The sequence below is a fragment of the Ramlibacter henchirensis genome (genome assembly GCF_004682015.1).
Lineage (GTDB): Bacteria > Pseudomonadota > Gammaproteobacteria > Burkholderiales > Burkholderiaceae_C > Ramlibacter > Ramlibacter henchirensis.
In genome coordinates this window covers 1,269,781-1,325,655 of sequence record NZ_SMLM01000001.1, presented here as the reverse complement: position 1 = coordinate 1,325,655, position 55,875 = coordinate 1,269,781, and the positions used below count along the sequence as shown (strand labels likewise).

Genomic DNA, 55,875 nt, shown 5'->3' with positions numbered 1-55,875 from the left:
CAGCGCCGCGCGCAGGCGCTCGCCGCGCGTGCCGGTCGTGCCTGCCTCGCCCAGGTCGCTGTCGGCGATCGCCAGCGCCAGCGGCAGCAGCAGGAAGTTCTCGACCACCATGGCGAGTGCGAGCGCGACGCCCGCGGTGGACCCGCCGAACACCTGCATCACCAGCGGAAACCCGATGAAGCCGCTGTTCGGGCACGACGTGCCCATGCCGACGATGGCGCTGGCCGACAGCGACTTGCCCGCCACGCGGCGCGCCCAGAAAAATCCCGCGGCCATTGAGAGCAGCGAGCCGCCCGCGTAGGCCGCGACGAAGATCGGGTTCAGCACCTCGGCCACGCTGCGCTGCGAGAGCGCGTTGAACAGCAGCGCGGGGAGCGCCAGGTTGATCACGTACTTGCCGAAGGTGCGCATCTCCGCGCGGGCGAACAGGCCACTGCGGGTGGCGAGCCACCCCACCGCCATCACCAGGTAGATCGGGACGGTGATGGACAGGACGGCGAGCACGCGCGGCCGGCCCTCAGCGCTGGCGCGCGGCGATCAGCGCGTCGGCGTAGGCCTGCCAGGGCGCGTCCTTCGGGATGTCCTTGAACACGCCTTGTGCCGCGAGGTCCGCCACCCACTGCTGCTTCTCGGCGATGGCGGCCGTCATCATCGGCGGGAAACCTGCTTCCTTCACCGTGTTGGCCGACTCGCGCATCTCCTCGGCGCGGCGCCTGCCGTGCTGCACGACGCGGCTGAAGAAGTACGCGCCTTGCTTGTGCCAGTCGATCTGCGGAAAGGTCTCGGCCAGCGTGGGCAGCACATGCTCTTCCACGCCGTACTGGCGCGCGGTGGCGTAGCTCTCGATCACCAGCGCTTCCAGTCCCTTGATCATCACGCTGCGGCACATCTTGATCGCGCTGGCCACGCCCAGCCGCTCGGACACGGGCCTGGCGTCCAGCCCCCAGCCGGTGAGCAGGTCCGCCAGGCTCGCGGCCTTCGCGCCGCCCAGCAGCATCGGCACGCGGATGCCGTACGGCGGCACCGAAGTCATCACGCCCGCCTCGACGTAGTGCGCGCCGCGCTCGCCGACCGCCGCAGCGGCCTGCTGCTTGGTGCCGGGCGAGGCCGAGTTCAGGTCCAGGAACAGCGTGCCGGGCCGCAGCAGGCCCGCGGCCTCCCGCGCCACGGCCAGCGTGTTGGACGCGGTCACGGCCGAGATCACCAGGTCGCTGGATTCGCACAGCGCCTTCATCGACTCGTGCGCCACCACGCCGGCGCCGCGTGCATGTGCGAGTTCCGCTTCCCGGGTGGCCGGTTGCGCGAACTTCAGGTCCCAGGCGCCCGCCTGGACCACGCCGGGTTTGGACTTGAGTCCCTGCGCGAAGATCTTGCCGACTTCGCCGTAGCCGATCAGGCCGATGCGTTGCAGTTGCATGGTGTCTCCTTACTGCCGGGGGATGCCGGCGCGGGCGATCACGTCGGACCAGCGCCGCACGTCGGCCGCGAGGTGCTCGCCCAGCTGCGCCGGCGTGCTGCCCTGCGCGACGAGGTTCAGTTCGGCGAGCCGCTGCCGCACGTCGGGCTTCGCGACCGCTGCGTTGACCTCGCGAGCCAGGCGCTCGATGGCGGCGGCGGGCGTGCGCGCCGGCACGGCCAGGCCGTTCCATGACGTGACGTTGAACGAAGCCAGCGCACCACCCGCCTCGCGGGCGGTGGGCACGTCCGGGAACTGCGGCGCGCGCTTCGCGCCGAGCACCGCGAGCGGCCGCAGCGCCTTCGATTTGATCTGGCCCACCAGCGGGCCGAGGATGTCCACGCCCGCATCGATCTCGCCCGAGCGCAGCGCGGTGATCACCGGCGGCGTGCCGTTGAACGGCACCACCTGACCCGAGATGCCGGCGGTTGCCTTGAACAGTTCCGCCGCGAGGTTCTGGGTCGTGCCCACCTGCGGCGAACCGAGGTTGAGCTTGCCCGGATTCGCGCGCGCATAGGCGAGCAGGTCCTGCAGCGACTTGAACCGCCCTCCTTCGGCCGCGACCAGCACCAGGTCGAACGTGGCCATCAGCGACACCGGCGCGAAGTCGCGCAGCGTGTCGAACGGCAGCGATTTGAACAGGGCCGCGCTCACCGCCGTGCCGCTGGAGACCAGCAGCATGGTGTGGCCGTCGGGCTCGGCGCGCGAGACGAGTTCACCGGCCACGACACCGCCGGCGCCCGGCTTGTTCTCGATCACAACGGGTTGCCCGAGCGCGGGCGACATCGCCTGCCCCACGGTGCGCGCCGTCAGGTCCGCAGCGCCGCCGGGGGCATTCGGGACGACAATGCGCAGCGGGCGCGAGGGAAAGGCCGGCTGCGCGCGAGCGAAGGCGGGCATGGCGGCCGTGGCCAGGAGGAAGCTGCGGCGGCTGGTCATGAATCTGAAATGCGGACTGCCTTACGCAGAAGGCGCGGGAAGTACGCAGAAAACGCAGAGTTCTCGAAGGTGGATACCTTCATTGTCTTCTCTGCGCTTTCTGCGCTCTTTCTGCGCTTTCTGCGCTTTCTGCGTACGGCTGCCCGCCTTCACCGCGCCACGCCCAGCAACCGGTCCAGCAATGCCGGATCCGCCCGCAGCTCGCGCGCGGTGCCGCTGTGCACCACGGTGCCGCGGTCGAGCACCACGGCCCGGTCGGAGATGGCCAGGATGGCCTGCGGATGCTGCTCGACGATGATGGCCGAGAGGCCTTCGTCGCGGGTGATGCGGCGGATGGCGCGCAGCAGTTCCTCCACGATGATCGGCGCGAGGCCTTCGAGCGGCTCGTCCAGCAGCAGCAGCCGCGGGTTGAGCACCAGCGCGCGGCCGACGGCCAGCATCTGCTGCTCGCCGCCCGACAGCTGCGTGCCCAGGTTGCCCTTGCGCTCCGCCAGCCGCGGGAACATCGTGTAGACCGCATCGGTCGTCCAGCGACCGGGCCGCGCCACCGCCGTGAGGTTCTCGTGCACGGTGAGCGACTTGAAGATGTTGCGCTCCTGCGGCACCCAGCCGATGCCGGCCGCGGCGCGCTGGTGCGGCGCGAGCTTGTGCAGCGCCGCGCCGCCGAGCGTCATCGTTCCGCCGTGCTGGCGCGTCGCGCCTGCCAGCGTGTTGATCAGCGTCGTCTTGCCGGTGCCGTTGCGGCCCAGCAGCGCGAGCGTCGCGCCCTCGTCGAGGGAGAAGGACACGTCCTGCAGCACCACGGCTTCGCCGTAGCCGGCCGAGAGGCGGTCGACCTTGAGCAGTTCAGGCATGGGCCGGCGCCTCCTCCCCCGCGGTTGCACCGTGCCCGAGGTAGACCTCGCGCACGCGCGGGTCGGCCGCGATCTGCTCGGGGTCGCCCTCGGTGAGCACGGCGCCGTTGACCAGCACCGTCATGCGCTTTGCGAAGCTGAACACCAGGTCCATGTCGTGCTCGATGAGCAGCACCGAGACGTCAGCCGGCAAGGCGGCCACCGTCTGCAGGATCTCTTCGCGCTCGCCCGCGGGCACGCCGGCCACCGGCTCGTCCAGCAGCAGCACGCGCGGATCGCACGCCAGCGCGATCGCGATCTCCAGCAGGCGGCGCTTGCCGTAGGCCAGGTACTCGGTCGGGATGTCCATGACTTCGGCGAGCCGGAAGCGCTCCAGCAACTGCTCGCTGCGCTCCGTGACGCCGCGGTCGCGGCCGAGCGCCTGCCAGAACGTGCCGCCCAGGCCGCGCTGCTGCGAGACCACCAGCGCCAGCGTCTGCAGCGGCGTCATCGACGAGAACAGCTGGTTGATCTGGAAGGTGCGCACCATGCCGCGCCGCACGCGCAGGTGTGGCGCGAGGCGCGTGATGTCCTGGCCTTCGAGCACGATGCGTCCGGCGGTCGGCTCCAGCACGCCGGTGAGCAGGTTGACCAGCGTGGTCTTGCCGGCGCCGTTGGGGCCGATCAGCGCATGGCGCGCGCCGCGGCGCAGGTCGAGCGTGACGTGGCTGGTGGCGGTGATGCCGCCGAACTTCTTGACCAGGCCCGCGCAGGAGAGGACGACGTCGCTCATGCCGCCCTCCCTCGCCGGAAGATCGTCCAGGGCTTGAGCAGCCGGTCGCGGCCCACCAGCACCAGCACGACCAGGAACAGGCCGAGCCAGAACGTCCAGTACTGGGGCGTGATCGCCGAGAGGAAGTCCTGCATCAGCTTGAAGACGATGGCGCCGAGCACGCCGCCATAGAGCCAGCCGGTGCCGCCGACCACCAGGATCAGCATCACGTCGGCCGAGCGGTGGAACTCGAACACGTCGAGCGAGGCGAACCCCGTGGTCTGCGCCAGCAGCGCGCCGGCGGCTCCCGCCAGCGCCGCGGCGATGGTGTAGGCCACGGTGATGCGCGAGCCCACCGGGATGCCGATGGACATCGCGCGCAGGCGGTTGTCACGGATTGCCTTGAGCGTGGCGCCGAAAGGCGAGTGCATCAGGCGCCGCGAGATGAAGAAGAAGATGAGCAGCACCGTCAGCGAGTACCACGCGGCGGTGCGCCCCGCCAGGTCGAATTCGAACTTGCCGAGCAGCGGCCCCATGACCACGCCCTGCAGGCCGTCGGCGCCACCGGTCAGCCAATCCAGCTTGTTGGCCAGCTCCAGCAGGATCAGCGCCGCGCCCAGCGTCACCATCAGCCGCGTGAGGTCGCTGCCGCGCTGCACGGTGAAGCTGGCGGCCGCGCCGAGCACCGTCGCCGCGGCGATGCCGACCGCCAGGCCGACGAGCGGGTCGGGCATGAAGTGCTTGGCGAACAGCGCCGCCGCGTAGGCGCCGAAGCCGAAGAACGCCGCGTGGCCCAGCGACACGATGCCGGTGAAGCCCAGCACCAGGTCGAGCGAGAGCGCGAACAGCGCCGTGATCGCGATCTCGTTGACGATGGCCGCGTACTGCGACAGCACGAGGGGCGAGGCGAACGCCACCACCCACAGCAGCGGTTCCCAAAGGCGCCAGCGCGTGGCGCTGCGCAGCGAGGCGTGTGCGCGATCGGCGTTCATGCCTTGCCTCCCTGCCGCACGAACAGCCCCTGCGGCCGCCAGATCAGGATGACGATCATCAGCAGGTACACGATGAAGGCGCCCATCTTCGGGATGTAGTACTTGCCGGCCACGTCGGCGATGCCCAGCAGCAATGCCGCGAGCAGCGGGCCGGTGATGGAGGACGTGCCGCCCACCGCCACCACGATCAGGAAATAGATCATGAACTTGAGCGGGAAGCTCGGGTCCAGCCCCAGCACCTCGGCGCCCAGCGCGCCGCCGAGGCCCGCCAGGCCGCTGCCGAAGGCGAAGGTGGAGAGGAACACGATGTTCACGTTGATGCCCAGGCCCGCGGCCACGCGCTGGTCGTCCACCGACGCGCGCAGGCGGCTGCCGAAGCGCGTGCGGGACAGGATGTACTGCAGCACCAGCGTGAGGACGGCGCACACCGCGACGATGAACAGGCGATAGTGGCCCATGCCCAGCGTCCAGGCGCCGCTGCCGATCTCGGTGCGGCCGCGCAGCCATTGCGGCAGCTGGATGAACTGCTGGGTGGAGCCCATGAAGTAGTCGACGCTGGCCACCGCCATGAACGTGAGGCCGATGGAGAACAGCACCTGGTCCAGGTGCGGCTTGCGGTACAGCGGCCGGTACAGCGTGCGCTCGAGCACCGCGCCGATCAGCGCCGCGCCGAGGAAGGCCAGCGGCAGGCACAGCAGGAACGGCACGCCGGCACGCTGCATCAGCAGCACCGTGATGTAGCCGCCCGCCATGGCGAACGCGCCATGCGCCAGGTTGATGAAGTTCATCAACCCCATGGTCACCGCCAGCCCCAGGGCCAGGATGAACAGCAGCATGCCGTAGGCGATGCCGTCGAAGAGGATGGTGAGCATGGGAGTGGACTTTCTCCCTCCCCCTCCGGGGGAGGGCTGGGGTGGGGGCACGCACCGCGCCGGATCAGGCGCTGCGCCGCCATGAGCGCCGGAGCGCCCCCACCCCTACCCTCCCCCAGAGGGGGAGGGAGTTTCCTTTCTTACTTCGTCTTCCCCGGATCCTTCACATCCTTGATGACGTCGAACTCCACGTTCCACAGCTGCCCGTCCTTCTTCTCCACCTTGCGCAGGTAGACGTTGTGGACGACGTCGCGGGTCTGGGCGTCGATGAAGACGGGGCCGCGCGGGCTTTCGAAGATCTGTCCCTTCATGGCCTCGACCAGGGCGGGGCCGCCGCCCTTGCCGCCGGTCTTCTTCAGCGCTTCGTAGATCACGCGCATGCCGTCGTAGCCGCCCACGGCCATGAAGTTGGGGCGCAGGTTCCTGTTGGCTTTCTGGAAGGCCTCGACGAACTTCTTGTTGGCCGGCGAGGGGTGCGCGGCCGAGTAGTGGTGCGAGGTGACCACGTTCAGCGCGACATCGCCCATGTCGTTGAGCTGGTCGTCGTCCGTCACGTCGCCGGTGGCGATCAGCTTGATGCCGGCCTTGTCCATGCCGCGTTCGCCGAACTGCTTCATCACCGCGGCGCCGGCGCCGGACGGCACGAAGACGAACAGCGCGTCGGGCTTGAGGTCGCGCACCTTCTGCAGGAAGGGGGCGAAGTCGGGGTTGCGCAGCGGCACGCGCAGCGACTCGGGCACCTTGCCGCCGTTGAACTGCAGGCGCTCCTTGAAGTACTTCTCCGCGTCGATGCCCGGGCCGTAGTCGGTCACCAGGGTCACCACGTTCTTGATGTTGTTCTTCGGCGCCCAGTCGGCCAGCGCCACCGACACCTGCGGCAGCGTGAAGCTGGTGCGCACGATGAAGGGCGAAGCCTCGGTGATGCTCGACGTCGCGGCGGCCATCACCACCAGCGGCGTCTTCGATTGCGTCGCAATCGGTGCGACAGCCATCGCCGAAGGCGTGATGCCCATGCCGGCGAGCACGTCCACCTTTTCGTTGACCACGAGTTCCTGCGCCAGGCGGCGGGTCTGGTCCGGCAGGCTGGTGTCGTCCTTGACGATCAGTTCCACCTTGCGGCCGGCCACGGTATCGCCGTTCTGCGCGATCCACAGGCGCGCGGCGGCCTCGATCTGGCGGCCGGTGGTGGCCTGCTGGCCGGTCATCGGCAGGATGAGGCCGATCTTGAACGGCGCGCCCTGGGCCCAGGCCAGCGGGCCCGCGGACACCAGGGTGGCGCACGCGGCGGCCTGGAGCAGGGTTCTCTTCTTCATGGTGGTCTCCTTGTGGTCGAAAGGGATGGTGCCTGCGCGGCCGCCGGCCGGCCGGCCGCGATTGTCTTCACGCCTGCCGCCGGGGCAAAGGCAGGCGCCGCTCTATCAGCTATCCAGATTCAGCATAGCCCTGCCCGAGGCATCGCATGGTGCTCAGGCCCGCTTGCGGATCAGCCGCACGCCGGGCATCCAGTCGGCATGCTGGTGGCTGCTGACGGCCTCGCGCAGGTTGCGCTGGGCGAGGCGGGAATGCTCCCGCATGATGGCCTCGGCCCGGCTGCCCTCGCGCTGGTCAATCGCTTCCAGGACCTGACGGTGCTGGTCCTGCGCGACCACGAGCATGTCGCGCGCACGGGGCCCGTTGGCCTGCACCACCGCGAAGGCAGAAGGCGAGGCGAACGGCAGGCTCACCACACGCTCGAGCTCGCGCGCGAGCACGGGGCTGGCGGCCATCTCGCTCAGCAATGAATGGAACCGCCCGTTGTGCTTCACGTAGCGGCTGAAGGATTCGTCGTCCAGCGCCGGCTGGGCCAGGAGTTCGTCGATCGCGTCGAGGCATTCGCGCGCTTCGGCGAGAGCGCCGGCCGGCGCGCCGCGTTCGGCGGCCAGGCGCGCGGCCAGGCCTTCGATCGTGCCGCGCAATTCGATCGCGTCCGCGGCGTCGCGTTCGGAAAACGTCCGCACCGCGTAGCCGCCCCCGGGCAGCGACTGAAGCAGCCCCTCCTGCTCGAGCCGCATCAGCGCCGCGCGGATCGGCGTGCGCGAGACGCCCAGCTTTTCCACGATGGCCAGTTCGGCGATGCGCGCCCCGCCGGGCAACTCGCCGGCCAGCACCATCTCGCGGAGCCGGAGCTGCGCCCGCACGGCCTGGGAGGTGCCGGAGTCGGCTTCGGAGGCGGGAAGCGAAGGCGCTGTCATGGCTCAGTTGTATACATCCGGCAGTCTATCGGCAGCCTTCAGGTCGCAGCAACCCCGCGTTTCCACGGAGGAATCTCCGGCGCGATCCGACCGGTTGCGATTCCTGTATACATAGAATATCCTCCAGCCCCTTTCCAGACCCTGCCCGCCATGTTCCCGAAGAACGCCTGGTACGTCGCCTGCACGCCCGACGAGATCGACGCCAAACCCCTGGGGCGCACCATCTGCAACGAGAAGATCGTGTTCTACCGGCCGCAGGAAGGCCAGGTGGCGGCGGTCGAGGACTTCTGCCCGCACCGCGGCGCGCAGCTTTCGCTGGGACGCGTCTGCGAAGGCAACCTGGTCTGCGGCTACCACGGCCTGGTGATGGGCTGCGACGGAAAGACCGTCTCCATGCCCGGCCAGCGCGTGCAGGGCTTCCCGAAGATCCGCGCCTATCCGGTGGTCGAGCGCTACGGCTTCGTCTGGGTCTGGCCCGGCGACGCGGCCCAGGCCGACCCCGCGAAGATCCACCACCTCGAGTGGGCCGAGAACCCGGACTGGGCCTACGGCGGCGGCCTGTACCACATCCAGTGCGACTACCGCCTGATGGTGGACAACCTGATGGACCTGACGCACGAGACGTACGTGCATTCCACCAGCATCGGGCAGAAGGAGATCGACGAATCGCCGGTCACGACCCGCACCGAAGGCGACCGCGTGATCACCAGCCGCTTCATGGACAACGTGATGGCGCCGCCCTTCTGGCGCGCCAACCTGCGCGGCAACCACCTGGCCGACGACGTGCCGGTGGACCGCTGGCAGGTGTGCCACTTCGTCCCGCCCAGCCACATCATGATCGAGGTCGGCGTGGCCCATGCCGGCAAGGGCGGCTACAACGCCGACCCGAAGGACAAGGTCTACAGCATCGTGGTGGACTTCCTCACGCCCGAGACCGAAACCAGCATGTGGTATTTCTGGGGGATGGCGCGCAACTTCAATCCCAAGGACCGCAACCTGACGGCGCAGATCCGCGATGGCCAGGCCCGCGTGTTCGCGGAGGACACGGCCGTGCTCGAAGCGCAGCAGCGCAACCTGTCGGCCTACCCGAATCGCAAGCTGCTGATGCTCAACATCGACGCGGGCGGCGTGCAGGCGCGCCGCATCATCGACCGCCTGCTCGCGCAGGAGCAGCCCGCGCAGCTCGCGGCATGATCAGGCCATGAGCGATCTCGTCGTCAAGGTGCTGAGCAAGCGCCAGGAAGCCCAGGACATCGCCAGCTACGAGCTCGGCCGGGAGGACGGCGGTCCCCTGCCCGCCTTCAGCGCCGGCTCGCACGTGGACGTGCACGTGCCCGGCGGGCTGGTGCGGCAGTACTCGCTGTGCAACGACGCGGGTGAGCGCCACCGCTACCGCATCGCCGTGCTGCGCGACCCGAAGACGCGCGGCGGTTCGGCCAACATGCACGACAGCGTGAAGGAGGGCGACACGCTCACCATCAGCGAGCCGCGCAACCACTTCCCTCTGGTTCATGCGCAGCGCACCGTGCTGCTGGCCGGCGGCATCGGCATCACGCCCCTGCTGTGCATGGCGCAGCGGCTGCATTCCATCGGCGCGGACTTCGACCTGCATTACTGCACGCGCTCGGCCACGCGCACCGCCTTCCGCGACGAGATCCTGGCATCGCCCTTCGCGGGCCGGGTGAAGTTCCATTTCGACGACGGCCCGCCCGAGCAGAAGCTGGACCTGCTTAAGGCGCTGGGGCCTCATGAGCAGGGCACGCACCTGTACATCTGCGGCCCGACGGGCTTCATCGAGTACGTCACGCAGACGGCGCACGGCCTCGGCTGGACGTCGGGGCAGATCCACCTGGAGTACTTCGGCGCCGCGCCGCAGGACACCGCGGGGGACCGTCCGTTCGACATCAAGGTGGCCAGCAGCGGCAAGGTGATCCGCGTGGCCGCCGACCAGACGGTGGTGCAGGCGCTCGCGGCCGAAGGCGTGGAGGTGATGACGTCGTGCGAGCAGGGCGTGTGCGGCACCTGCATCACGCGCGTGCTGGAAGGCGAATGCGACCACCGCGACCTGTACTTCACCGACGAGGAGAAGGCCCGGCACGACCAGTTCACGCCCTGCTGCTCGCGGGCGAAGAGCTCGGTGCTGGTGCTGGACCTCTGAGTAACAGCCGTACGCGGAAGACGCGGAAAGGACGCAGAAAGCGCAGAACATCACTGTTAGATTTCTCCGCGTTTTCTGCGTGATTTCTGCGCTTTCTGCGTACCGAACCGCTCCCGAATTCATTCATCCAACGAGGACGACAAACCATGATGCAACTCCCCGCCCGCTACGACCATGTGGGCAGCTTCCTTCGGCCCAAGTACCTGCTGGAAGCGCGAGAGAAGAAAGCCAAGGGCGAGATCACGCCCGCGCAGCTGCGCGAGGTGGAGGACAAGGCCATCGCCGAGATCGTGAAGTTCCAGGAGGGCATCGGCCTCAAGAGCATCACCGACGGCGAGTTCCGCCGCACCTATTTCCACATCGACTTCCTGGAGCAGCTGGGCGGCGTGAAAACCGACATCCCGGTCACGATCAGGAAGCCGGACGGCAGCGAGGAGCTGGCGCCGCCCGTGATCCGCGTCATCGACAAGGTGCGCCATGCCAAGGACATCCAGAAGCCCGACTTCGAGTACCTCAGGTCCCAGGTTTCGGCGGGCCACACGCCCAAGGTGACGATCCCCTCGCCCACCATGCTGCACTTCCGCGGCGGCCGCGCGGGCATCAGCAAGGAGGCGTATCCCGAGCTGGACCCGACGTTCTACGACGACGTGGCGCAGGCCTACGGCGACGAGCTGCGCTCGCTCCACGCGGCGGGCTGCCGCTACGTGCAGATGGACGACACCAACCTGGCCTACCTGTGCGACGAGAAGATGCGCGACGCGGCGCGCCAGCGCGGCGACGACCCGAACGAGCTGCCGCACCGCTATGCCAAGTTCATCAACAAGGTCGTGGCCCAGAAGCCGCAAGGCATGCTGCTGGCCATGCACCTGTGCCGCGGCAACTTCAAGAGCACCTTCGCGGCGGCCGGCAACTACGAGCCGGTCGCGGAAGCGCTGCTCAAGGAGATGGACATCGACGCGTATTTCATGGAGTACGACGACGACCGCTCAGGCGACTTCCGCCCCCTGCGCTACCTGCCCAAGGGCAAGACCGTGGTGCTCGGCCTGGTGACCACCAAGTTCGGCCAGCTCGAAAGCAAGGACGTGCTCAAGCGCCGCATCGACGAGGCCGCGAAGTACGCCCCCATGGAGCAGTTGGCCCTGTCGCCGCAGTGCGGCTTCTCCAGCACGGTGCACGGCAACAACATCGCGGTGGAAGACCAGCGCAACAAGCTGAGGCTGGTGGTGGAGACGGCGCAGGAAGTCTGGGGCGGCTGACGCCCGGCTTTACCCGCCGAAACACCTCCGCGCACGCCGGCGACACGCCGCGCACAAGCCCTTGACGCGGCGGTGCGGCAATCGAAGCCTGTTGACAGGAGGCTTCGATGAAGAGAACCGTTTTGCTGCTGGCCGCCGTGTGCGGCGCATCCGCCCTGGCGGGCTGCGTCGGATTCGTGCCGGTGCCGGCCGGGCCGGTGGAGGTGCAGGGCGCCTATCACCACCATCCGGGGCCGCCGCGGCACATGCGTGACCGCGACGGGGACGGCGTGCCGAACCGCTACGACCGGCGGCCGGGCAACCCATATCGTTATTGAGCGGCTGTGAAGCTCCCTCTCCCTCTGGGAGAGGGTTGGGGTGAGGGCACGCACGTCGCCTGAACCCGCACTGCGCTTCGATGGAGCCGCGAGCGTGCCCCCACCCTGCCCTCCCCCGGCGGGGGAGGGAAAAGAAGGCTTACTGGGGTTCCAGCCCCACCTTCTTCACCAGCGCCGCGTACTTCGCCAGCTCGCGGCGGAAAGCGGCCTGCGCCTCCTCGGGGCTGCTGATGTTGATGCTGTTGCCCTGCTTGGCCATCGCGTCCTTGACGGTCGGGTCGTTGAAGGCGGTCACCACCGCTTCGTGCACCTTCTTCACCTGCGCAGCGGGCAGTCCCTTGGGCCCGATCACGGCGAACCAGGCTTCGACCGCGAAGTTCGACAGGCCCTGTTCGGCGAAAGTCGGGATGTCCGGCGCGGCGGGCGTGCGCTGCGGCGTGAGGGTGCCGATCGCCTTGAGGGCGCCTTTCTGGATGTGCTGCTGAACGCTGGGGAGCGCGGCGACGGCGAAATCGATCTGGCCGCCCAGCAGGTCGGTGACCATCGGGCCCACGCCCTTGTAGGGGATGTGCTTGGCCTTCGCGCCGGCGGCTTCGAGGTACAGCTCGGCGGCCAGGTGCAGGATGGTGCCGTTGCCGCCCGAGGCGAAGTTGTAGTCGCCGGGCTTGGCCTTGAGCAGCGCGACGAACTCCTTGTGGTTGCCCGCGTTCATGCGCGAGGGGTTAGCCACCAGCACCATGGGCGTCGCTCCGACCACCGCGATCGGGGTGAAGTCGTTCGGCATGTCGAACGGCAGCGACTTGAGCACGCTCGGGAAGATCACCACGTTGTTCGACACCACCGACAGCGTGTTGCCGTCCGGGGCCGAGCGGGCCAGCGTCTGCAGGCCCACCACGCCCCCGGCGCCGGGCTGGTTCTCCACCACCACGTTGGCGTTCAGCGCCTTGGCCATCGCCGGCTGGGCCGCGCGCGTGATCGCATCCACGCCCGAACCGGTGGCGTTGGGCAGGACGAACCGGACGGTGCCCGACTGCGCATGGGCGGCCAGCGGCCACAGGCCGGCGCCGAACGTTGCGGCGGCGGCGCCCAGCACCGTGCGCCGCGAAGGATGGGAAGGAAAGCTCATGCTCTTGTCTCCAGGGTGAAGTTGATCGGTGTGCTGGATTGTCGCCTCAGGCCACCACGTGCTTGCCGCGCAGCGCGGCGATGTCGCCCTCGCCGTAGCCCAGCCCGCGCAGCAGTTCTTCGGTGTGCTCGCCCATGCGCGGCGGATGCAGGCGCACGCCCAGGCGATGACCTTCCATGGTGATCGGGCACAGCGTGGCCTTGGCGGTCTCGCCGGCCCTGGGGCCGTCGGTCAGCCGAACGTCGGCCAGCCCGCCGGTGGCCAGCAGGTGCGGATCGTCGAACAGTTCCTCGGGCTTGCGGATCGGCGCGAACGGCAGGCCGTGGCGCTCGAAGATGTCGGCGAGCTCGGCAGCCGACCAGGCCGCGAGCCGCTCGCGCAGCACCGGCAGCAGGCGCGGCCGCTGGCGCACGCGGTCGTTGTTGGTGGCGTAGGCCGGGTCATCGAGCAGGTCCTTGAAGCCGAGCGCGTTGCAGAAGACCTTCCATTGCGCGTCGCTCACGGCGGCCAGGAAGATCTGCTCGCCGTGCTTCACCGTGAACACGTCGTACACCGCCCAAGCCGAGATGCGGTCGGGCATCGGCGCCGCGGGCTGGCCCGTGATGGCGTACTGCAGCATGTGCTGACCGACCAGGAACACGTTGTTCTCGAACAGCGCGCTCTGCACCTCTTGCCCGCGGCCCGTGATGCCACGTTGGACCAGAGCGCCGAGCGCCCCGATCGCGCCGAACATGCCGCCCATGATGTCGTTGACGCTGGTGCCCGCGCGCAGCGGGTCGCCGGGGCGGCCCGTCATGTAGGCGAGGCCGCCCATCATCTGCACCACTTCGTCGAGCGCCGTCCGGTGCTCGTAGGGGCCGGGCAGGAATCCCTTCATGCCGATGTAGATCAGCCGCGGGTTGTCCTTCGACAGGCTGGCGTAGTCCAGCCCGTACTTGTTCATCGTGTTGGGCTTGAAGTTCTCCGCCACCACGTCGGCCGTGGCGCACAGGCGCCGGGCGATCTCGGCCCCCTCGGCGCTGCGCAGGTCCAGCGCGATGCTCTTCTTGTTGCGGTTGAACATGGGGAAGAAGCCCGCGCCGGCGCCCAGCAGGTGCCGCGTGCGGTCGCCGTCGATCGGCTCGACCTTGATCACTTCGGCGCCCATGTCGGCGAGCACCATGCCGCAGGTGGGGCCCATCACCATGTGGGTGAACTCGACGACGCGCAGACCGGCCAGGGGCTGCGGGGGCTGGGACTGGCCGCTCATGCCGCCACCTCTTCGCGCATCGTCTTCGGCAGGCCGGCGCGCCAGAGCGATCCGTGCAGCGGCTCGCCTTCCAGCCAGCGCGCGAGCTTGCCGCGCAACGCCAGCAGCGCATCGAAATCCAGCCCGGTGCTGATGCCCATGCTCGCAAGCATGTAAGCCAGGTCCTCGGTGGCGACGTTGCCGCTCGCCCCGGGGGCGTGCGGGCAGCCGCCGATGCCGCCCAGGCAAGCATCGAACCGCCGGATGCCCAGCCGCAACGCCGCATAGCAGTTGGCCAGGCCCAGGCCTCGCGTGTCGTGGAAATGCGCGGTGTCCAAGCGGTCGCCGGCAAGGCGCAGCACCTGCTCGAACAGGCGGCTCACCATCGCCGGGTCCGCATAGCCCACCGTGTCGGCGAGGCTCACCCTGTCGGCGCCCGCAGCGAGCACCGCCGCCACGAGATCGACGACGTCGGCCGCACGCACTTCGCCCTGGATCGTGCAGCCGAACGCGGTGCTGATGCCGACCTCCAGCAGTGTGCGCGACCCGGCCGCGTCGCGTGCGGCGCGGATGCGGCCGATCTCCGCCACCACGTCCTGCGGGGCCTTGCGCAGGTTGGCGAGGCTGTGCGCGTGGCTGGCCGAGATCGGCACCAGGATCGCGTGCGCTTCCTCGGCGATCGCGCGCTCGGCGCCTCTCAGGTTGGGCACGAGCACGGAGGCCACCACGCCAGGCAGCGTCTTCGCGAACGCGAGGACTTCGGCGGTGTCGGCCAGTTGCGGCAGCAGGCGCGCAGGCACGAAGGAACCCACTTCCAGCTCGCGCTCACCGGCCGCGTACGCGTCACGCACCCACTCGAGCTTGGCTTCGGTGAGCACGGTGCGCGGGATGATCTGCAGGCCATCGCGCAGTCCCACTTCGCGGATGACGACCTGCGCGGGCAGGCCGTCGGGTGTCAGGGGTTGGTCGTTCATGGAGCGGAGTTTAGAATTTCCGGATCGACACGGCATCTCCATCTGAGAAGCCCAACGTTCCCGTCCGGAACACCTCAAAAACAGCCGAGTGCGCGACCTCGACCTCACCACCCTGCGCCTGTTCGTCTCCGTCTGCGAGGCGGGCAACATCGCACGCGCGGGCGAGCGGGCCAACATCGTGGGCTCGGCCATCAGCAAGCGCCTGGCCCAGCTGGAGGACCAGCTCGGCACCGCGCTGCTCGTGCGCAAGCGCCACGGCGTGGTGCCCACCGCGGCCGGCCACACGCTGCTGGAGCATGCGCGCGCCATGCTCGACAGCGCCACGCGCATCGAGCACGACATGCAGAACTACGCGGGCGGCGCGCGCGGGCAGGTGCGCATCCTCGCGTCGGTGTCGGCGATGACGGAGTCCCTGGCCGATGACGTGGCGGCGTTCCTGCGTCAGCCCGCGCACCGGGACATCCAGGTGGACATGGAAGAGCGCGTCAGCCCGGAGATCGTGCGCGGCGTGCGCGAGGGGCTTGCGTCGCTCGGGGTCTGCTGGGATGCGGCCGAGCTCGGCACGCTGCAATCGCGGCCCTATCGCAGCGACCGCCTGTGCATCGTCGTGCCGCCGGGACATCCGTTGGCCGCGCGCAAGTCGCTGCGCTTCGAGCAGACGCTGGACTTCGAACACGTGAGCCTGCCGGTCAACAGCGCCGTGCAGGTGATGCTGCAGCGCCAGGCCGCACGGCTGGGCCGGCCGCTGAGGCACCGGGTGATCGTCACCAACTTCGAGGCTGCGCTGCGCGTGGTGCGAGCCGGGCTGGCGATCAGCCTTGTGCCGCGCGAAGTCACCGAACTGCAGACCGCGGCCTACGGGCTGCGCACCATTCCGCTGGCCGAGCCCTGGGCCGAACGGCGGTTCATCATCTGTTTCCGCGACGCGAATTCGCTGTCGCCCGCAGCCCAGCTGCTGGTGGAGCACCTCGCGTCGCGAGGCGACACGACATGAATCCAGAACTTCTCGACCTGGGGCCGCAGCCCCGCATCCTGTTCCTCTCCGGGGACCCGTCCATCGTCTCGCGCCAGCTCGCGGGAGAGCGCGTTTCGCGCGCGGAGGCCGGCGCGCTGCGGCAGGACGTCTCGACCGACGAGATCACGCCGGTGGCGCTGCTCTCGTACTACGACGATCGCCTCGCCCGCTTTCCGTACGTGGGGCTCAAGTGCGGTGACCAGCTGCCGGTCGCGCCTGGTTCGGTGCAGGCCGGGGGCTTTCGCGTCACGGTCGGCGGGCGACGCTACGGCAAGGGCTCATCGCGCGAACACAGCCCGGCGGCCGAGCGGCTCGCGGGCATCCGGCTGGTGATCGCGGAGAGCTTCGAGCGCATCTATCGGCAGAACGCGGACAACATCGGGCTGTTCACTTCGACGGACTTCGGGCTGCTGGAGCGCATCGAGCGAGGCGAGCCGATCCAGGTGGAGGAACTGCTGCGGGATCGCGAGCCTCTGGCCGCGGCGATCCTTCGCAGCGGCGGCTTGCTGCGCTTCGGGCAGCAGCACCTGCAAGCCGCGCGCGGCGCTGCGTCGGCACTGCAACGGCCGATGACGCTGTACGAGAAGATCGTGCAACGGCACCTGCTGTCGACCGCCGTCACGCCCAACGACCCCCAGCCGGGCGACGGCTGCTTCCTGCGGGCCGACTGGCGTTTCATCCACGAGTACTACACGGGCATGGCGGCCCACCTGCTGGACGCCACGTTTGGCCCGCAGCTAAAGCTGCACGAGCCGGAATCGATCGTCGTCTTCGAGGACCACACCTCCTACGTGGAGGAAAGCCCGGCGCACCTGAAAGCGGGCCTGGTGCCCAACATGCGCGCGATGCAGCAGGCCCAGCGCGACTTCGTGCAGCGGCATGCGCTGCGCTGCCACCGAACGCTGACCGACGCCGAAGCGGCCCAGGATGACGGCACCAACGTCGCCGGCATCTCGCATGCGATGGTGGCCGAGCACTACGCGCTGCCCGGCCAGCTGGTGGCGGGCACGGACTCGCATACGCCGCACAGCGGCGCGCTGGGCTGCGTCGCCTTCGGGGTGGGTACCACCGACATGGCCAACGCGTTCGCCACGGGCGCGGTGCGGATGACGCTGGGCGCCGTGTTGCGCGTGCAGCTGGATGGCCGGCTGCCGGCGGGCGTGACGGCCAAGGACCTGGTGCTGCACCTGCTGGCGCTGCCGGAGATCCGCGCGGGCGGGGGTGTCGGCAAGGTGTTCGAGTTCGGCGGCGAGGCGGTGCGGGCGCTGTCCACCGACGAGCGCGCGACGCTCACCAACATGACGGCGGAGCTGGGCGGGCTGACGGGGATCGTCGAACCGGACGAGGAGACGGTTCGATTCCTGAAGGAGCGGCGGGGCGTGGACTTCACGCTCGAAGCCTGGATGCGCAGCGACCCGGGCGCCGTGTATGCCGGTCGGCTGCGGGTGGATTGCAGCGCCTTGTCGCCGATGGTGGCGTCGCCCGGCGATCCCGGCAACGGCGTCGCCTTGGACGATCTGCCGCAGCGGGTGGGCGTGGACATCGCTTATGGCGGCTCGTGCACCGCCGGCAAGCGCGAGGACTTCGACCATTACCACGAGGTGCTGGCATGGGGCCTCTCCCACGGGCTCAAGGTGCCGCCGAACGTGCAGCTGTTCCTGCAGTACGGCACGACGGCCGTGCGCGACTACTGCATCGAGCGTGGTTACGACCGCGTGTTCGCCGCGGCCGGCGCGCGGATCCTGCAGCCCTCGTGCGGCGCGTGTGCCAATTGCGGGCCAGGGTCTTCGGTCGACGCCGGGCAGGTGACCGTGAGCGCGATCAACCGCAACTTCCCCGGACGCTCCGGCCCCGGCCAGGTGTGGCTCGCGAGCCCGCCCACCGTGATGGCCAGCGCGCTGGCCGGGGAGTTGTGTTCTTTCGAGGCGCTGAAGAGCAGGCGAGCCGCTGCCTGAGCTTGAACCCCGGCGGGTCAGCGCCTACCTTGGGCGACCCAACCTTCAGGAGAGCCGCCATGTCCACGTACATCGCATTGGCCAAGTTCACGGATCAGGGCCTCAAGGGCGTGAAGGAGACCGTGAAGCGGGCCGATGCCGCTCGTGAAACGGCATCGAAGTACGGCGTGCAGATGAAGGACATCTACTGGACGCTTGGCGAGTACGACATCGTCATCCTGCTCGACGCCAAGGACGACGCCTCGCTGACGGCGTTCAATCTCGCGCTGAGCTCGATGGGAAACGTGAAGTTCCAGACGATGAAGGCGTTCACGCGGGATGAGACGGAGGCGATGCTGGGCAGGATCAAGTAGCTCGCGGCGCGGATGGTGCCGAGAAGCCTTACTGCGTGCATCCGATGACCTAGGTCTTTCAAAAGGAAGAAGCCCGCGGAAACGATGGGCGTGGCCGGATTCACCGGCGCGTTCATTGACCTTTCCGAGGCTTCTTCCCATGCTGCTGCGACCCACCAGCCTTCGAGCGCGACGCGCCTGGATCGCGTTCACGTTCGCCACCGTGTTTCTTTCCGCCTGCGGCGGCAGCGGCGGCGACACCGTTGCCGGGCCGGGCCCGGCGCCTTCTCCGCCCGCGCTTCCGATCGACCCGCCCGCTCTGCCACCGCCCGTTGCGCCGCCTCCGGGAGTGCGCGGACCGATCACGTACCAGGCAGCGCATCTCGTGCTGGGGCAGGCCGATGCGAGTGGCGGCGCCGCGAACCGCGGAGGCAGTCCCTCCGCGCAAACGCTCTTCTTCCCCGGTGGAATGGCCATCACGCCAGACGGCGGCTTCCTCGTTGCGGACACCAACAACAACCGCATCCTCTTCTTCGATCAGGTACCCACAGAGTCCGGACACGCGGCGGTGGGCATCCTCGGACAGGACACACCCCAAGGCTCCTCGCCATCGGTCTCGCTGACCGGCCTCAACAGGCCGCTGGGAATCGCCATCGGAGCGGGGAAGATGGCCGTGGCCGACAAAGATGCGCGGCGTGTGCTGATCTACGACGCCAGATTCGCCCCCGGGGCGATGCCGCTGCCGCAGGTGGTCATCGGACAGGTGAACTTCGACCAATTCGTCGGCTCGTGCAGCGTGAGTGAGGAGCGCGCCGGCATGCGGGCCCCCGATTCAGTCTGGATCACGCCCCAAGGGAAGCTGATCGTGTCAGACCCGGCGAACAACCGCGTCCTGATCTGGGACGCCGTTCCTACCACACAGGCCGAAGCGGCGAGCCCGAGGCTGGTCATCGGCCAGTTCGACATGGCTCACTGCGCCGAGAACGACGACAACCACAACCATGTGCCCGACACGATCAACGGCGAGCGGGTCGCGACCGCGCGAACGCTTTCAGAACCGGCCGGTGTGTGGAGCGACGACCGTCTGCTTGTTATCGCGGACAGGCGCAACAATCGCGTGCTGATCTGGACGGATTTCCCGCAGGACAACTTCGAAGAAGCGGACATCGTGCTCGGCCACGACAGCTTCTCGAACACGGCCTACAACAGCGAGATCGATGCCGACGGGTCAAGCTTCACGCCCACGGCCAAGACGTTGTTCAGCCCCACTGGCGTTCACTCGGATGGCACCAGCCTGGCGGTCGTGGACCGGTCCAACAACCGGGTGCTGATCTGGAACGAGTTCCCCAGCCGCAGCGGTCAGCAGGCGGACGTGATCCTCGGCCATGCGGACGCAGGCGCGGCCGTCACGAACGATTCCAACGGGGATCGAGTGACGGACGTGCCCACCGCGCAGGTCCTGAACTTCCCGCGGCAAGTACTTCTGACACCGACGGCGGTCTATGTTTCGGACCGGGCGCACAACCGCGTGCTGGTCTTCCGCCGATGAAGACTGACCGGATCGCAGGGGTTCGAGCCGCTTGCGCGGCTCTCTTTTTCCGCGCGCTTTTAACCGTGCATCGGCGCCGGCGTCACTTCCCAGTGCTGCAGCACCCTCTCATGGCTGTCCACGCTCTCCAGCCGCACGCGGAACCCCCACAGGCGCGCCACGTGCTTGACCACTTCCTCGGCGGTGTTGTCCAGCGGCCGGTCGTTGTGGCGGGTGTGGCGCAAGGTCAGTGAACGGTCGCCGCGCAGGTTGACGTTCCAGACCTGGATGTTGGGCTCGCGCCAGTTCAGGTCGTATTGCTTCGAAAGCGCCTCGCGCACGCGGCGGTAGCCCATGTCGTCGTGGATGGCGGAGACCTCCAGCTCGCGCTGAGAAGCGTCGTCCACGATGGAGAAGAGCCGGAACTCGCGCATCAGCCGGGGCGACAGGAACTGGCCGACGAAGCTCTCGTCCTTGAAGTGCCGCATCGCGTAGTCGAGCGTCTTGAGCCACTCGCCGCTGCCGGCGAAGTCGGGGAACCACTCCTTGTCCTCGGGCGTGGGGTCGTTGCAGATGCGCTTGAGGTCGCTGAACATCGCGAAGCCGAGCGCATACGGGTTGATGCCCGAATAGCGCGGATCGGTCACCGGCGGCTGGAACACCACGTTCGTGTGCGACGACAGGCATTCGATCATGAAGCCGTCGGCCAGCTGGCCTTCGTCGTACATGGTGTTGAGCAGCGTGTAGTGCCAGAAGGTGGCCCAACCCTCGTTCATCACCTGGGTCTGGCGCTGCGGATAGAAGTACTGCGCGATCTTGCGGACGATGCGCACCACCTCACGTTGCCACGGCTCCAGCAGGGGCGCGTTCTTCTCGATGAAGTAGAGCAGGTTCTCCTGCGGTTCCTCCGGATAACGCTTGTGCTCCTTCTTCTGCTGCTTGCCGGGCACGCGCGGCAGCGTGCGCCACAGGTCGTTGACCTGCTGCTGGAGGTAGGCCTCGCGCTCCTTGCGGCGCTGCTCCTCCTCGACCATGCTGATCTTCTGCGGCCGGCGGTAGCGGTCGACGCCGTAGTTCATCAGCGCATGGCAGGCGTCGAGCACCTCCTCCACCGCTTCCAGGCCATGCCGCTCCTCGCACTCCGCGATGTAGCTCTTGGCGTAGACCAGGTAGTCGATGATGGACGAGGCGTCCGTCCACATCTTGAAGAGGTAGTTGCCCTTGAAGAACGAGTTGTGGCCGAAGCAGGCATGCGCCATCACCAGCGCCTGCATGGGGAGCGTGTTCTCCTCCATGAGGTAGGCGATGCACGGGTCGGAGTTGATGACGATCTCGTACGCCAGGCCCATGTGGCCGCGGCGGTAGTTCTTCTCGCTGGCGATGAACTGCTTGCCGAACGACCAGTGCCGGTAGTTCACCGGCATGCCCACCGAGGCGTAGGCGTCGAGCATCTGCTCGGCCGAGATCACCTCGAGCTGCACCGGATAGGTGTCGAGCTTGTACCGCTCGGCCGTGCGGCGGATGGCGTCGAAGTACTCCTCGATCAGCTCGAAAGTCCAGTCGGAAGCGCTGGGCAGCCGGTTGGCGCCGCGCACGGGCGGTTCGCCCAAGAGAGCGCTCATGGCGTAGCCCCCACGGGGTTCTTCTTGAACAGGTCGCGGAACACCGGAAAGATCTGCGCCGGCGTCACGATCTTCTGCATCGCGAAGTTGACATTGGAGTCGCGCACGCGGGTGTATTCCTCCCAGAGGTTCTGGTCCTCGTCGGCCACCTGCACGTACGCGAAGTAGCGGCACAGCGGCAGCAGCTTGCCGTCGAGGAGCTCGCGGCACTTGGACGAGTCCTGCTGCCAGTTGTCGCCGTCGGAAGCCTGGGCGCCGTAGATGTTCCACTCGCTGCCCATGTAGCGCTCGCGGATGATCTCGTGCATCAGCGTCAGCGCGCTGGATACCACCGTGCCGCCGGATTCAGTGGCGTGGAAGAACTCGTCCTCCGGCACCTCGGCGGCCTGGGTGTGGTGGCGGATGAAGATCACGTCGGTCTGCTTGTAGTGCCGCGTGAGGAACAGGTACAGCAGGATGAAGAAGCGCTTGGCCAGGTCCTTGCGCGCTTCGTCCATCGAGCCGGAGACGTCCATCAGGCAGAACATCACGGCCTTGCTGGTGGGCAGCGGCTCGCGAACGCGGTTGCGGTAGCGCAGGTCGAACGGGTCAAGGAAGGGCACGCGCTTGAGGCGCTGGCGGAGTTCCTCGATCTCGGCCTTGAGGGCGGCGATCTCGGCCTTCGGCGTGTCGGCCCGGGCTTCGATGACCTTCAGGTGTTCTTCGGCCCGGCGCAGCTGGCGGCGCGCGTCGCCGCCCATGGCGATGCGGCGGGCCAGGCCGGTGCGCATCGAACGCACGACGTGCAGGCTGGTGGGATTGCCTTCCGAGATGAAGCCGGCGCGGCGGGTCTTCCACTCCGGCGCATCCGCCAGCAGCTGCGTGCGGATCAACCGCGGCAGCGCCAGGTCGTCGAAGAAGTAGTTCATGAACTCCTCCCGCGTGATGCGGAAGGTGAAGTCGTCCTCGCTGGTGCCGTCGGGCGATGCGCCGCTGCCGCCGCCACCGCCCCCGCCGCCGCGCGGGCGCGGGATGCGGTCGCCGCGAACGTACTCCTGGTTGCCCGGGTGCACCATCTCGCGGCTGCCGCCCGGGCCGTGGTTGAACACGGGCTCCGAGACGTCGCGGCGCGGCAGGCTGATGTCGGCGCCGTCTTCAATGTTGTGGATGCTGCGGTCGCCGACCGCCTTGCGCACCGCGTCCCGGATCTGCTCGCGGTAGCGGCGCAGGAACCTCTCCCGGTTGCCGATGGACTTGTTCTTGCCCGACAGCCGCCGGTCGATGACTTGGTGAAGCGCCGAGCGCTCCGTTCGGTTGTTGGAGGCCACGGGCGGTACAGCTTCCTCTTGTCTAGGCCATGGTTGTCACGAGCTCTTGCGCACCCGCAGGTACCACTCGCACAGCAGGCGCACCTGGCGATGCGTGTAGCCCTTCTCGACCATGCGGTTGACGAAGTCCTCGTGCTTCTTCTGCTCGTCGGCGCTGGCCTTGGCATTGAAGCTGATCACCGGCAGCAGGTCCTCGGTATTCGAGAACATCTTCTTCTCGATGACGGTGCGAAGCTTCTCGTAGCTGGTCCACACCGGGTTCTTGCCGGCGTTGTTGGCGCGCGCGCGCAGCACGAAGTTGACGATCTCGTTGCGGAAGTCCTTGGGGTTGGACAGACCGGCGGGCTTCTCGATCTTCTCCAGTTCCGCGTTGAGGGCGGCGCGGTCGAAGATCTCGCCGGTGTCCGTGTCGCGGTATTCCTGGTCCTGGATCCAGAAGTCAGCGTACGTGACGTAGCGGTCGAAGATGTTCTGGCCGTATTCCGAATACGACTCTAGGTACGCGGTCTGGATCTCCTTGCCGATGAACTCCGCATAGCGGGCCGACAGGTGCTCCTTGATGTACGACAGGTACTTCTGCTCGACCTCCGGCGGAAACTGCTCGCGCTCGATCTGCTGCTCCAGCACGTACATCAGGTGCACCGGGTTGGCGGCGATCTCGTTGGAGTCGAAGTTGAAGACCTTGGACAGGATCTTGAACGCGAAGCGCGTGGAGATGCCCGTCATGCCCTCGTCGACCCCCGCGTAGTCGCGGTACTCCTGGTAGCTCTTGGCCTTGGGGTCGGTGTCCTTCAGGTTCTCACCGTCGTAGATCAGCATCTTGGAGAAGATGCTGCTGTTCTCCGGCTCCTTCAGGCGCGTGAGCACCGAGAACTGCGCCATCATCTTCAGCGTGCCGGGGGAGCACACCGCGTCCTTGAGCGAGGAGTTGCGGATCAACTTCTCGTAGATCTTCATTTCCTCGGTCACGCGCAGGCAGTACGGCACCTTGACGATGTAGATGCGGTCGAGGAACGCCTCGTTGTTCTTATTGTTCTTGAACGCCTTCCACTCGCTCTCGTTGGAGTGGGCCATGACGATGCCGTCGAACGGGATCGCGCCGAAGCCTTCCGTGCCCTTGAAGTTGCCTTCCTGCGTGGCCGTCAGCAGCGGATGCAGCACCTTGATCGGCGCCTTGAACATCTCGACGAATTCCAGCAGGCCCTGGTTGGCCAGGCACAGGCCGCCGGAGTAGCTGTAGGCGTCCGGGTCGTCCTGCGCGTAGGTCTCCAGCTTGCGGATGTCGATCTTGCCGACCAGCGAGCTGATGTCCTGGTTGTTCTCGTCGCCCGGTTCGGTCTTGGCGATGCCGATCTGCTTGAGGATCGACGGGTAGCGCTTGACGACGCGGAACTTGCGGATGTCGCCGCCGAATTCCTCCAGCCGCTTGACCGCCCACGGCGACATGATGCGCTGCGTGTAGCGGCGCGGGATGCTGAACTGCTGCTCCAGGATGGGCGCGTCCTCGTCGTTGTTGAACAGGCCCAGCGGCGACTCGTTCACAGGCGAGCCCTTGATCGAGTAGAACGGCACCTGCTCCATCAGCTGCTTGAGGCGCTCGGCGATGGAGGACTTGCCGCCGCCCACCGGGCCCAGCAGGTAGAGGATCTGCTTCTTCTCTTCCAGGCCCTGCGCGGCATGGCGGAAGTGCGAGACCACCTGCTCGATCGGCTCTTCCAGTCCGTAGAAATCCTTGAAGGCCGGATAGATGCGAACCATCTTGTTGCCGAAGATGCGCGACAGGCGCGGATCGTGGCGGGTGTCGATCATCTCCGGCTCGCCGATCGCGGCCAGCATGCGCTCGGCGGCGGTGGCGTAGACCAGCCTGTCCTTCTTGCACAGCTCGAGGTAATCCTCAAGCGACATTTCTTCCTCGCGGGTCTGCTCGTACCGCGCCAGGAAATTGCGAACCACATCCATGAGAACTCCTTCGGTTTCGCTCGGCTCCAGCCTTGCTCCGCCCACTGATGTCCGCTTCCACTTTAGCGCCTAACCCCCGCTGAGGCACCGTGGAGCTGTAGGCAAAGAACGGACTTCACTGTAGGTGAACCGTAGAGAAAAATGAAGCGGAAAAAGTTTCTAGGGGATTGCTCTGTGCACCGCGCGCGACGAGGGCGCAACAGCTTCGCGTCGACACGTAAAGCCGCTTGCGCGAGCGAGGTTTTTGCGGCACTTTGCGCGCCGCGCAGCGTGTCTCGTGCGCAGCGAAAAACAGTGTTTCAGGCAACACGGATCGGCGGCGGCGCGGTCCCGGTGCGTTGCGCACCGCACGCAGCCTGGGCGGCACCGGAACCCGCACCGCGGTCAGGCGAATCCGAGCAGCCGCACCGCGTTGCCCTTGAGGATTCCGGGCATCACCTCGGGCTTGAAGCCGGCGTCCTCGAAGTCCTTCATCCAGCGGTCCGGCGTGATCAGCGGGTAGTCGCTGCCGAACAGGATGCGGTCCTTCAGCAGCGTGTTGGCGTACTGCACCAGCTGCTTCGGGAAGTACTTGGGGCTCCAGCCCGAGAGGTCGATCCACACGTTCGGCTTGTGCGTCGCCACCGAGAGCGCCTCGTCCTGCCACGGGAAGCTGGGATGCGCCATGACGATTTGCATGTCCGGGAAGTCGATCGCCACGTCGTCCAGGTGGATCGGATTGCTGTACTCCAGCCGCAGGCCGCCGCCGCATCGCATGCCCGATCCGATGCCGCTGTGGCCCGTGTGGAAGATCGTCGGCATCTTGTGCGCGTTGATCACCTCGTAGATCGGCCAGGCCATGCGGTCGTACGGGTGGTAGCCCTGCACGGTGGGATGGAACTTGAAGCCCTTGACGCCATGCTCCTTGATCAGGCGTTCGGCCTCGCGCGCGCCCATCTTCCCCTTGTGCGGGTCGATGCTGGCGAAGCAGACCATCATGTCGCTGTTCTCGTTGGCCGCCTGCGCGATCTCCTCGTTCGGGATGCGGCGGCGGCCCAGGTTGGACTCGCTGTCGACCGTGAACATGACCAGGCCGATCTTCCGCTCGCGGTAGTACGCGATCGTCTCGGCGATGGTGGGGCGGCGCGCGTTCCTGAAGTACTTGTCCGCCGCGCGGTCGTACTCCTCGCCGTAGTTGTCGAAGGGGTTCCAGCAGCTGACTTCCGCGTGCGTGTGCACGTCGATGGCGATGAGGTTGGCGTGGTCCATGTCGGTCTCCGGGATCAGGGTTTACCCCGTCGTGAAAGGCTTGTTTTGATTATTGCCCATAACCAATAATCCGCCCTTAACTTGCGCTCTCCGGACGCATCATGAACTCCCAAGACCTCCAGATCGAGCACCGCGGCGAAGTGGCCGTCGTGCGCCTGAACCGTGGCGCCAAGCGCAACGCCCTCAACGACGGCCTCATCCTGGCCATACGCGACGCCTTCGAAAGCCTGCCCGACGGCATCCGCGCCGCCGTGCTCGACGGTTCCGGCGACCACTTCTGCGCCGGGCTCGACCTGTCCGAGCTGCAGGAGCGCGACGCCGGCGCCGGCATGCACCACTCGCGCATGTGGCACGCCGCGCTGGAAGAGGTGCAGTTCGGCCCCGTGCCCGTCGTGGCCGCGCTGCATGGCGCGGTGGTCGGCGGCGGCCTCGAGCTCGCCGCGGCCTGCCACGTCCGGGTGGCTGACGAGACGACCTTCTACGCGCTGCCCGAGGGTTCGCGCGGCATCTTCGTGGGCGGCGGCGGATCGGTCCGCATCCCGCGGCTGATCGGCGTCGCCCGCATGGCCGACATGATGTTGACCGGCCGCGTCTACAACGCCCAGGACGGCGAGCGCGCCGGCTTCGCCCAGTACCTCGTGCCGCAGGGCCAGTCGTTCGCCAAGGCGATGGAGCTGGCCGGGCGAATCGCGCAGAACGCGCCGCTGACCAACTACGCGCTGATGCACGCGCTGCCCCGCATCGCCGAGCAGCCGGCCGACCAGGGCTACCTCACCGAAGCGCTGATGTCCGCCATCGCCCAGAGCGCGCCCGAGGCCAAGGAGCGCGTGCGCGCCTTCCTGGAAGGCCGGGCCGGCAAGGTGAGCAAGGGGTGAGCGGGGCGATGGACATGGGCGCCCCGCCCCGCTACCGGCCCCTGACGTTCGGCGTCACCCGGGCGGACATCCGCACCACCGCCGAGGGCGTGCAGTACGTGCGCGCCGAGCTCGACCTGCAGCCCTGCGCCACCCGCATGACGGACAAGCTGGTGCACTGGGCCACCTCCGATCCCGGCCGCCTGTTCATGGCGCGCCGCGAGAAGCGCGCGGACGGTAGCACCGGCGACTGGCAGCGGATCACCTACGGCGAAGCGCTGCGCGCCGCCCGCAGCATCGGCCAGGCGCTGCTCGACCGCGGCCTTTCGCCCGAGCGGCCGGTCGCCATCCTCAGCGAGAACAGCCTCGAGCACGCGCTGCTGGCGCTCGGCTGCGTCTACGCCGGCATCCCCTACTGCCCGGTCTCGCCCGCGTATTCGACCGTCAGCCAGGACTACGACAAGCTGCGGCACGTGCTGGACACGCTGACGCCCGGCCTCGTCTTCGCCACGGAGGGCTCGCGCTATGCCAAGGCGATCGCGGCCGCCGTCAAGCCCGACACCGAAGTCGTGCTGGCCCAGGGCGAAGTGCCCGGCCGCACCGTCACGCGCTGGTCGCAGCTGCTCGAAACCGCGCCCACGCCCGCGGTCGACGCAGCCATGCAGGCCACCGGTCCGCAGACGATTACGAAGTTCCTGTTCACCTCGGGCTCGACCAAGCTGCCCAAGGCCGTGATCAACACCCACGGCATGTGGTGCGCCAACCAGCAGCAGATGCGCCAGTCGATGCCGGTGCTGGCCGAGCAGCCGCCGGTGCTGGTGGACTGGCTGCCCTGGAACCACACCTTCGGCGGCAACCACAACGTCGGCCTGGTGCTCTACAACGGCGGCTCGCTCTACATCGACGACGGCAAGCCCACGCCCGCGCTGATGGGCGAGACGCTGCGCAACCTGCGCGAGGTGGCGCCCACCATCTACTTCAACGTGCCCACCGGCTTCGAAGCCCTGGCGCACGCGATGAAGGCCGATCCGGTGCTGCGCCGCAACCTGCTGTCGCGCGTGCGCATGTTCTTCTATTCCGGCGCGGCGCTCGCGCAGCCGGTCTGGGACCTGCTGCACGAGGTGCAGGAAGCCGAGATCGGCGAGCGCATCGTGATGGGCACCGGCCTGGGCATGACCGAGTCGTCGCCCTTCGCCATCTTCATCACCAACCCGCAGGTCAAGTCCGGCCACCTGGGCCTGCCCTGCCCGGGCATGGAGCTCAAGCTGGTGCCCACTGAGGGCAAGGTCGAGGTCCGCTACAAGGGCCCGAACGTCACGCCGGGCTACTGGCGCTCGCCCGATGCGACGGCCGAGGCGTTCGACGAGGAAGGGTTCTTCCGAACCGGCGACGCCGTGCAGTGGATCGATGAGGGCAATCCGAACCTCGGCCTGCGCTTCGACGGCCGCATCGCCGAGGACTTCAAGCTGGCCACCGGCACCTTCGTCAGCGTCGGCCCGCTGCGCGCGAAGATCATCGCGGCCGGCGCGCCCTTCGTGCAGGACGCGGTCATCACCGGGCTCAACCGCCAGGAAGTCGGCGCGCTCGTCATCCCCACGGCTGCCGTGCGCAAGCTCGCCGGCCTGCCGGACAACGCGCCCATGCAGTCGGTGCTGGAGAGCACCCCCGTGCAAGCCCACTTCCAGAAGGTCGGGAACGAGCTGGCGGCGCAGGGCACGGGCAGCGCCAACCGCGTCGCGCGGCTGCACCTGATGCACGAGGCGCCTTCGATCGACAAGGGCGAGGTCACCGACAAGGGCTCGATCAACCAGCGCGCGGTGCTCAAGCACCGCGACGCTCTGGTGCAGGCCTTCCATGACGACGCCCTGCCCTTCACCCTCAAGCCTCAAGGAGGCAAGCGATGAACATCCAGGGACAGGCCGCCCTCGTCACGGGCGGCGCCTCGGGCCTCGGCGAAGCCACGGCGCGCGAGCTGGCGCGCCTGGGCGCCAGGGTCGCGGTGCTGGACGTCAACCTCGACCTGGCGCAGAAGGTCGCCGCCGAGATCGGCGGCGTGGCGTACCAATGCGACATCACGAACGCGCAGAGCGTGCAGGACGCGCTGGCCAAGGCGGCGCAGGCGCACGGCCCGGCGCGCATCTGCATGAACATCGCCGGCATCGGCACCGCCAAGCGAGTGGTGCAGAAGGACGGCAGCGCGGCGCCGCTGGAAGACTTCGCGCGCGTGGTCAACATCAACCTGGTCGGCACCTACAACGTCAGCCGCCTGTTCGCCGCCGAGTGCGCGAAGCTGCCGCAGCTGGACGACGGCGAGCGCGGCGTGATGCTCTTCACCGCATCCGTGGCCGCATTCGACGGCCAGGTGGGCCAGCAGGCCTACAGCGCGTCCAAGGGCGGGCTGGTGGGCATGACGCTGCCGATGGCGCGCGACCTCGCGCAGCACGGCATCCGCGTGTGCACCATCGCGCCGGGCCTGTTCTCCACGCCACTCATGCGCCAGCTGCCCGAGCCGGTGCAGCAGTCGCTGGCCGCGTCGATCCCGTTCCCGCCGAGGCTGGGCAAACCCGAGGAGTTCGCGCAGCTCGCCTGCCATATCGTCACCAACACGCACCTCAACGGCGAGGTGATCCGCCTCGACGGCGCCCTGCGCATGGCGCCCCGCTGAAGCGCCGGCCTTTTCTTTTCAACAGGAGACACACCCACATGAAGTTCACACGCACCCTGGTCACGGCCGCCGTGACGCTGCTGGCCGCCGGCGCGGCGCTGGCCGACATCAACATCGGCGTGAGCCTCTCGCTCACCGGCCCCGGCTCGGGCCTCGGCATCCCGATGCAGAACCAGTTCAAGCTGTTCCCCAAGGAGATCGCGGGCGAGAAGGTCAACCTGATCGTCCTGGACGACGCGTCGGACCCCGGAAAGGGCGTGAGCAACGCCCGCCGCTTCGTCACCGAGGACAAGGTCGACCTGATCATCGGTTCCTCCCTGACGCCCGTCGCGGGCGCCATGACGCCGGTAGCGACCGAAGCCAAGACGGTGCAGCTGGCTGCTTCGCCCGTGGGCGGCGACAGCCCATGGCTGTTCCGCCTGCCGCAAGGCAACGACGTGATGGCGTACGCCATGGTGGAGCACATGAAGAAGCAGAAGGTCAAGTCGATCGGCTTCCTCGGCTACACCGACGCTTACGGCGAACTGTGGCTCAAGGCGATCACGCCGCTGGCCGAGAAGGCCGGCATGAAGATCGTCGCCGCCGAACGTTTCGCGCGCACCGACACCAGCGTCACGCCGCAGGCGCTGAAGCTGGTCTCGTCCAACCCGGACGCCATCCTGGTCGTCGCCTCCGGATCGGGCGCAGCGATGCCGCAGATGGCCCTGACCGAGCGCGGCTACAAGGGCAAGATCTACCAGACGCACGCCGCCGCCACCGCCGACCTGATGCGCATCGGCGGCAAGGCCGTGGAAGGCACCTACGTGGTGTCCGGCCCGGCCATGGTGGGACACCAGCTGCCCGACGGCCATCCGTCCAAGAAGGCGGCCATCGACTTCTTCACCAGCTACGAGAAGAACTTCGGCCCGCCCAACCAGTTCGCCGGCCACAGCTACGACGCCGCCATCGCGCTGAACAAGGCCGTGCCGATCGCGCTCAAGAAGGGCAAGCCGGGCACGCCGGAGTTCCGCGCCGGCCTGCGCGAGGCCTTCGAGACCATGGGCCGCACCGTGTTCGCGCACGGCGTGATGAACTGGACCAAGGACGACCACTGGGGCTACACGAACGAGACGGGCGTGATGCTGAAGGTGGCGGACGGGAAGTTCGTCGTCGAGAAATAAGAAGAGCCAGGAAGACTCCCTCCCGCGCTGGGGGGAGGGCTGGGGTGGGGGCACGTGCGGCGCGCAGATCAAGCGCTCCGTATGACCGAACCGCGTGCGTGCCCCCACCCTGCCCTCCCCCGGCGGGGGAGGGAAAAGACAGAAAACGATGGATCTCTCGATAGCCGGCATCCTCGCCCTGGACGGCCTCACCAACGGGGCCGTCTACGCGCTGCTGGCGCTGGCCACGGTGCTGCTGTTCGCCGTGACGCGTGTCATCTTCATTCCCCAGGGCGAGTTCGTCGCGTTCGGCGCGCTCACGCTGGCCCTGCTGCAAGCCGGCAAGGTGCCCGGCACGGTGTGGTTCCTGCTGGCGCTGGCCATCGCCGCGGCCGTGTCCGACGTCTACAACGGCGTGCGGCACCACCAGCCTGCCGCGCGCATCGGCAAGCAGGTGCTGCGCACGCTCGGCGTGCCGGTGGTCGTCTCCCTCATCGCCCTCTGGGCCGCGCCCAGGGGCTTTCCCCTCGTCGTGCAGGCCCTGCTCACGCTGGCGCTGGTCACGCCGTTCGGCACGCTGATCTACCGGCTCGCGTACGAGAAGCTGGCCGACGCCAGCGTGCTGGTGCTGCTCATCGTCTCGGTCGGCGTGCACTTCGCGCTCGTCGGCCTGGGCCTGTACTTCTTCGGCGCCGAAGGCTTCCGCAACCCCAGCTTCTGGAGCGAGCGCTTCTCGGCCGGCCCGCTCACGCTGAACGGGCAGACCGTCATCATCTTCGCCGCCTCGCTCGCCCTGATCGTGCTGCTCTGGCTCTATTTCGAGAAGACGCTGTCCGGCAAGGCGCTGCGGGCCACCGCGGTCAATCGTCTCGGCGCGCGCCTGATGGGCATTTCCTCCAACCACGCCGGGCGCCTGGCGTTCACGATGGCGGCCTTCATCGGCGCTCTGTCCGGCCTGCTGATCGGGCCGACCACGACGATCTTCTACGACAGCGGCTTCATCATCGGCCTCAAGGGCTTCGTCGCCGCGGTGTTCGCCGGTCTCTCCAGCTATCCGCTGGCGCTGGTGGGCGCGCTGGCCGTGGGCCTGCTCGAGAGCTTCGGCTCTTTCTGGGCCAGCGCCTTCAAGGAAGTGATCGTGTTCTCCTCGATCCTGCCGGTGCTGCTCTGGCGTTCGCTGCGCGACCCGCACGGGGAAGAGCACTGATGACGAACGTCCAGCGTTTCGCCTTCCCGGCCTTCGCCGCGCTGATGCTGCTGCTGCCGGCCCTGCCGGTGCCGGACTTCTGGATCACCCAAAGCAACTACATCGGCATGTACGCGCTGGTGGCGCTCGGCCTGGTGCTGCTCACCGGCGTGGCCGGCCTCACCTCGTTCGGCCAGGCCGCGTTCGTCGGCGTCGGCGCCTATTCCGCGGCCTTCCTTGCGGTGAAGATGTCCGGCTCGCCCTGGCTGGCGCTGCTGATCGGCGTCGGCCTGGCGGTCGCCGCGGCGGTGGTGCTGGGCGCGATCACGCTGCGCATGTCGGGGCACTACCTGCCGCTGGCCACCATCGCGTGGGGCCTGGCGCTGAACTACACCATGGCCAACATGGACTGGCTGGGCAAGTACGACGGCATCCTGGGCATCCCGACGCTCAAGGTGTTCGGCTACGACCTGGGCACGGGCCGCGGCCTGCACGTGCTGATCTGGGCTTTCGCGTTGCTGGCGGCACTGGCGTCCATGCGGCTGCTGGACTCGCGGCCCGGGCGGGCCATCCGCTCGCTCAAGAGCGGCGCCACGATGGCCGAGGCCATGGGCATCTCCACCTTCCGCGCCAAGCTCACGGTCTTCGTGATCGCGGCCGTGCTCGCGGCCGTCTCGGGCTGGCTGTTCGCGTTCTTCCAACGCACGGTGAACCCGTCGCCCTTCTCCATCGGCAAGGGCATCGAGTACCTGTTCATGGCGGTGCTCGGCGGCGTCGGCCACGTGTGGGGCGCGTTCCTCGGCGCCGGGGTCGTGAGGATCATCGAGGACCAGCTGCAGATCCTGATGCCGCGGCTGATCGGCACCAGCGGGAACTTCGAAACGATCGTGTTCGGCATCGTGCTGGTGGTCGTCCTCAAGTACGCCCCCGACGGGCTCTGGACCTTCGTTTCGCGCCGCCTGCCGCGCGCCGACCGGGTGCGCGACTGGGACGGCGCCGCGCCCCTGCCCGCGCGCGACAAGCCCACGCATGGCGAGTCGCTGCTGCAGGTCGACAAGGTGCGCAAGGAATTCGGCGGCCTGGTGGCGGTGAACGACGTCAGCTTCGAGGTGCGCGCGGGCGAGATCCTCGGCCTGATCGGCCCCAACGGCGCAGGCAAGTCCACCACCTTCAACCTGATCACCGGCGTGCTGACCACGACCGCGGGCCGCGTCCGATTCCGGGGCGAGGACATCACCGGCCTGCCGTCGCGGCAGATCGCGCGACGCGGCATTTCGCGCACCTTCCAGCACGTCAAGATCATTCCGGAGATGACGGTGCTGGAGAACGTCGCGCTCGGCGGCTACCTGCGCGGCAGCAGCGGCACCGTCGGGGCAATGCTGCGGACCGACCGCGCGGAGGAGCGCCGCCTGTTCGCCGAGGCCGAGCGCCAGCTGGCGCGCATCGGCATGGCGGACCGCATGCACGAGATGGCGGGCAATCTCGCGCTCGGGCCGCAGCGCCTGCTGGAGATCGCGCGCGCCCTGTGCAGCGACCCGTCGCTGCTGCTGCTGGACGAGCCGGCCGCCGGCCTGCGCCACAAGGAGAAGCAGGCGCTGGCCGAAGTGCTGCGCCAGCTCAAGGGCGAAGGCATGAGCCTGCTGCTGGTGGAGCACGACATGGAGTTCATCATGGGCCTCACGGACCGCATCGTGGTCATGGAATTCGGCACGCTCCTGATGGAAGGCACGCCCTCCGAGGTCCAGGCCAGCCCCAAGGTGCGCGCCGCCTACCTGGGGACGGAGCACTGATGGCCGGCCCCTTGCTCCAGGTCCAGGACCTTCACGCCGGCTACGGCCGCGCGGAGGTCCTGACCGGCCTGCACTTCGAGCTCGGCGCCGGACAGGTGGTGACGGTCATCGGCCCCAACGGCGCGGGCAAGTCGACCACGCTCAACGCGCTGATGGGCGTGCTGCCTTCGCGCGGACGCATCCTCTTCGACGGCCAGGACGTCTCGGACACCACGCTGGAAGAGCGGGTGATGCTGGGCCTGGCCCTCGTGCCCGAGAAGCGCGAGCTGTTCGGCACCATGGCGGTGGAGGACAACCTCGTGCTCGGGGGCTTCCGCGCGATGAAGATGCGCGTGCCGCGCTGGCGCGATGGGCTGGAGCGCGTCTACGAACTGTTCCCGCGCCTGAAGGAGCGCCGCACGCAGCTGGCCGGCACCCTGTCCGGCGGCGAACGGCAGATGCTGGCCGTGGGCCGCGCGCTGATGTCGCAGCCCAAGCTGCTGATGCTGGACGAGCCCAGCCTGGGTCTCGCGCCGCTGGTCGTGCGCGAGATCTTCCAGATCATCACGCGGCTGCGCGAACAAGGCGTGTCCATCCTGCTCGTCGAGCAGAACGCGCGCGCCGCGCTGGAAGTGGCCGACCACGGCTATGTGCTGGAGACCGGAGAGATCCGGCTGCAGGGCGCCGCCCGCGACTTGGCGGGCGACCCGCGCGTCATCGAAACCTACCTGGGCGCCGGCCGCAGCAACGGCCGCGCCGCTGCCACCCCCATCCATCCACAGGAGACATCCGCATGAGAACCGACCGCCGGCAATTCGTGCAGGCCACGGCCGCCCTGGGCGCCCTGGCCGCCTTCCCGCAAGTGCTGCGCGCGCAGGCGACCACCTTCGACCTGGTGAAGATCATCAACGGCTTCCCGGCCGGTGGCACGGCCGACGCCACCGCCCGCCGTGTCGGAGAACGCATGATCGGAACCCCGTACGCGAAGAACGTCGTGGTCGACAACAAGCCGGGCGCCGGCGGCCGCATCGCCTGCGAGGTGGTCAAGTCCGCGCAGCCGGACGGCTCCACGCTGCTGCTGACGCCCTACTCGATGATGTCGATCTACCCGCACATCTACCGGACGCTCAGCTACGACCCGTTCAAGGACTTCGTGCCGGTGTCGATCGCGGCGATCATGACGCATGCGCTGAGCGTCGGCCCGATGGTGCCGGCCAGCGTGAAGACGGTGAAGGAGTACCTGGCCTGGGCCAAGGCCAATCCGGACAAGGCCAACTACGGTTCGCCCGCCGCCGGCTCGACGCCGCACTTCCTGGGCGCGCTGCTCGGCCTGAACAACAACGTGGACCTGAAGCACGTACCCTACCGCGGCTCCGCGCCCGCGGTGGCCGACATGATCGGCGGCACACTCGCCTCCACCTCCACGCCCACCGGCGACGCGCTGGCCAACCATCGCGCGGGCAAGGTCCGCATCATCGCGACCTCGGGCGCGCAGCGCACGCCCTTCACGCCCGAGGTGGCCACCTATGCGGAGCAGGGCTTCCCCGAGCTCACCACCGAGGAGTGGTTCGGCTTCTACGCGCCCGCGCGCACGCCCGCCAACGTGGTGCAGGCCGCCAACGCCGCGATCAACCAGGCGATCAAGGAGAAGTCCGTGGTCGATTCGCTGGCGCTCATGGGCCTGGTGGCCCGGGCTTCCACGCCCGCCGAGATGGAGAAGAGCCAGCGCGACGAACACACCCGCTGGGGCCCGCTGGTCAAGAAGATCGGCTTCACCGCCGATTCCTGATCCCCGCCACCGCCTCGCCACCGCAATGACCCGAACCTCCTGCCGCACCGCCCTGGGCGCGCTCGCCGCCGCGGCCCTCGCCGCCTGCACGTCCACTCCGCCGCAGGAAGCCGCGCCCGTGGCGCGCGGGCTCGGTGCGGCGAAAGGCGCCGCGCTGCGCAACTGCGCCGAGCTGAAGGCCTTCGCCTTCGAGCAGACCTCCATCGATTCGGCGGCGCCGGTCGCGGCCGGCGCGCAGGTGCAGGGCGGCAAGCCGCTGCCCGCGTACTGCCTCGTGACCGGCTCCATGAACCGGCGCCAGGGCAGCGACGGCCGCGAGTACGCGATCGGCTTCGAGATGCGGCTGCCGCAGGCGTGGAACGGTCGTTTCTACTACCAGGCCAACGGCGGGCTGGACGGCAACGTGGTCCCCGCGCTCGGCGCGTTGGGCGGCGGGCCGGTGACCGGTGCGCTGATGCAGGGCTTCGCCGTGATCAGCTCCAACGCCGGCCACACCGCGGCGCAGACGCCCGTCTTCGGCCTGGAGCCGCAGGCGCGGCTGGATTACGGCTACCAGGCGGTGATGAAGCTCACGCCGATGGCCAAGGCGCTGATCGCGCAGGCCTACGGCAAGGGGCCGGACCGCTCGTACATCGGCGGCTGCTCCAACGGCGGGCGGCATGCGATGGTGGCGGCGGCGCGCCTGGGCGAGCAGTACGACGGCTACCTCGCCGGCGCGCCGGGCTACCGGCTGCCGCACGCGGCCCTCGCGCAGCTCTGGGGCGCGCAGCAGTGGAACCGCATCGCGACGCAAGGCGCGACCACGCGCCACCCGATGAATCCCAACGCCACCATCCCCGACCTGGGCACCGCGTTCACCGCGCGCGAGCGCCAGAGCGTCGCCCAGTCCATCGTGCAGCGCTGCGACGCGCTCGACGGCGCGAGCGACGGCATGGTGCTGGCCACCCAGGCCTGCCAGGCCGCCTTCGACATCCGGCGCGACGTGCCCAGCTGCGGCGCGGCGGGGCGCGACGGCAGCTGCCTCACGCCGGACCAGAAGAGCGTCGTCGCCGCCGTGTTCGCCGGCGCCCGTGCACCCTCGGGCGAGGCGCTCTACAGCCCGTTCCCGTACGACCCCGGTGTCGCAGGCAGCAACTGGGCGACCTGGAAATTCGTCAACCCGCTGGTGCTGGACCCGGTCGCGGTCGGCACCGTGTTCACCGCCCCACCGGCGCCGGTGGACACCCGCAGCGCCGACATCGCCTTCCTGCTGCGCAAGGTGCACGCCGTCGATGGCCCGTACCGCGAATCGGGCGCGCAGCTGATGATGCCGCCCGGCCAGCAGGACCCGCGAAACCTCGCACCGCTGGCCCAGCGCGGGGCGAAGATGGTCCTCTACCACGGCGTGAGCGACCCGGTGTTCTCCGCCGAGGACACGCGCCAGTGGTACGAACGCCTCGATCGCGCCCTGGGCGGCCGCGCCCGCGAGTTCGCGCGCTACTTTCCCGTGCCGGGCATGAACCACTGCAGCGCCGGCCCGGCCGCCGACCAGTTCGACCTGCTCGCGCCGCTGGTGCGCTGGGTGGAGGACGGCGTGCCGCCGCAAGCGGTGACCGCGTCCGTGCGCGGCGAGGGCAACCCGGGTGGCGCCAATGCCGAACTGCCCGCCGGCTGGTCGCCCCAGCGCACGCGGCCGCTGTGCGCGTACCCGACGGTCGCCCGCTACATGGGCATCGGGAGCGTGGAAGACGCGTCCAGCTTCGCCTGCCGCTGAGGAGACCATGCCCCGCATCACCGCCGCCGCCCGCCTGCGGGAAGACGTTCCCGTCGTCGAGAAGGTCGACACCAGCTACCTGGAGGGCCTGCTGGGCTACAACGCCCGCCGCGCAGCGCTGGCGGTGATCGAGCTGTTCCTGCAGCGCATGGCGGTGTACCACCTGCGTCCGGTGGACTTCTCGGTGCTCTCGCTGATCGTGCACAACCCCGGCATCACCTCGCGCCAGCTGTGCACCGCGCTGGGCATCCTGCCGCCCAACCTGGTCAACCTGGTGGGATCGCTGGAGAAGCGCGAGCTGATCGAGCGCAAGCCGCACCCGCGCGACGGGCGCGCCACCGGGTTGCATCCGACGCCCGCCGCGCAGAAGCTGATGCGGCAGGCCGAGCGCACCGCCGCCGAACTCGAACAGGAAGTGGCCGACCGGCTCTCGCCCGCCGAACAGAAGACGTTGCTGCGGCTGCTGCGCAAGGTGTACCAGCGCCCTTGAGGGCGCGTCCTACAGACGCACCGCGGCGGTCGCGGTGAGATGGTTCCATCACCCGATGGACCTTCCCCACATGGCACAGCAAGACCGCAACCAGCCCGCCGCGCCGCAGGCCCGCTTCACCTTCCACGCCGCCGAGGGGCGCCTGTACGCGCGCAACGGGGACGGCAAGATCATCGACCTGGGCAAGCTCGCCCGGCAGCCCGACGGCAGCTGGCACTACCTGCTGGACGGCAACAAGCTCGCCGGCGGTGCGCCTTCGCCCGAGGCGGCGATGGCCGATGCGGCCAGCCGCATGGGCTTCCTCTACCTGGACGGCCAGTTCACCGCCGTGGCCGATGCCCGCGAGCACCACGCGCCCCGCCTGGACGATGCACCGGCCATCGAGCTGGCGATCGACGAACTGCAGGCGCGCGAGCGGATGGAAGACGCGCGGGTCTAGGGGCGGGCAAAAAAAGGGCTGCATCCCTGCAGCCCCCAATGCGGTTTTCCGTCCCGCGTTGAACCAAGAAGAAACTCGGGCGGCTTCCTTCGCCGCCGAAACCGGAGCGCCGCCCATTCCGGTCATGCAGCTTCCGAGCCACCTCAGCGCGCGTTACGCTCCCGGGGAACGCACAGGAGACCTCTGCATGACCGCCACCCGCTACCCGATGGCCACCCTGGACCAGGTGCCCGACGACATCCGCGCGCGCATCCTGGAGGCGCAGGAAAAGGCCGGCTTCGTGCCCAACGTGTTCCTCGCCCTGGCGCGCCGGCCGGCCGAGTGGCGCGCCTTCTTCGCATATCACGATGCACTGATGACGCCTGAAACCGTCGGGCGCGAGAGCGGCCTGACCAAGGGCGAACGCGAGATGATCGTCACCGCCACCAGCGCGGCGAACAAGTGCCTCTATTGCGTCGTGGCGCACGGCGCCATCCTTCGCATCTACGAGAAGAAGCCGCTGGTGGCCGACCAGGTGGCCGTCAACTGGCGCAAGGCCGACATCACGCCGCGCCAGCGCGCGATGCTGGATTTCGCGATGAAGGTCTGCCTGCGTTCCGACGAGATCGACGAGGCCGATTTCCCGCCTCTGCACGCGCACGGCTTTTCCGACGAGGACATCTGGGACATCGCGGCGATCACCGCGTTCTTCGGTTTGTCCAACCGGATGGCCAGCTTCTCGGGGATGGTGCCGAATCCCGAGTTCTATCTGATGGGCCGCGTGCCCAAAGAGAAGAAGTGACTTGCTTCCTCTCCCCTCCGGGGAGAGGGCTGGGGTGATGGGCGCGCCCGGTGATCACATTCGCCGCGGATCCACCCCCAGCAACCACTGCGCCATCGCCTTCAGATCCTCCCTCAGCATCTTGGCGGCTGCCAGCAGCTCGAACGTCCGCTCGTCCATGTACCGCTTCCGGTTGACTTCCACCTGGATGCTGTGCCGCTGCCGCGCCGGCTCGCCGTAGCGGCGCACCAGCTCCACGCCCTTGTACGGGAAGTTGACTTTCACGTCGTAGCCGCGTGAACGCAGGAACTCGGCCAGCTGCGCGGTCAGGCGCGGATCGGCCGTGCTGCCGTCGCGGTCGCCGAGCACGAAGTCGGCATGCGCGATGCCGGGATGGTCGGTGGCGTGGCTGCCGGCCACCGAGGGCATCGAGTGGCAGTTCAGGTGCACGCTGTAGCCGTGCCGCGCATGCGCCTCCTCGATCGCGCGCTGCACCGCCTGGTGGTACGGCCGCCAGCAGCGATCGATGCGCTGGCGCACCTCCTGCGGCCGCAGCTTGCGCGAGTACATCGCCTCGCCGGTGTCGGTGTTCTTCCAGACCAGGCCCTTGCCCAATCGAACCTTGGACAGGGCGACCGGGTCGGTGACCACCTCGCCTTCCCACCGGCCGTCGAGCATCTCGACGTCGACCTCGTGCTCGCCGCGATTGGCGTCCAGGTAGCTGCGCGGGAACAGCGCCTCGATCCAGGCGATGCCCAGCGAAGGCGCGAAGTCGTAGAGCTTCTCGACGTGCGTGTCCTCGGCCGTGCGCAGCAATGCGAAGTCGCAGGAGTACGCGAAGTCCCCGGGGTAGTTCGTGCCGCTGTGCGGCGAGTCGAAGACCAGGGGTGTGCGGCCCGGAACGCTGCGGACCATCGCCGCCACCATGTCGTCGCGAACCGTTTCGGAAGCCATGGCATGACTCTAACGCCGCGCTGTCCGCCCGTGCGCGGGCGCGCACCGCTCAGCCGGCCAGCGCCGCGATCTCGCTCACCAGCTCCGTGGCGTCGACCGGCTTGCGCAGGAAACGGTCGAAGCCCTGGCGCAGCGCGCGCTCCCGGTCTTCCGCGCGGGTGAAGGCCGTCAGCGCGATGGCCGGCAGCCCCGCAATGGCGGGCCGCGGGTCCCGGCGGATGCGGGCGATCAGCTCGAACCCGTCCATGCCGGGCATGCCGATGTCGCTGATGAGCACGTCGGGCGCCTGGCGGTCGATGGCCTGCAGCGCGGCCGGGCCGCTGTCGACGCTCTGCACCGCCATGCCGCATTCGCGCAGGATCTGCTCGGCGAGGTGGCGCGCGTCCTGGTCGTCCTCGACCAGCAGCGCCCGAATGCCGTCCAGGCGCCGGGGCGAGAAAGGCGCGGCTTCGGGCAGCTCCGGCCGGCCTTCGCTGATCGCGGGCGCCTTCGCCGTACGCGTGGGCAGCCACACGGTGAAGGTGGCGCCGCGGCCCGGCCCCGCGCTTTGCGCCTCGACCGTGCCGCCATGCAGCTCGACCAGCTGCCGCACGATGGACAGGCCCAACCCCAGCCCGCCATGCCGCCGTGCCTCGCCGGCGTCGGCCTGGCGGAACCGGTCGAAGACATGCGGCAGGAACTCCTGCGCGATGCCCTCGCCGGTGTCGCTCACGCGCGCGCACAGCCGCTCGCCTTCGAGGCACACCTCCACCCTGATGCGGCCGCCCTCCGGCGTGAACTTGATCGAGTTGGCGAGCAGGTTCCACATCACCTGATGCAGCCGCGCCGGGTCGCCCCACACCAGCGGCAGTCCCGGCGCCACTCCGGACTCGAGCGACAGGCCGCGCGCGAACGCGGACGGCCGCGCTGCCTCCACCGCGGCCCCGATCACCGGGCCGACGTCCACCCACGTCGCTTCCAGCCGCACCTTGCCGGCCACGATGCGGCTCATGTCCAGCAGGTCCTCGATCAGCCTGGCCTGCAGCCGCGCGTTGCGCTCGATCGTCTGCAGCCCCTTGTGCACCGAGGCCTCGTCCTTCTTCACCTGCAGCAGCTGCACCCACCCCAGGATCGCGTTGAGCGGCGTGCGCAGCTCGTGCGACAGCGTCGCGAGGAACTGGTCCTTGAGGGTGTTGATCCGCTCCATCTCCACCCGCGCGGAGCGCTCGCGCTGCAGCATCAGCTGACGCTCCTCCGAAGCCTCGCGAGTGACGCGCAGGATCTCGTTGCGCGCTTCCAGCCGCGCGTCGAACACCGACGTGAGCAGCGCGATGGCGAGCACCGCGACGGTGGCCACGATGACCAGGAGGCTCAGCCCGGTCAGCGAGAAACTGCTGCTCGCCGCGAGGCAGACGCTGCCTTCGGGGAAGCTGGCGGCCGCCATGCCCGTGTAGTGCATGCCGACGACGGCGAGCCCCATGAACGCGGCCGCTACCGAGCGGGCCCGCCAGCCGCCGGAGCGCCGGCGCAGGCTGAAGGCGATCCACAGGGCCGCGGCGGCGGCGCAGACCGCGATCAGGAGGGAGGCCAGCACGAGCAGCCCGTTCCACTGGATCCCCGGCTCCATCCGCATCGCCGCCATGCCCACGTAGTGCATCGCGTTGATGCCGACCCCCATCAGGACGGCGGAGACGGCCAGGTGCCGCAGCGTCGGATTGGCCAGGCTGGCCTGCGAGAGCGCCAGTCCGGACACCGCGACCGGCAGCGCCCACGACACCAGCGTGAGGCCGAGGTCGTACCCGAGCGGGATGGGCAGCCTGAACGCCAGCATGCCGATGAAGTGCATCGACCAGATGCCGGCACCCATCGCGAAGCCGCCCCCGGCGATCCACCAGCGTGCGGCAGTGCCCCCGGCGCGGTTGACGCGCTCGGCCAGCGCCAGGGCGGTGTACGAAGCCAGCACGGCCACGAGCACCGAGATCAGCACCAGCGCGGGTTCGTAGCGGCCTTGCAGCATTTGCGGCACATGCTATCCACGCGGCGCGCGCCGGACATGTGGCTGCAGGCGGTAAATTGGAGGGCCAAGGGTCCCCCACACATGCAAGCAAGCCCCTCCCCTTCTCCCGCCCGCTGGCAGTTCTGGATCGACCGCGGAGGCACCTTCACCGACGTGGTGGGCAGGCGGCCCGACGGCACCCTCGTCACGCACAAGCTGCTTTCGGACAACCCCGAGCAGTACCGCGACGCGGCCGTCGCCGGCATTCGGCACCTGCTGGGCCTGAAGCCCGGCGAGCCGATCCGGCCCGAGGTGGTCGACTGCGTGAAGATGGGCACGACGGTCGCCACCAACGCGCTGCTGGAACGCAAGGGCGAGCCGACGGTGCTGGTGACCACGCGGGGCTTTCGCGACGCGCTGCGCATCGCCTACCAGAACCGCCCTCGCCTGTTCGATCGCCACATCGTGCTGCCCGAGCTGCTCTACAGCCGCGTGATCGAGGCGCGCGAGCGCATCGGCGCTCACGGCGAGGTGCTGCAGGCGCTGGACGAGGCCCATTTGCGCGAAGAGCTGGCCGCCGCGCATGCCCAGGGCCTGAGAAGTGCGGCCGTGGTCTTCATGCACGGCTACCGCTACACCGCGCACGAGGAGGCCGCGGGTCGCATCGCGCGCGAGGCCGGCTTCGCCCAGGTGAGCACTTCGCACGGCACCAGCCCGATGATGAAGTTCGTCAGCCGCGGCGACACGACGGTGGTGGATGCCTACCTGTCGCCGATCCTGCGCCGTTACGTCGAGCAGGTCGAGTCCGAGATGCCGGGCGTGAAGCTGTTCTTCATGCAGTCCTCCGGCGGCCTGGCCGAAGCGCACGCCTTCCAGGGCAAGGACGCCATCCTCTCCGGTCCCGCCGGCGGCATCGTCGGCATGGCCCGCACCGCGGCGCTCGGCGGACACCGAAAGGTGATCGGCTTCGACATGGGCGGCACCTCCACCGACGTGTCGCATTTCGCCGGCGAGTTCGAGCGCGAATTCGAGACGCAGGTGGCGGGCGTGCGCATGCGCGCGCCGATGATGAGCATCCACACGGTGGCGGCCGGGGGCGGCTCGATCCTGGAGTTCGACGGCGCGCGCTTCCGCGTCGGGCCGCAGAGCGCCGGCGCGAACCCCGGCCCGGCCAGCTACCGCCGCGGCGGCCCGCTCGCGGTGACGGATGCCAATCTCATGGCCGGCAAGATCCAGCCGCGCTACTTCCCGCAGGTGTTCGGGCCGAATGCGAACGAAGCGCTCAGCTACGAAGCGGCGGCGGACAAGTTCCGCGACATCGCGCAGCGCACCGGCCGCAGCGCCGAGGAAGCGGCCGAGGGCTTCATCAACATCGCCGTGCAGCAGATGGCCAACGCCATCAAGAAGATCTCGGTCGCGCGCGGCTACGACGTCACGCGCTACACGCTGCAGTGCTTCGGCGGCGCGGGCGGGCAGCACGCCTGCATGGTGGCGGACGCGCTGGGCATGTCGCGCGTGTTCGTGCATCCGCTCGCGGGTGTGCTCTCGGCGTACGGCATGGGCCTGGCGGACCAGAACGTGATCCGCGAGCTGGCGGTGGAGCTGCCGCTGTCGGGGCAGTCGCTGCCCGAGGTGGCACACATGCTCGATTCGCTCGCGGAGGCCGCGCGGGAGGAGCTCGCGCAGCAGCAGGTCAACGCGGGCGAGGTGCGCGTGGCGCGCCGTGTGCACGTCCGCTACCAGGGCAGCGATTCGGCGCTGGTCGTGCCGTTCGGCGACCTCGCCACGATCCAGGCGGGCTTCGAAGCGGCCTACCGGCAGCGCTTCTCCTTCCTGATGCAGGGCAAGACCCTGGTGGTCGAGGCCGTCTCGGTGGAAGCGGTGGTGGCGGGTGACGCACCGGCGGAGCAGCAGCAACCGGTGCACGCGCCGCGCGAGGTGCCGCGCCGGGAGACGGTGCGCATGTACTCCGGCGGGCAGTGGCACCAGGCCGCGCTGGTCGTGCGCGAGGACCTGCGGCCGGGCGACACCATCGCGGGCCCGGCCATCATCGCGGAGAAGAACGCCACCACCGTGGTGGAGCCGGGCTGGGAGGCGCAGCTCACCGCGCTGGACCACATCGTGCTGGACCGCCGCGTGCCGCGCGAGGCGCGCTTCGCCGCAGGCACGCACGTCGACCCGGTGCTGCTGGAGGTGTTCAACAACCTGTTCATGAGCATCGCCGAGCAGATGGGCCTGCAGCTGCAGAACACGGCCTACTCGGTGAACATCAAGGAGCGGCTGGATTTCTCCTGCGCGCTGTTCGACGCCGAAGGCAACCTGATCGCCAACGCGCCGCACATGCCGGTGCACCTGGGCTCGATGGGCGAGAGCATCAAGACGGTGATCCGCGAGAACGCGGGGCGCATGGCACCGGGGGATGTGTACGTGCTGAATGATCCGTATCACGGCGGCACGCACCTGCCGGATGTCACCGTGATCACGCCGGTGTACCTGCAGGACGGTGATCGGCCCATGTTCTACGTCGGCAGCCGAGGCCACCACGCCGACATCGGCGGCACCACGCCCGGCTCGATGCCGCCCTTCTCCACCCGCATCGAGGAGGAAGGCGTGCAGATCGACAACTTCAAACTGGTCGACAAGGGCGTGCTGCGTGAAGCCGAGATGCTGGCCCTGCTGCGCAGCGGCAAGCACCCGAGCCGCAACCCGGAGCAGAACCTGGCCGACCTGAAGGCGCAGATCGCAGCCAATGAAAAGGGCGTGCAGGAACTGCGCCGCATGGTCGACCAGTTCGGCCTGGACGTCGTGCAGGCCTACATGCGCCACGTGCAGGACAACGCCGAGGAGTCGGTGCGCCGCGTGATCACCCGGCTCAAGGACGGCCGCTTCACCCTGCCGCTGGACAACGGCGCGCAGATCCAGGTGGCGATCAGCGTCGACACGAAGGACCGCTGCGCGACCATCGACTTCACCGGCACCAGCCCGCAGCAGACCAACAACTTCAATGCGCCCACGGCCGTGTGCATGGCGGCCGTGCTGTACGTGTTCCGCACGCTGGTGGACGACGACATCCCGCTCAACGCGGGCTGCCTCAAGCCGCTGAAGGTGATCATCCCGCCGGGCTCGATGCTCAACCCGAACCCGCCGGCCTCCGTGGTGGCGGGCAACGTGGAGACGTCGACCTGCATCACCAACGCGCTGTACGGCGCGCTCGGCGTCATGGCAGCGGGCCAGTGCACGATGAACAACTTCACCTTCGGCAACGAGCGCCACCAGTACTACGAGACGATCTCCGGCGGCTCGGGCGCGGGCGGCGAATACGACGAGCAGGGCCGGCTGGCCGGCGGCTTCGACGGCACCAGCGTGGTCCAGGCCCACATGACCAATTCGCGCCTGACCGACCCGGAGGTGCTGGAGTTCCGCTTCCCCGTCCGGCTGGAGAGCTACGAGATCCGCCAGGGCTCGGGCGGCCCCGGCCGGTGGAAGGGCGGCAACGGCGGCGTGCGCCGCGTGCGCTTCCTCGAGAAGATGACGGCCAGCATCCTTTCGAACGGCCGCAGGCATCCCTCGTTCGGCATGGCCGGCGGACAGCCGGGGCAGGTGGGCATCAACCGTGTCCTGCGGCAGGACGGCTCCGTCGAGCAGCTGGAGCACATCGGCTCCGCGCAGATGGAGCCGGGCGACGTGTTCGAGATCCACACGCCGGGCGGCGGCGGGTTCGGCGGCTGATGCCGGGCACAAGCGCGGCGCTGGCCGCGGGCTAGACTCTTCCCATGACCTTGATGACCCGACCGATCCCCGCGTGCGCCGCCCTGCTGGCGCTGGCGCTGAGCCTGCCTGCCGCCGCCCAGCTGAAGCTTCCCGGCGCGGGCGCTTCGCCGGGCGCCCCTGCTGCCGGCGGTGCCGCCCCTGCGGCCTCCGCGCCCAAGGCCGCCGCTGCCTCCGGCACCGAAGAAAAGGAGAAGGCCGGCCAGCTCGCGGCTGCCGGCTGGCTGACCCTGCTGGACCGGCGCGACTGGGGCACGGCCTGGGAAACCTCGGCTTCGATGTTCCGCAATGCCGTGCCGCTGGCCAACTGGATGGAAGGCGCGCCCAAGGCGCGCGCCGACTTCGGCGCGCTGGTCGATCGTGCGCCTGCCACCGTCGCCTACAAGGACCGCCTGGAGCGCATGCCGCCCGGCGATTACGTCACGGTGATCTTCGTCAGCAAGTTCGAGAAGCGCGGTGAAGTGCAGGAACTGGTGACCACCGTGCGCGAGCCCGACGGCCGCTGGCGCGTCACCGGCTACTCGACCCGCTAGCCGCGCCTGGAGCGCGGCGGGCGCTCCGCCGCTCGCGCCACCGCGGGCTTGATCGCGTCCGCGCGGCGCGGCTCGCCCGAAGCCAGCCGGGTCGCCGACGAGTGCTGCTCGCGCAGGCTCGGCAGCTGGCGGTCGATCCAGTCGCGCAGCACCGGATCGGCCACACCCAGCGCGGCCTTCTCGAAACGCTGCACGTCTTCGCGCTGGCGGTCGCGTCCGACGCCGGCGACGAACTCGCGGTCGAACTTCGCGCCGGTGAGCTTCGCCAGGCGGTTGAGCGTCTTGCGCTGCTTGTTCTCCATCATCGGCGGCGCCATGCCGCGCGCGGCCAGCAGGTGCAGCAGTTCGGCATCGGCGGCCTCGTGGTACAGCAGCAGGTCGGATGCGAAGCCCCGCACGCCGGGATTCTCGGCGCGCGCAAGGGCCAGCCGCGATGCGTCGACTTCGAAGCGCGCGTGCAGCGCGGCGGCTCGAAGGAAATCGCGGGCATGGCGTTCTTCCGGCGGCAATCGTGTCGCGGTCCGCGCCGAATCGGCGGCATAGCCGCTGGCGGAGATGCGGCCGGGTTTGGGAGCCGTTTTGGCGATCGCGCCTGGAGCCGGCTTGGCCGGCTGGCCTGCAGCGGCTTTTGGTTGCGGCAGCTTCTCGGCCGCGGGCGCCTGCGTCCTGGCCGTGTGGGGCCCTTGCAGGTACTCCGCCTCCGTCTCGGCGCGCGCCGCGCGTGCGAACCACAGGGCAGCCGCGGCACCGGCCGCCACCCAAATCCAACGCCTGGAAACCACCAGCGACTCCTCGCCGCCCCTCGATGCGGGGGCGGCCTCTGGTGGAATTGTTCAGCGTGGCGTGACAGCCGCGTGTCGGCGCCGTCCCACGCGCGCGTAGGACGATGCCTGCCGGATGGATTGCGTCAGCTGCCCGTCTTGTTGGCGCCACTGCCGCCGCCGGTGCCGGTGCTCGCGCCCCCGCCCGTGTTGGCGCTGCCGCCGCCGGCGCCCATCTTCGAGGAGTCGCCGCCGGCCTTCTTGCCCTGCTGCTCGCCGCCCTGCTTGCCCGCCTGCGGCAGCTTCTGTGCCATCGCGAGGTGTTCCTTCAGCGTGGGCAGCGTCTTCTCGGCGAACGCCTTGAGCTCCGGGTCCTTCAGGTCCTTGCTGGCCTTCTCGAAGGTCTTGATGTCCTTTTCGTGCGCCTTGACGCCGACGTTGCGCACGAACTCCTGGTCGAACTCCTGGCCCTTCTTCTTGCCCAGCGTCTCGATCTGGCGGCGCAGGTCGCGCGACGGCGCCGCCGGCAGCTCCACGCCCTTGGCGTTGGCGAGCTTGGTGAGCTCGTCGTTCGCCTTGGTGTGATGGTCCACCAGCATGCCGGCGAAGCTCTTGACGTTGGAGTCGGTGGCCTGCTTGGAGGCCAGCTGCGCCGCCTGCACCTCGAACATGCCGCTGCCGGCGACTTCCTGGACGAAGCGGCGGTCGGCGCGCGCCATCTTGTCGTCCTTGTTGGTCTCGGCGTTGCGCGTACCGGTACCCGGCTGCGCCTGCGGCGCCGAGCGGCCGCCGGTCGCGGAGGTGCCCGCGCCGCCGGAGCCGGACGACTGCGCCGGCGCGGTGGATTGCGCCAGCGCGCTGCCGAAGGTGAAAGCCAGGGCCAGGCCCACGGCGGAAAGCTTGGGTTTGTGCATCGTCATTCGCTCCTGAAGGTTGAAGGCGGGCGGCCGCACGCGCGCGCCGCCCCGCAGTGCGTCATTTCTTGGTGGATGAACCGGTCGTGCCGCTCGTGGACGAGCCGGACGTGTCGGACTTGCCGGAGGTGTCGGACTTGCCGGTGCTGCCGGTGTCGGCGCCGCTCATCGTGCTGCCCGCCGAGCCCATCCCGCTGGAGCCGCGCAGGTCGCTGGCCGAGCCGCCGCCCGAGCCGCCCGCGCCGCTGGCGCCCGTGCCCTGGTGCGAGCCCGTCGCGCCACCCGCCGGGCCGAAGTTGCCGCCGGTGCTGCCGTGCTGCTGCGGTCCCATGGTGTTCTGGCCCTGGCCGCCGCTGCGGCTAGCGCGCCAGCTGTTGAACTCGTCCGAGAACTTCTTGTAGCGGTCCTGCCGCCAGCTCTGGTAGTCGTTGTCCAGGTTGCGGATCTGCTCCTCGCGCCACTGGTGGTAGTCGGGGTCGTGGTGCTGCCCGGGCTGGCCGTGCTGCATGCCGCCGACGTTCTCGAGCGAGTGGCCGCCGTGCTGCTGGCCGCCATGCTGCTGTCCCCAGCCGCCCTGGCCGTAGCTGCCCTGGCTGCCGACCTGCGGGCCCTGGTTGAAGCTTCCCGGGTCACGCCAGTGGCCCTGCTGCAAGCCGGCGCCGTAGCCGCCCCGCGTTTCGCCATAGCCGCCCTGGTAGCCACCGCCCTGGCCGCCATAACCGCCCTGGCCATAGCTGCCCTGGCTGCCGCCCAGGTGCCCCTGGCCGAAGCCGCCGCCCTGCATGGCGCCGCCCTGGTGCTGGCCGCCCTGGCCGTAGCCGGTGACCATGTTGCCGCCCTGGCCGTAGTTCATGCCCATGCCGCCGTACTGGCCGCCCTGCTGCTGGCCGTAGCCCTGGCCGCCGGGCGCATTGCCGCCCCACTGGCCGCCCTGGTGGCCGCCCCACTGCGATTCCTGGCCGCCCTGGTGGGCCTGCCAGCCGCCCTGATGCCCCTGGCCTGCGCCCTGCGGGCTGCCCCAGCCGCCGGCGCCGCTCTGCCCGCCGGCGTAGCCGCCCTGCTGGCCGTAGCCGCCCTGCTGGCCGCCCTGGAAGCCCTGGCCGCCATAGCCGCCGCGGCCCCAGTTGCTCTGGCCGCCGAACTCGCCGCCGAACTCGCTGCCGCGGCCTTGACCGCCGTACTCCTGACGGCCGTAGCCCTGTCCGCCCTGGCCGCCCTGGCCGCCGTACTCCTGGCCGCCGCGGCCCTGCCCGTGCTGCTCGCCGCCGTACCCACCGAAGCCACCGGAGCGCTGCGATCCCATGTCGCCGCCGTACGCGCCGCGCGAAGCTTCCCAGCCGCCTTCCGACGCACGCCCCTGGTCGCGCGACCAGCGGCCCTGCTGGCCTTGCTGGCCCTGTCCCTGCGCGCGCTCGCGGTCCTGGTCCTGCTCGTGAGACCAGCGTCCTTGCTGCCGGTCCCGGTCCTCGTAGTCACGTGAAGCCATGTCGTTCTCCTTTGCTCAGGCGTTGCCGCGCGGGCCCCCGCGCAGCCGCACAGGTCGACCTTAGGACTGCGAGCGCAGGCGAACTGTCGGAAAACCGCGCGAGCTTGTAGGACTGCTCGGCGTTAACGCAACCCGGCGTTTCTTCACACACGCTTCGCAACGTCTTCGCGATGCGGATACGGTTGCGTAGCACGATGCAATCACCCCATCTCCCAAGGAGTACGACATGGGCAAGTCAGTGTGGATCGGAACGTGCGCCGCGGCGCTGGCGGCGGCCGCGGCCATCATCGCGTCGCCGGCGCATGCCGAGCAAGGCGTGCGCGTCTACCCGCACGGCGTGCGCTCGCACGGGACGGGGCCGGTTTTCGTGCAACCCGGGCCCGTCTTCGTGCAGCCCGGGCCGGTGATCGTGCAGCCGCATCCCGTGCGCACCTGGGTGCCGGGGCACTGGGTGCGCCACCACCACGGCCATGTGTGGGTGGACGGCCACTGGATCGTCACGCATCCGGGCCAGCACGTGCAGCCGCATTTCGGCGGGTTCCATGGCGACCACCACGCCCGCCGTTTCGACCAGGACCGGGATGGCATCCCGAACCGCTTCGACCGCGACATCGACGGCGACGGCGTGCCGAACTGGCGCGATCGCGCGCCGCGCAACCACTGGCGCTGAAGCGCGCGGGCTTTCCGTGCGCCGTCAGTGCACGTGGGCGAAGCCGCTCACGAGGTACACGAGCGCGATGCCCAGCGCCAGCCACAGCACCTGGGCGAGGGTCTCGCGCGCGCCCAGGCGCTTTTGCAGCTGCGGAATGAGGTCCGCGAGCGCGACGTAGATGAAGCTGCTGCTGGCCACCACCAGCAGGAAAGGCAGCAGGTCGTGGAGCCGGTCCACCAGCCACCAGCCGACCAGACCACCCAAGGGCGTGACCGCGCCGGCCAACGACACCTTGGCGATCGCCGCGCGGCGGCTGCCGCTGGTCTGGCGCAGCACCGCGAGATCGCCCACGTGGTGCGGCACCTCGTGCGCCAGCACCGCGAGCGCCGCCACCACGCCGAGCCGCAGGTCGGCGATGAAGGCGGAGGCGATCAGCACGCCGTCTCCGAAGCAGTGGACGCTGTCGCCGGTGAGCACGGTCCAGCCGCCGGAGCGCAACCGCTCCTCCCCATGCGCATGCGCGTGGCCGTGACCGGCGTGCGAGTGCGCATGCGTGTGGCCCGCGTGCCCTTCCGCCGGCTCGCTGCCGTGGTGGTGTTCATGCCCGTGGTGCCAAAGCTCCGCCTTGTCCAGCAGGAAGAAGAACACCACGCTCACCAGCAGCGTCGCGAACAGTTCCTTGGCGCTGGCCTCGCTCTCGAAGGCCTCGGGCAGCAGGTGCATGAAGGCCGTGGCCAGCAGCGCGCCCGCGGCCAGGCTGAGCAGGTGCTGCGCCCCGGGGCGTCGCTCGCCGCCGGGCGCCTGGGCGAGCACGCCCAGGCCCATGAGGGCGGCCGCAAGCCAGACGCTGCCGATGCCGGCGGCGAGGGTGGCGGCGAGGATGGCGATCAGGGTCATTCAGTGCGAGCAAAAGAAAACCGCCCCGCGGGCGGCTTTCGCGATCAACGGGCCGGGCTTCAGGCCACGCCGTTGGCCTTGAACCAGGCCAGCGCGCGTTTCCAGCCGTCTTCGGCGGGGCCCTGGCGGAAGCTGGGGCGGTAGTCGGCGTGGAAGGCGTGCGGCGCGTCGGGGTAGACCACGAACTGCGAGGCCCTGGCCGCGGGCGAGCCGTTGGCCAGCGCAGCCTTCATCTTATCAACCGTGTCCAGCGGGATGCCGGTGTCGGCCGCGCCGTACAGCCCCAGCACCGGCGCTTTCAGGTTCGCCGCGTGGTCCACCGGGTGCTTCGGCGTCGTCTCCGTGCTGTTGCCGGCGAGGCGGCCGTACCAGGCCACGCCCGCCTTCACCGGCCCGTGCGCGGCATACAGCCACGCGATGCGGCCGCCCCAGCAGAAGCCGGTGATCGCCGCCTTCGACGCGTCGCCGCCGTTGCCCGCGGCCCACTTGAGCGCGCCGTCCAGGTCCGCCATCACCTGCGCATCGGACACCTTGGACACGATCTCCGCCTGCAGCTTCGCGACCTCGCCGTAGCTGCCCGGATCGCCCTGCCGCGCGTACAGCTCCGGCGCGATGGCCAGGTAGCCCGCCTTCGCGAGACGCCGCGCGGTGTCGGCGATGTACTCGTGGACGCCGAAGATCTCATGGATCACCAGCACCACCGGCAGCCCGGTGCGCCCGGCCGGCGCGGCGCGGTAGGCCGGCACCTTGAAGCCGTTGACCTCGTAGCTGATCTCTCCCACGGTCAGGCCGTCCGAAGGCGTCCTGATCGCGGTCTGCGCCATCGCGGTCCCGGCGGCCGCCGCGTAGCCCGCGCCCAGCACCTTGAGCGCGGTGCGGCGGCTCGGGCCGGCCTCGCCGGTGGCGCCGGGCAGCAGCGCATCGAAATCCTTCCTCAGGTCGTCATCCAGCATGGTGTTCTCCGTCGTGGTTGGCATGCGAATGGAGGGCGACTATAGGGGCGAAACCATAATCCCCGGCTCCACTCGCACATTCCGAAGGAGATCGCCATGCCCACGCTTCGCGTCGAACTGATGGAGGGCCGCACGCCCGAACAGAAGAAGGAACTCGTCAAGGCGCTCACGCAGGCCGTCGTCAACACCCTGGGCAGCAAGCCCGAGGCGGTGGACATCCTGCTCTACGACATCAAGCGCAGCGACTGGGCCACCGGCGGCGTGCTCTGGTCCGAGCGGGAGTGACGCGCGGTCACTCGAAATGATGCCAGTGGGCTTCGGGCAGGTTCGCCAGGAAGTCGTAGGCGGCCTGCAGGACGCCGGCGCGCTCGGCCCACTCGATCTGGTCGCGCAGGCGCAGGCGCTTCTGCATGGCGGACATCTTGGTCCAGCCGGCGCGGTCGATCGACGCCGGCGGCTTGACGCTGCGGCCATCCACCGTCCTGGCGGGCAGTAGCTCGTAGAAGGCCGCCCAGGGGGCCGGCAGCGGGCAGGCGCGGTTGTTGCGCCGCGCCAGCTGCAGCACGTCTTCCAGCGAAACGGCGCGTTGCGGTGCCCGTGACGCGGCGGGGCCGCCCGCAGGGCCCAGCTCCATCTGCTCGGTGGCCTCGTGGCCGGCGGCCGGCTCCTCGCCGTTGCGCAACGCCTCGAAAAGCTGCCAGGCCGACTCGCTGTTCTTCTCGATGGGCATGGGCACCGTCGCGCGGGTGCTTCCCGCGAAGGGATCCGGCGCGGTGGGTTTGGGCGTCGGGGGTTTGCTGGCCATGGCAGGGCGATTATCAGGCTCAGTGGGCCGTTTCCCAATTCGGTCCAACGCCTATTTCGGCCACGAGCGGCACGCGCAGTTCGGCGACGCCCGCCATCAGCCGCGGAATCTCGCTGCGCACCCAGTCCACTTCGGCCTCCGGCACTTCGAACACCAGTTCGTCGTGCACCTGCAGGATCATCTTCGTGGCGCGCTTGTGCTGGTCCAGCACGTCCTGGATCTTCACCATCGCCAGCTTGATCACGTCGGCCGCCGTTCCCTGCATCGGTGCGTTGATCGCGGCGCGCTCGGCGCCCGCGCGGCGCGGCCCGTTGGGCGAATTGATCTCGGGCAGGTACAGCCTGCGGCCGAACACGGTCTCGACGTAGCCGCGGCTCTTGGCCGAGAGGCGCGTCTCGTCCATGTAGTGCTTCACGCCCGGGTAGCGCTGGAAGTAGCGGTCGATGTAGTTGGCGGCCGCCTTGGTGTCGATGCCCAGGTTGCGTGCCAGGCCGAAGCTGCTCATGCCGTAGATCAGCCCGAAGTTGATCACCTTGGCGTAGCGGCGCTGCTCGCTGGACACCTCGTCGGGCGGCACGCCGAACACCTCGCCCGCGGTGGCGCGGTGCACGTCCATCTCCTCGCGGAAGGCGCGCAGCAGCGCCTCGTCCTCGCTGATGTGGGCCATGATGCGCAGCTCGATCTGGCTGTAGTCGGCGCTGGCGATCACGTGGCCGGGCGCGGCGATGAAGGCCTCGCGGATGCGCCGGCCCTCCGGCGTGCGGATCGGGATGTTCTGCAGGTTCGGCTCGTTGCTGGAGAGCCGTCCGGTGACGGCCACCGCCTGCGCGTAATGCGTGTGCACGCGCCCGGTGCGCGGATGCACCATCTGCGGCAGCTTGTCGACGTAGGTGCCCTTGAGTTTCGACAGCCCCCGGTGCTCCAGGATCTTGGCCGGCAGCGGATAGTCCTCGGCCAGCTTTTCCAGCACCTCCTCGTCGGTGCTGGGCGCGCCGCTCGCCGTCTTCTTGATCACCGGCAGGCCCTGCTTGGTGAAGAGGATGTCGCAGATCTGCTTGGGGCTGCCCAGGTTGAAGGGCTGGCCGGCGAGTTCGTGCGCTTCCTGTTCGAGCCGCAGGATGCGCTGGCCGAGCTCATGGCCCTGCCGCTGCAGCTCCCGGCTGTCGATCAGCACGCCGTTGCGCTCGATGCGGTACAGCGTCTCGCTGCTCCTCATCTCCAGGTCGTAGATGAAGCGCAGCTTGGCGTCGCGCTCCAGCTTGGGCCAGAGGGTCAGGTGGACGTCCAGCGTCTGGTCGGAGTCCTCGCAGGAATACTCCGCCGCCTTGTCGATGGGGACCTGCTGGAACGGGATCTGGTGCTGGCCCTTGCCGGCGATGTTCTCGTAGTCGATGCCGCTGCGGCCCAGGTGGCGCTCGGCCAGGCTGGCGAGGCCGTGCGGCTTGTGCACTTCCAGCACGTAGCTTTCCAGCATGGTGTCGTGGGCGTAACCGCGCATCTCGATGCCGTGATTGGCGAACACATGGCGGTCGTACTTCACGTGCTGGCCCAGCTTGGGCCGCTCGGGGTTCTCCAGCCAGGGCTTCAGCCGGGCGAGTGCTTCTTCGCGCGGCAGCTGGTCGCGCACGCCCGCGTAGCTGTGGGCCAGCGGCAGGTAGGCCGCCACGCCGGGTGCGGTGGAGAACGACAGGCCGATGATCTCGGCGTGCATCTCGTCGAGCGAATTCGTCTCGGTGTCCAGCGCCACCAGCGGCGCGGCTTCCAGTTGCGCGATCAGCGCATCGAGCTGATCCCACGTCAGCACCGTCTCGTACTGCAGGTTGGTCGCCTGCGACAGGCCCGAGAGGTCCGGCTCCTCGAACAGCCCACCTGCCGGCGCCGCCCTCTCCTTTTTCTTGTGCTCCTCCAGCAGCTCCGGCGGGACGTCGTGCAACTCCAGCTGCTTGACCAGCCCCTTGAAGCCGTACTTCTCGTAGAAGACCTTGAGCTTCTCGGTGTCCTGGCCGTTGATGACGATGTCCTCCAGGTCCGGGAAGCCCGGGATGTGGTCCTTGAGGTCGCAGTCCTTGCGGATCGTGAGCAGCTCGCGGCCCTTGGGCAGCCAGTCCAGCGCCTTGCGCAGGTTCTGGCCGACCGCGCCCTTCACTTCCTCGGCGCGCGCGATCAGCTGGTCGAGCGAGCCGTATTCCTGCAGCAGCTTGACGGCCGTCTTGGGGCCGACCTTGTCCACGCCCGGCACGTTGTCCACGGAATCGCCCACCAGCGCCTGGTAGTCCACCATCAGCCGCGGCGGCACGCCGAACTCGGCTTCCACGCCGGCGAGGTCGCGCACCCTGTCGTTCATGGTGTCGATGACGGTCACGAGCTCGTCGACCAGCTGCGAGAGGTCCTTGTCGCCCGAGGAGATCACGGTGTGGATGCCGCGCTCGCGCGCCATGCAGGCCAGCGTGCCGATCACGTCGTCGGCCTCCACGCCCGGGACGTGCAGCACCTTCCAGCCGAGCAGGCGCACCACTTCGTGGATCGGCTCGATCTGCGCGCGCAGTTCGTCGGGCATCGCCGAGCGGTTGGCCTTGTACTCGGGATACAGGTCGTCGCGGAAGGTCTTGCCGGGCGCGTCGAACACGCAGGCCGCGTAGTCGGCGCGCACGTCCTTTCGCAGCTTCTGCATCATGTTGATCATCCCGCGGATGGCGCCGGTGGCCGGGCTCGTCGGGTCGCCGGGAACGGCCCGCAGGTCGGGCATGGCGTGGAAGGCGCGGTACAGGTAGCTGGAGCCGTCCACCAGCAGCAGGGTCTTGCGGGGCGGGCTGTCGGAATCGCTCATGGCGGGCGATTGTGCCCGCGGGGAAACCGGCCCACGGCCGCCCTACAATTGCCGCATGCCTCGCTTCGCCGTTTCCGCCGCCCTGCTGATCGCCAGCGCCGCATCGTGGTCGCAGGCACTTCCGCCGCAGCCCGAGGCGCCGCTGGACGGCCGGCGCAACCAGAAGATCGAGCGCATCGTGCACGAGGACGCCGGCAACCGCATCGAGGAAGTGCGCTACGCGGGCCAGACCCAGAGCATCACCGTGCAGCCCAAGGGCGAGGTGCCGGCCTACGAGGTCACGCCGTCCACGCCCACGCGCGGCCGCGTGGCCGACGAGCGGACCGGTGGCGCGGGTGGCGGCCAGCGCTTCTGGAACGTCTTCAACTTCTGACACCGGCGGCGAT

51 protein-coding genes (2 of these 51 cut by a window edge) are annotated in these 55,875 nt (G+C 69.1%); 26 read left to right on the top strand and 25 right to left on the bottom strand.

Going from position 1 to position 55,875, the window contains the following annotated elements; genetic code table 11:
* The 9 genes from EZ313_RS06565 to EZ313_RS06525 all read right to left on the bottom strand — a co-directional run.
* On the bottom strand, positions 1-504 hold the 5' portion of the coding sequence (locus EZ313_RS06565; protein ID WP_135262390.1) for an AEC family transporter. It extends 462 nt beyond the left edge of the window; the window shows 504 of its 966 coding nt (coding positions 1-504); the start codon lies at positions 502-504; its stop codon lies off the left edge, out of view.
* A 13-nt stretch (positions 505-517) separates the two neighbouring features.
* Complete coding sequence (locus tag EZ313_RS06560; RefSeq protein WP_135262389.1) at positions 518-1,417, bottom strand: NAD(P)-dependent oxidoreductase; 900 nt, start codon at positions 1,415-1,417, stop codon at positions 518-520.
* Between the two features lie 9 nt (positions 1,418-1,426).
* Complete coding sequence (locus tag EZ313_RS06555; RefSeq protein ID WP_135262388.1) at positions 1,427-2,395, bottom strand: Bug family tripartite tricarboxylate transporter substrate binding protein; 969 nt, start codon at positions 2,393-2,395, stop codon at positions 1,427-1,429.
* Between the two features lie 149 nt (positions 2,396-2,544).
* Positions 2,545-3,249 (bottom strand): ABC transporter ATP-binding protein, encoded by a 705-nt coding sequence (locus tag EZ313_RS06550; RefSeq protein WP_135262387.1) that lies wholly within the window; start codon positions 3,247-3,249, stop codon positions 2,545-2,547.
* Positions 3,242-4,021, bottom strand: a complete 780-nt coding sequence (locus EZ313_RS06545; RefSeq protein ID WP_135262386.1) for an ABC transporter ATP-binding protein — start codon at positions 4,019-4,021, stop codon at positions 3,242-3,244. Before EZ313_RS06545 ends, EZ313_RS06550 begins: the two co-directional genes overlap by 8 nt.
* Complete coding sequence (locus EZ313_RS06540) at positions 4,018-4,992, bottom strand: branched-chain amino acid ABC transporter permease (protein WP_135262385.1); 975 nt, start codon at positions 4,990-4,992, stop codon at positions 4,018-4,020. The genes EZ313_RS06545 and EZ313_RS06540 overlap by 4 nt, the downstream gene beginning before the upstream one ends.
* Complete coding sequence (locus EZ313_RS06535) at positions 4,989-5,864, bottom strand: branched-chain amino acid ABC transporter permease (protein ID WP_135262384.1); 876 nt, start codon at positions 5,862-5,864, stop codon at positions 4,989-4,991. Before EZ313_RS06535 ends, EZ313_RS06540 begins: the two co-directional genes overlap by 4 nt.
* Before the next feature lie 140 nt (positions 5,865-6,004).
* Positions 6,005-7,177, bottom strand: coding sequence for an ABC transporter substrate-binding protein (locus EZ313_RS06530; RefSeq protein WP_135262383.1), 1,173 nt, complete (start codon positions 7,175-7,177; stop codon positions 6,005-6,007).
* Positions 7,178-7,330: 153 nt separating this feature from the next.
* A complete protein-coding gene (locus EZ313_RS06525; protein ID WP_135262382.1) occupies positions 7,331-8,095 on the bottom strand; it encodes a GntR family transcriptional regulator in 765 nt (254 codons plus the stop codon).
* Between the two features lie 150 nt (positions 8,096-8,245).
* On the opposite strand from EZ313_RS06525, the gene EZ313_RS06520 reads away from it, so the two are divergent.
* The 4 genes from EZ313_RS06520 (at position 8,246) to EZ313_RS06505 (ending at position 11,826) form a co-directional block, all read left to right on the top strand.
* On the top strand, positions 8,246-9,289 hold the full coding sequence (locus EZ313_RS06520) for an aromatic ring-hydroxylating dioxygenase subunit alpha (RefSeq protein WP_135262381.1): 1,044 nt from the start codon (positions 8,246-8,248) through the stop codon (positions 9,287-9,289).
* 7 nt (positions 9,290-9,296) lie between these two features.
* Positions 9,297-10,253 (top strand): PDR/VanB family oxidoreductase, encoded by a 957-nt coding sequence (locus EZ313_RS06515; RefSeq protein WP_135262380.1) that lies wholly within the window; start codon positions 9,297-9,299, stop codon positions 10,251-10,253.
* 146 nt (positions 10,254-10,399) lie between these two features.
* The gene (locus EZ313_RS06510; RefSeq protein WP_135262379.1) at positions 10,400-11,509 is read left to right on the top strand and encodes a 5-methyltetrahydropteroyltriglutamate--homocysteine S-methyltransferase; all 1,110 of its coding nucleotides are present in this window, start codon (positions 10,400-10,402) and stop codon (positions 11,507-11,509) included.
* A 107-nt stretch (positions 11,510-11,616) separates the two neighbouring features.
* Positions 11,617-11,826 carry a hypothetical protein gene (locus tag EZ313_RS06505; protein ID WP_135262378.1) on the top strand — a complete coding sequence of 70 codons (210 nt, stop codon included), beginning with the start codon at positions 11,617-11,619 and terminating at the stop codon, positions 11,824-11,826.
* A 139-nt stretch (positions 11,827-11,965) separates the two neighbouring features.
* Here EZ313_RS06505 and EZ313_RS06500 read toward each other — a convergent pair whose 3' ends face one another.
* The 3 genes from EZ313_RS06500 to EZ313_RS06490 are packed head-to-tail and all read right to left on the bottom strand — an operon-like array spanning position 11,966 to position 15,154.
* Positions 11,966-12,952, bottom strand: a complete 987-nt coding sequence (locus tag EZ313_RS06500; RefSeq protein WP_135262377.1) for a Bug family tripartite tricarboxylate transporter substrate binding protein — start codon at positions 12,950-12,952, stop codon at positions 11,966-11,968.
* A 46-nt stretch (positions 12,953-12,998) separates the two neighbouring features.
* A complete protein-coding gene (locus EZ313_RS06495; protein ID WP_135262376.1) occupies positions 12,999-14,201 on the bottom strand; it encodes a CaiB/BaiF CoA transferase family protein in 1,203 nt (400 codons plus the stop codon).
* Positions 14,198-15,154: a hydroxymethylglutaryl-CoA lyase gene (locus tag EZ313_RS06490; protein ID WP_135262375.1), complete on the bottom strand. Its 957-nt coding sequence runs from the start codon at positions 15,152-15,154 to the stop codon at positions 14,198-14,200. The genes EZ313_RS06495 and EZ313_RS06490 overlap by 4 nt, the downstream gene beginning before the upstream one ends.
* 88 nt (positions 15,155-15,242) lie before the next feature.
* Between EZ313_RS06490 and EZ313_RS06485 the strand changes: the two genes are divergently transcribed.
* From EZ313_RS06485 to EZ313_RS06470, 4 genes are all read left to right on the top strand, one after another.
* Complete coding sequence (locus EZ313_RS06485; RefSeq protein WP_135262374.1) at positions 15,243-16,148, top strand: LysR family transcriptional regulator; 906 nt, start codon at positions 15,243-15,245, stop codon at positions 16,146-16,148.
* Entirely contained in the window at positions 16,145-18,124 is a 1,980-nt protein-coding gene (locus tag EZ313_RS06480) for an aconitase family protein (RefSeq protein ID WP_135262373.1), read from the top strand. Before EZ313_RS06485 ends, EZ313_RS06480 begins: the two co-directional genes overlap by 4 nt.
* A 59-nt stretch (positions 18,125-18,183) precedes the next feature.
* A complete protein-coding gene (locus EZ313_RS06475; protein WP_135262372.1) occupies positions 18,184-18,477 on the top strand; it encodes a GYD domain-containing protein in 294 nt (97 codons plus the stop codon).
* A 139-nt stretch (positions 18,478-18,616) separates the two neighbouring features.
* A complete protein-coding gene (locus EZ313_RS06470; protein WP_135262371.1) occupies positions 18,617-20,005 on the top strand; it encodes an NHL repeat-containing protein in 1,389 nt (462 codons plus the stop codon).
* 59 nt (positions 20,006-20,064) lie between these two features.
* Here EZ313_RS06470 and EZ313_RS06465 read toward each other — a convergent pair whose 3' ends face one another.
* The 4 genes from EZ313_RS06465 to EZ313_RS06450 all read right to left on the bottom strand — a co-directional run bounded on the left by EZ313_RS06465 (position 20,065) and on the right by EZ313_RS06450 (position 26,120).
* Positions 20,065-21,606 (bottom strand): SpoVR family protein, encoded by a 1,542-nt coding sequence (locus tag EZ313_RS06465; RefSeq protein WP_135262370.1) that lies wholly within the window; start codon positions 21,604-21,606, stop codon positions 20,065-20,067.
* On the bottom strand, positions 21,603-22,913 hold the full coding sequence (locus tag EZ313_RS06460) for a YeaH/YhbH family protein (RefSeq protein WP_135262369.1): 1,311 nt from the start codon (positions 22,911-22,913) through the stop codon (positions 21,603-21,605). Before EZ313_RS06460 ends, EZ313_RS06465 begins: the two co-directional genes overlap by 4 nt.
* Positions 22,914-22,949: 36 nt before the next feature.
* Positions 22,950-24,872, bottom strand: coding sequence for a PrkA family serine protein kinase (locus EZ313_RS06455; protein ID WP_135262368.1), 1,923 nt, complete (start codon positions 24,870-24,872; stop codon positions 22,950-22,952).
* Between the two features lie 384 nt (positions 24,873-25,256).
* Positions 25,257-26,120, bottom strand: coding sequence for an amidohydrolase family protein (locus tag EZ313_RS06450; protein WP_135262367.1), 864 nt, complete (start codon positions 26,118-26,120; stop codon positions 25,257-25,259).
* 101 nt (positions 26,121-26,221) lie between these two features.
* Here EZ313_RS06450 and EZ313_RS06445 point away from each other — a divergent pair, with 101 nt between their 5' ends.
* The 12 genes from EZ313_RS06445 to EZ313_RS06390 all read left to right on the top strand — a co-directional run bounded on the left by EZ313_RS06445 (position 26,222) and on the right by EZ313_RS06390 (position 38,985).
* The gene (locus tag EZ313_RS06445) at positions 26,222-26,995 is read left to right on the top strand and encodes a crotonase/enoyl-CoA hydratase family protein (protein WP_135262366.1); all 774 of its coding nucleotides are present in this window, start codon (positions 26,222-26,224) and stop codon (positions 26,993-26,995) included.
* Positions 26,996-27,009: 14 nt separating this feature from the next.
* Positions 27,010-28,878 carry a feruloyl-CoA synthase gene (locus EZ313_RS06440; RefSeq protein ID WP_135263588.1) on the top strand — a complete coding sequence of 623 codons (1,869 nt, stop codon included), beginning with the start codon at positions 27,010-27,012 and terminating at the stop codon, positions 28,876-28,878.
* Positions 28,875-29,639 (top strand): SDR family NAD(P)-dependent oxidoreductase, encoded by a 765-nt coding sequence (locus EZ313_RS06435; protein WP_135262365.1) that lies wholly within the window; start codon positions 28,875-28,877, stop codon positions 29,637-29,639. Before EZ313_RS06440 ends, EZ313_RS06435 begins: the two co-directional genes overlap by 4 nt.
* A gap of 38 nt (positions 29,640-29,677) precedes the next feature.
* Positions 29,678-30,799 carry an ABC transporter substrate-binding protein gene (locus tag EZ313_RS06430; protein WP_135262364.1) on the top strand — a complete coding sequence of 374 codons (1,122 nt, stop codon included), beginning with the start codon at positions 29,678-29,680 and terminating at the stop codon, positions 30,797-30,799.
* Positions 30,800-30,947: 148 nt separating this feature from the next.
* Positions 30,948-31,985: a branched-chain amino acid ABC transporter permease gene (locus tag EZ313_RS06425; RefSeq protein ID WP_135262363.1), complete on the top strand. Its 1,038-nt coding sequence runs from the start codon at positions 30,948-30,950 to the stop codon at positions 31,983-31,985.
* Positions 31,985-33,754, top strand: a complete 1,770-nt coding sequence (locus tag EZ313_RS06420; protein ID WP_135262362.1) for a branched-chain amino acid ABC transporter ATP-binding protein/permease — start codon at positions 31,985-31,987, stop codon at positions 33,752-33,754. The genes EZ313_RS06425 and EZ313_RS06420 overlap by 1 nt, the downstream gene beginning before the upstream one ends.
* On the top strand, positions 33,754-34,530 hold the full coding sequence (locus EZ313_RS06415; protein ID WP_135262361.1) for an ABC transporter ATP-binding protein: 777 nt from the start codon (positions 33,754-33,756) through the stop codon (positions 34,528-34,530). Before EZ313_RS06420 ends, EZ313_RS06415 begins: the two co-directional genes overlap by 1 nt.
* Positions 34,527-35,522, top strand: coding sequence for a Bug family tripartite tricarboxylate transporter substrate binding protein (locus EZ313_RS06410; protein WP_135262360.1), 996 nt, complete (start codon positions 34,527-34,529; stop codon positions 35,520-35,522). Before EZ313_RS06415 ends, EZ313_RS06410 begins: the two co-directional genes overlap by 4 nt.
* Positions 35,523-35,547: 25 nt before the next feature.
* Entirely contained in the window at positions 35,548-37,275 is a 1,728-nt protein-coding gene (locus tag EZ313_RS06405; protein ID WP_135262359.1) for a tannase/feruloyl esterase family alpha/beta hydrolase, read from the top strand.
* Between the two features lie 7 nt (positions 37,276-37,282).
* The gene (locus tag EZ313_RS06400; RefSeq protein WP_135262358.1) at positions 37,283-37,765 is read left to right on the top strand and encodes a MarR family winged helix-turn-helix transcriptional regulator; all 483 of its coding nucleotides are present in this window, start codon (positions 37,283-37,285) and stop codon (positions 37,763-37,765) included.
* Positions 37,766-37,835: 70 nt separating this feature from the next.
* Positions 37,836-38,204, top strand: a complete 369-nt coding sequence (locus EZ313_RS06395; RefSeq protein ID WP_240788542.1) for a hypothetical protein — start codon at positions 37,836-37,838, stop codon at positions 38,202-38,204.
* A 187-nt stretch (positions 38,205-38,391) separates the two neighbouring features.
* Complete coding sequence (locus EZ313_RS06390; protein WP_135262356.1) at positions 38,392-38,985, top strand: peroxidase-related enzyme; 594 nt, start codon at positions 38,392-38,394, stop codon at positions 38,983-38,985.
* A 54-nt stretch (positions 38,986-39,039) separates the two neighbouring features.
* Here the strand turns inward: EZ313_RS06390 and EZ313_RS06385 are convergent, their stop codons facing one another.
* Positions 39,040-39,918 (bottom strand): N-formylglutamate amidohydrolase, encoded by an 879-nt coding sequence (locus EZ313_RS06385; protein WP_135262355.1) that lies wholly within the window; start codon positions 39,916-39,918, stop codon positions 39,040-39,042.
* A 49-nt stretch (positions 39,919-39,967) separates the two neighbouring features.
* Positions 39,968-41,914: a hybrid sensor histidine kinase/response regulator gene (locus EZ313_RS06380; protein ID WP_135262354.1), complete on the bottom strand. Its 1,947-nt coding sequence runs from the start codon at positions 41,912-41,914 to the stop codon at positions 39,968-39,970.
* A gap of 81 nt (positions 41,915-41,995) precedes the next feature.
* Between EZ313_RS06380 and EZ313_RS06375 the strand changes: the two genes are divergently transcribed.
* Both EZ313_RS06375 and EZ313_RS06370 read left to right on the top strand, forming a co-directional pair.
* Positions 41,996-45,622, top strand: coding sequence for a hydantoinase B/oxoprolinase family protein (locus EZ313_RS06375; protein WP_135262353.1), 3,627 nt, complete (start codon positions 41,996-41,998; stop codon positions 45,620-45,622).
* Positions 45,623-45,675: 53 nt separating this feature from the next.
* A complete protein-coding gene (locus EZ313_RS06370; RefSeq protein WP_135262352.1) occupies positions 45,676-46,194 on the top strand; it encodes a DUF4019 domain-containing protein in 519 nt (172 codons plus the stop codon).
* On the opposite strand, the gene EZ313_RS06365 is transcribed toward EZ313_RS06370, so the two are convergent.
* The 3 genes from EZ313_RS06365 to EZ313_RS06355 form a co-directional block, all read right to left on the bottom strand.
* Positions 46,191-46,976, bottom strand: a complete 786-nt coding sequence (locus EZ313_RS06365) for a DUF4142 domain-containing protein (RefSeq protein WP_167772537.1) — start codon at positions 46,974-46,976, stop codon at positions 46,191-46,193. The two genes, EZ313_RS06370 and EZ313_RS06365, sit on opposite strands and share 4 nt — an antisense overlap.
* A gap of 125 nt (positions 46,977-47,101) precedes the next feature.
* Positions 47,102-47,869, bottom strand: coding sequence for a DUF4142 domain-containing protein (locus tag EZ313_RS06360; protein ID WP_167772536.1), 768 nt, complete (start codon positions 47,867-47,869; stop codon positions 47,102-47,104).
* A 61-nt stretch (positions 47,870-47,930) separates the two neighbouring features.
* Positions 47,931-49,355: a hypothetical protein gene (locus EZ313_RS06355; protein WP_135262349.1), complete on the bottom strand. Its 1,425-nt coding sequence runs from the start codon at positions 49,353-49,355 to the stop codon at positions 47,931-47,933.
* Positions 49,356-49,581: 226 nt separating this feature from the next.
* Between EZ313_RS06355 and EZ313_RS06350 the strand changes: the two genes are divergently transcribed.
* Positions 49,582-50,025 carry a thrombospondin type 3 repeat-containing protein gene (locus tag EZ313_RS06350; RefSeq protein ID WP_135263587.1) on the top strand — a complete coding sequence of 148 codons (444 nt, stop codon included), beginning with the start codon at positions 49,582-49,584 and terminating at the stop codon, positions 50,023-50,025.
* A gap of 24 nt (positions 50,026-50,049) precedes the next feature.
* Here the strand turns inward: EZ313_RS06350 and EZ313_RS06345 are convergent, their stop codons facing one another.
* Positions 50,050-50,904, bottom strand: coding sequence for a ZIP family metal transporter (locus EZ313_RS06345; RefSeq protein ID WP_135262348.1), 855 nt, complete (start codon positions 50,902-50,904; stop codon positions 50,050-50,052).
* Between the two features lie 59 nt (positions 50,905-50,963).
* Positions 50,964-51,857: a dienelactone hydrolase family protein gene (locus EZ313_RS06340; protein WP_135262347.1), complete on the bottom strand. Its 894-nt coding sequence runs from the start codon at positions 51,855-51,857 to the stop codon at positions 50,964-50,966.
* Positions 51,858-51,953: 96 nt separating this feature from the next.
* Between EZ313_RS06340 and EZ313_RS06335 the strand changes: the two genes are divergently transcribed.
* Positions 51,954-52,142: a 4-oxalocrotonate tautomerase gene (locus EZ313_RS06335; RefSeq protein ID WP_135262346.1), complete on the top strand. Its 189-nt coding sequence runs from the start codon at positions 51,954-51,956 to the stop codon at positions 52,140-52,142.
* Between the two features lie 7 nt (positions 52,143-52,149).
* Here the strand turns inward: EZ313_RS06335 and EZ313_RS06330 are convergent, their stop codons facing one another.
* Both EZ313_RS06330 and polA read right to left on the bottom strand, forming a co-directional pair.
* Positions 52,150-52,662: a hypothetical protein gene (locus EZ313_RS06330; RefSeq protein WP_135262345.1), complete on the bottom strand. Its 513-nt coding sequence runs from the start codon at positions 52,660-52,662 to the stop codon at positions 52,150-52,152.
* A 19-nt stretch (positions 52,663-52,681) separates the two neighbouring features.
* The gene (gene polA, locus EZ313_RS06325) at positions 52,682-55,489 is read right to left on the bottom strand and encodes a DNA polymerase I (RefSeq protein ID WP_135262344.1); all 2,808 of its coding nucleotides are present in this window, start codon (positions 55,487-55,489) and stop codon (positions 52,682-52,684) included.
* Between the two features lie 55 nt (positions 55,490-55,544).
* On the opposite strand from polA, the gene EZ313_RS06320 reads away from it, so the two are divergent.
* Together EZ313_RS06320 and EZ313_RS06315 are read left to right on the top strand one after the other, a co-directional pair.
* Positions 55,545-55,862: a hypothetical protein gene (locus tag EZ313_RS06320; RefSeq protein ID WP_135262343.1), complete on the top strand. Its 318-nt coding sequence runs from the start codon at positions 55,545-55,547 to the stop codon at positions 55,860-55,862.
* Positions 55,863-55,873: 11 nt separating this feature from the next.
* Positions 55,874-55,875: a 2-nt sliver of a homoserine kinase gene (locus tag EZ313_RS06315; RefSeq protein WP_135262342.1), read on the top strand. The gene runs 961 nt beyond the window's last position; just 2 of its 963 coding nucleotides fall inside the window; the start codon is cut by the window's right edge — 2 of its three bases fall inside, at positions 55,874-55,875; its stop codon lies off the right edge, out of view.

Coding starts and splice junctions, on each gene's coding strand:
- EZ313_RS06560 (WP_135262389.1), bottom strand. CDS start 1,417: ATGCAACTGCAACGCATCGGCCTGATCGGCTACGGCGAAGTCGGCAAG.
- EZ313_RS06555 (WP_135262388.1), bottom strand. CDS start 2,395: ATGACCAGCCGCCGCAGCTTCCTCCTGGCCACGGCCGCCATGCCCGCC.
- EZ313_RS06550 (WP_135262387.1), bottom strand. CDS start 3,249: ATGCCTGAACTGCTCAAGGTCGACCGCCTCTCGGCCGGCTACGGCGAA.
- EZ313_RS06545 (WP_135262386.1), bottom strand. CDS start 4,021: ATGAGCGACGTCGTCCTCTCCTGCGCGGGCCTGGTCAAGAAGTTCGGC.
- EZ313_RS06540 (WP_135262385.1), bottom strand. CDS start 4,992: ATGAACGCCGATCGCGCACACGCCTCGCTGCGCAGCGCCACGCGCTGG.
- EZ313_RS06535 (WP_135262384.1), bottom strand. CDS start 5,864: ATGCTCACCATCCTCTTCGACGGCATCGCCTACGGCATGCTGCTGTTC.
- EZ313_RS06530 (WP_135262383.1), bottom strand. CDS start 7,177: ATGAAGAAGAGAACCCTGCTCCAGGCCGCCGCGTGCGCCACCCTGGTG.
- EZ313_RS06525 (WP_135262382.1), bottom strand. CDS start 8,095: ATGACAGCGCCTTCGCTTCCCGCCTCCGAAGCCGACTCCGGCACCTCC.
- EZ313_RS06520 (WP_135262381.1), top strand. CDS start 8,246: ATGTTCCCGAAGAACGCCTGGTACGTCGCCTGCACGCCCGACGAGATC.
- EZ313_RS06515 (WP_135262380.1), top strand. CDS start 9,297: ATGAGCGATCTCGTCGTCAAGGTGCTGAGCAAGCGCCAGGAAGCCCAG.
- EZ313_RS06510 (WP_135262379.1), top strand. CDS start 10,400: ATGATGCAACTCCCCGCCCGCTACGACCATGTGGGCAGCTTCCTTCGG.
- EZ313_RS06505 (WP_135262378.1), top strand. CDS start 11,617: ATGAAGAGAACCGTTTTGCTGCTGGCCGCCGTGTGCGGCGCATCCGCC.
- EZ313_RS06500 (WP_135262377.1), bottom strand. CDS start 12,952: ATGAGCTTTCCTTCCCATCCTTCGCGGCGCACGGTGCTGGGCGCCGCC.
- EZ313_RS06495 (WP_135262376.1), bottom strand. CDS start 14,201: ATGAGCGGCCAGTCCCAGCCCCCGCAGCCCCTGGCCGGTCTGCGCGTC.
- EZ313_RS06490 (WP_135262375.1), bottom strand. CDS start 15,154: ATGAACGACCAACCCCTGACACCCGACGGCCTGCCCGCGCAGGTCGTC.
- EZ313_RS06480 (WP_135262373.1), top strand. CDS start 16,145: ATGAATCCAGAACTTCTCGACCTGGGGCCGCAGCCCCGCATCCTGTTC.
- EZ313_RS06475 (WP_135262372.1), top strand. CDS start 18,184: ATGTCCACGTACATCGCATTGGCCAAGTTCACGGATCAGGGCCTCAAG.
- EZ313_RS06470 (WP_135262371.1), top strand. CDS start 18,617: ATGCTGCTGCGACCCACCAGCCTTCGAGCGCGACGCGCCTGGATCGCG.
- EZ313_RS06465 (WP_135262370.1), bottom strand. CDS start 21,606: ATGAGCGCTCTCTTGGGCGAACCGCCCGTGCGCGGCGCCAACCGGCTG.
- EZ313_RS06455 (WP_135262368.1), bottom strand. CDS start 24,872: ATGGATGTGGTTCGCAATTTCCTGGCGCGGTACGAGCAGACCCGCGAG.
- EZ313_RS06450 (WP_135262367.1), bottom strand. CDS start 26,120: ATGGACCACGCCAACCTCATCGCCATCGACGTGCACACGCACGCGGAA.
- EZ313_RS06445 (WP_135262366.1), top strand. CDS start 26,222: ATGAACTCCCAAGACCTCCAGATCGAGCACCGCGGCGAAGTGGCCGTC.
- EZ313_RS06440 (WP_135263588.1), top strand. CDS start 27,010: ATGGGCGCCCCGCCCCGCTACCGGCCCCTGACGTTCGGCGTCACCCGG.
- EZ313_RS06435 (WP_135262365.1), top strand. CDS start 28,875: ATGAACATCCAGGGACAGGCCGCCCTCGTCACGGGCGGCGCCTCGGGC.
- EZ313_RS06430 (WP_135262364.1), top strand. CDS start 29,678: ATGAAGTTCACACGCACCCTGGTCACGGCCGCCGTGACGCTGCTGGCC.
- EZ313_RS06425 (WP_135262363.1), top strand. CDS start 30,948: ATGGATCTCTCGATAGCCGGCATCCTCGCCCTGGACGGCCTCACCAAC.
- EZ313_RS06420 (WP_135262362.1), top strand. CDS start 31,985: ATGACGAACGTCCAGCGTTTCGCCTTCCCGGCCTTCGCCGCGCTGATG.
- EZ313_RS06415 (WP_135262361.1), top strand. CDS start 33,754: ATGGCCGGCCCCTTGCTCCAGGTCCAGGACCTTCACGCCGGCTACGGC.
- EZ313_RS06410 (WP_135262360.1), top strand. CDS start 34,527: ATGAGAACCGACCGCCGGCAATTCGTGCAGGCCACGGCCGCCCTGGGC.
- EZ313_RS06405 (WP_135262359.1), top strand. CDS start 35,548: ATGACCCGAACCTCCTGCCGCACCGCCCTGGGCGCGCTCGCCGCCGCG.
- EZ313_RS06400 (WP_135262358.1), top strand. CDS start 37,283: ATGCCCCGCATCACCGCCGCCGCCCGCCTGCGGGAAGACGTTCCCGTC.
- EZ313_RS06395 (WP_240788542.1), top strand. CDS start 37,836: ATGGCACAGCAAGACCGCAACCAGCCCGCCGCGCCGCAGGCCCGCTTC.
- EZ313_RS06390 (WP_135262356.1), top strand. CDS start 38,392: ATGACCGCCACCCGCTACCCGATGGCCACCCTGGACCAGGTGCCCGAC.
- EZ313_RS06385 (WP_135262355.1), bottom strand. CDS start 39,918: ATGGCTTCCGAAACGGTTCGCGACGACATGGTGGCGGCGATGGTCCGC.
- EZ313_RS06380 (WP_135262354.1), bottom strand. CDS start 41,914: ATGCTGCAAGGCCGCTACGAACCCGCGCTGGTGCTGATCTCGGTGCTC.
- EZ313_RS06375 (WP_135262353.1), top strand. CDS start 41,996: ATGCAAGCAAGCCCCTCCCCTTCTCCCGCCCGCTGGCAGTTCTGGATC.
- EZ313_RS06370 (WP_135262352.1), top strand. CDS start 45,676: ATGACCCGACCGATCCCCGCGTGCGCCGCCCTGCTGGCGCTGGCGCTG.
- EZ313_RS06360 (WP_167772536.1), bottom strand. CDS start 47,869: ATGCACAAACCCAAGCTTTCCGCCGTGGGCCTGGCCCTGGCTTTCACC.
- EZ313_RS06355 (WP_135262349.1), bottom strand. CDS start 49,355: ATGGCTTCACGTGACTACGAGGACCGGGACCGGCAGCAAGGACGCTGG.
- EZ313_RS06350 (WP_135263587.1), top strand. CDS start 49,582: ATGGGCAAGTCAGTGTGGATCGGAACGTGCGCCGCGGCGCTGGCGGCG.
- EZ313_RS06345 (WP_135262348.1), bottom strand. CDS start 50,904: ATGACCCTGATCGCCATCCTCGCCGCCACCCTCGCCGCCGGCATCGGC.
- EZ313_RS06340 (WP_135262347.1), bottom strand. CDS start 51,857: ATGCTGGATGACGACCTGAGGAAGGATTTCGATGCGCTGCTGCCCGGC.
- EZ313_RS06335 (WP_135262346.1), top strand. CDS start 51,954: ATGCCCACGCTTCGCGTCGAACTGATGGAGGGCCGCACGCCCGAACAG.
- EZ313_RS06330 (WP_135262345.1), bottom strand. CDS start 52,662: ATGGCCAGCAAACCCCCGACGCCCAAACCCACCGCGCCGGATCCCTTC.
- polA (WP_135262344.1), bottom strand. CDS start 55,489: ATGAGCGATTCCGACAGCCCGCCCCGCAAGACCCTGCTGCTGGTGGAC.
- EZ313_RS06320 (WP_135262343.1), top strand. CDS start 55,545: ATGCCTCGCTTCGCCGTTTCCGCCGCCCTGCTGATCGCCAGCGCCGCA.